This window comes from Nesterenkonia sphaerica, assembly GCF_005771565.1.
Lineage (GTDB): Bacteria > Actinomycetota > Actinomycetes > Actinomycetales > Micrococcaceae > Nesterenkonia > Nesterenkonia sphaerica.
Window position 1 is genome coordinate 1 of sequence record NZ_VAWA01000008.1, and the last position, 56,066, is coordinate 56,066.

Consider the following 56,066-nt stretch of genomic DNA (forward strand, 5'->3'; position numbering starts at 1 on the left):
GGTCCGGCTGTGCATCCATACCCCAATTTTATTTCCCACCACGGACACGCCCCCAGTCGGGTGGAGAAGTCATCAGCGATTGATGGCAACTCTGGCATGGGACTCGGCGGTCACTTCCACGCCAGCTGGCAGGACCCAGCGCAGGCCAGGAAGCTGAGCTTCAGACCGGAGGCGCAAGTGAATCGTTTCGCCGCCGGGAGACGTTCCAGCTTCGATGACGGCAAGGCCTACGTGCCGTTGGTGTGAGCCCGCCTGTTCGAAGTGCTGCTCAGCCGCAGCACGTATCTGTTGGTCAGAGATCTGGGGGACGCCCGGGGCTGGTTGTGCAGCAATCGCCGCCGCGGAAGCAGCCCCGTCGGCCTCTGACAGAAGCTTGCGGGCCTCCCCGTTGACGACTGTGGCGCCCAGGATCACAGCTGCGAACATCAGAAGAATCGTCATCATGCCGAGGATCAGCACGGTGGTCTGACCACTCTCGTCATTGAGACTGTGCTGGAACCGCAGGTTCTGTCTCATTCACCCTGCACCCCTGTCGATGAAGCCGAAACAGACACCAGCGCATGCTCCCACCCGCCGATTTCGGGGAGCAGCGGCACGGGTACACGAATCTCGATCTCGTATCTGACCAATGAACCCACCTCCTCACAGTCGGCACTGCAGTAACGCCTCACGGTGCCGTGCTCCGGGCTGATGCCGAAGTCAGCGAGCGCGGCATGTACCGACGCCTCGCTGCGCTGAGCCCGCACCGCAGGAGCGGCATCTGAGTATGTGTACATCTTGGTGGCCTGGTCGGCCGCACCCACCGCGGCGTAAGTCGCACTCTGGATGTGGGCAACTCCGACCAGAAACCACACGGTAGGGATCAGCACCATGACTGCGAGTGCAAGAAACTCGACGATGGCGGATCCCTCCTCGTCGTGCCGTTCAGTCGAATTCGTAGGCCGAGCCTGTGACCTCGAGCTCTCCCACTCCCGGCCCGATGACCAGGACCGGCACGCGAGCGTCCACCGTGATGCGCAGCGTCCTACCCTCGGGAACCTCGACGTACTCATAATTGACCTCCTGGGCGTAGCGGTCAGCGACGGATCCCCGGATGAGTTCTTGTGTGCGCGCCACCCCGTCCTGCGCCGATCGATCATCGAGGGCTCCGAAACGCGCCCCCGTAGACGCCGCGTCTATGAGTGAGTTGCGGATGTGGATCAGTCCCGCCACCTGAAGGACTCCAAGAAAGAGCAGCACAAGGAGGGCAGCCACCATCGTGAACTCTGCGGTGGCTGAGCCCCGTTCCTCGGACCGCACTGCGGCCACTGTCACGATCGCGTCACCTGACTGATGGCTTGTTCGAACAGCGCCCGAAAACCGTCTTGCGCAAGCACGAGCAATCCCGCAACTAGCACTGCGGACATCAGCGTAATCATCACCCAGCCGGGTACATCACCGCGCTCTCCCTCATGGACCGCGCAGCCGAGGCGACGCAGTTTTTCGAGGGCGCGATGCAGGGTTGATCCATTCATGGGTCTCAGAATCCAATCTGTAGTAGGGACAATCCTGGGAAAGCGGCAAAAACAACTGTCAGCGGCAGAACCCCGAAAACCACCGGCGCAAGCATGGCGACCTCTTTACGGCCAGCGGCCTCCATGAGCTCCCGTTTGGAGTGGTCCCTGACATCAGCAGCCTGGGCTCGCATCACCTCCGCGAGCGGGGTGCCACGTTCCACCGCGACGACCACGCCGTGGAGAAATCGGGCGATGGCCGGCACATCGATCTCATTACTCAGCGTCCGCAGCGCAGACACAAACGGAGTCCCCGCCCTAGTGCGGCGCATGAGCTCGGAGAGTTCTTCGGCGATTTCCCCACGGCAACTGGTACTGATCCGCTGGAAAGCTCCGGGTGCGGATTCGCCTGCGCTGACAGAAAGTGCCAGGAGCTCCGCAATCGTCGGAAACTCCGCAAGCATTCTCCGCCGCCGGGAGTTGATCCGTGCAGTCAGCTCGGCGTCCCGAGCCGCAGCACCCAGCCCGGCTGCGGTGAGCACAATGAGAGCTGCAGCTGCCGGCTGGAACCTGCCAGCGGTCATCGCCAACATCCCGATCAAGACCCCCACAAGTGCTCCTGCGGCGGCACATATGAGTTGCTGCACGCGGAACTCCGCAGGAGTGAGGGACAGATTGGCATAGCGCAGACGCTTTGCGACCAGTTCCGAACTGGAAGCGAGACCCAACTTCCGCATGTACTGAGCCAGGCTTTGGGCCACCGGCATCAGCATCCGCCCCATCACGGACATAGGCGTACCGTGACGGGTCATAGCCAGGGCCTCGGGCGCCACCGACCTCACGTAAGGGGCGACCCGTTCCGCGACGCGGGGCTGATTCATCAGGGGGAGACCTGCGATGAGCAGGAGGATGCCGAGGCCGAGCGCCAAACCCGCCGTCCCCGCCCACATGGTGGTTTCGGTCATATGAGGACCCGTTCCTCTGCCGGCAGCGCACCGATGCGGAGCATCACGTGGTAGCAGATCAGCGACACCACAAGACCGGAGCTCAGCACGAGCATGCCGGTCATGCTGTGATAAGCCTCCGCAGCCTCGGGCCGAAGGGAGAGCAGGAGCACCACAATCCAAGGGGCGGCCACCGCGAGCTTGGCCCCGTTGACGGTCCAGCTCTGCCGAGCTTCAAGCTCGCTGCGCGTCCGGGCGTTTTCCCGGAGTACATCCGCCATAGAATCAAGCAGCCGACCCAAATCAGTGCCACCCAGTTCACGGGTCGTGCGCAGCGCCAGCACAATGCGATCACCGACCGGATCAGCAAGTCTGATCTTCAGCCTCTCCAGCGCTGGGCCCATAGGCACCCCCGCCCGCCAGTCGGCTCCAAATTCCAGAAACGGCCCGCGAAGCGGCTCCGGGCCGGTGCTTCCCAACTCGGCCAGCCCCTCGGGAAGCGCCAGGCCGGAACGCACAGCCGAGCGGAGGTGGTCCACGACGTCGGGCCACACCTCCGCCAGCTGCCTCCTGCGGCGACGTACCTGCCAACGCAGGAATGCCCATGGCAACAGGGCCGCGAAGACTCCGAGACACACTCCCACCGGCAGCACTCCGGTGAGGGCCATAACAAGAATGAACGTTGTCCCAGCGCAGCCGAGGCTGCTCAGGAAGACCGCGGACACAGGGAGCCGGTAGTGCCCCGCCTCGTCAAGCAGTCGACGAATGCGCTCCGTTCGGCGCTTACTGCGACCGGTTGGACAGCTCCGAGGCGGACCCGCGGCGCTGAACACCAGCACCAGGCCCAGCCCGAGGGCGAGCCCCAAGACGAGTGCCTGCGGGAGGTGCGGCGCGCTCATCACAGAGCACCAGGCAGCTTCTGATGCTCGAACACCGCTTCGCGACGGCGCAATAACCGGTGCCCGTCGTGACGAAAGACCGTGGTGGTCTCGATTGTGCCGGCTTCGACCCGGCTGCCTATCGCGAGGATTTCTGAGACGTATCGGTTCCCCTGGGGCGTGCGAACGCAATGCACTACCAGGTCAAGACACGAGGCCACAGTGGGCACCACGAAGTCTGAGGTGATGTTTTCTCCAGCCAACAATGGCAGCGTGCACAGTTTTGTCAGCGCGTCGTGGGCAGAGTTGGCGTGGACGGTGCTCATACCCGGAAGCCCGCTGTTCATCGCAATAAGCATGTCGAGGCTCTCTGCCTCGCGCACCTCTCCGACGATGAGACGGTCGGGGCGCATGCGCAGCGCCTCCTTCACCAGACGGCGCAGGGGAATTTCGCCATAGCCCTCGAGATTCGCTTGGCGGCATTGCAGGCCCACGGTGTCGCGCAGGGGGATGTCCAGTTCAAACACCTCCTCTACGGTGACCACCCGCTCGCGGGGTCCGATAGCGGAGGCAAGGGCATTGAGCATGGTCGTCTTTCCCGCCCCTGTCGCCCCGCAGATCAGCACATTCAGTCCGGCGGAAACGCACGTGGAGAGAAACTCGGCGGCCTCGGCAGAGAGTGACCCCATGTGGACCATGTCGTCCAGCGAATTAGTTCTGGCAATGAATTTCCTGATGTTCACAGCCCAGGCGTCTCGGGTGACGTCGGGAATCACCACGTGCAGACGCGAACCATCAGCCAGAGAAGCGTCGACGAAGGGCGTGGAATAGTCCAACCGTCGCCCCGAGGCTTTCAGCATGCGCTCGACGAGGTCTTTGACGCGGTTCTCGGTCAGCGTGACCGAGGTCAATTCCGAGCGACCAGCTCGGCTCACGAAAACCTGCTCAGGCTCGTTCCACCAAATCTCTTCCACGTCAGGATCGTCGAGGAGCGGTTGGAGTTCACCGAGCCCGGCCACAGAGTGGAATATTCGGGTGGCCGCACTCTGCGGCTCGCCAAGCACGGGCAGCGCCGCCACCATGGAACGTTTGTCATAGTCAGCCACGGCAGCATCCACCATGCGCCTGATGCTGGTGGGGTCGTTGCTCGGATCGATTCCCTGTCTGCGAATGGATTCCCGAACTTCGTCTTCAACAATGGACACAGCGTCCACGGCGTCAGCCTCCACATGAACCGGTCAGTTTCTCACGGTGCAACGCTGCTGAACGGTGTAGCGATCACTACCCTAACCATCCGTTCAGGTTTCGAAAAGCCCCTGTTAACCCCCTGTGGATAAAGCACTGGTTCAGCATTACTTATCCCCAAGATAGATCTGAGGCGACCCATAAGACCTCAATGAAAGTTAATCTGGCTAAACGAATCCAAACATGCCTGAACGGAAGCTGACTCGATGGACTGGAACATCACTGTGGTACACGCCCCCGGTGCTCTGAGTGCGGATCACTGGGCAGCACTGCGGCGTCAATCGCCCGGTATATATGGTCACGAGCTGCGCTTTGTCGCGGAGACCCCGGCAGACTCCGTCTCGGGTGCGGCATTGGACCACGCCCTGCGTGAGATCCTTCGGACTCGTCACGTCAGACTGAGCACCGCTGGTTACCACCTGCACACTCTCGATGCTGGCTCCCCCTTGCTCCACCCGGGGATGGTGGTGCTGGTCTCTGCACCAGATGCCGGTCCTATGAGATGGTGCACTCCGCAGCTGAAGCTGTGCATTGATTCCGGGCCCGACGCTGGACAGCTGGTGCCTCTGCGGCGGGGGAATACGACCCTGGGCCGGGGCCGTGCCGCCGTCCGGATCGCTGACCCCTCCATTTCCCGCGAGGAAGCCATCCTTGATGTAGGAACTCGGGCCGTTACCCTCCACCGGGGACTGACATCAAACCACGACGACGCCGCCGCTCGCCTGATCACCGAAGTCGATTTCCAACTCGGTTCCACCACCTGCCACCTCGCTGCGGAGGCACCTGAGCCCCGCACACCGCAATCCTGGCCGCCAGCGCCGACGGTGGTGGACGCCCAGCCTCCGGAGGGGAAGCACAAGATGATGCTGGCCTTTGCATTGGTCCCTCTGATTGCCGGCGTGGTGTTGGTGGCCGTCACCGGCATGTGGTTTTTCCTGCTCTTCAGCGGTGCCAGCGCACTGATTGCCTCAGCAATCTTCTGGGACGGCAGGCGGAAGCTGCGGCACTATCGACGCCGGGTGGCCCATGCGGCTTCTTCCTGGGCCTCCCGCGCCAGCGGGTCCCTTTGCTCCCCGGGCCGGTTGACGAGGGATCTTCGGGCTGGGCGGGAGGGTAGTGTCCACGCGGGGGCGACCGACGGTGGTGCCCCCACCGTGCGCCTGGGAACCGGTCTCGTCACCGCTGAGGTGGAAGGTGGGACTTCCTCCCCGCTCGAGACTGCGGAAACGCTCGTCACAGCAGCTGTGGGAATCACCCTCCTGCCCGGTGAGCAAACTTCCATACACGGCTCCGAGCGCGATTCCCATAGACTCCTCCGCTGGCTTCTGATCCAGTTGACACTCAACCCGGCCCCCGCAGAGTGCGTGATCGTAGGAGGCCAGACCGTTCCAGAGGTACGGGATCTGACCCGGGTGTGGCACCTCGCCGCCGAAGAGTTAGCCCAGGTGCTGGAGCGTGAAGACCGACCCTCAGCGCCCCCTGGGCTGCTTATCCTCGCTGATCCGGAAGTCGGACGGTGGATATCGCCCGCAATAGGCGCGGGGTGGCATGTTCTCACCCCGGGGGCCGCACACTCAGGTGTTCGCGGATGGGCGGTGGATCTGCGCAGCCACAGAGTTGAGCGCCAGCTCGGAGACGGCTCCTCAGAGATCACTGCAGAAAACCTCAGCTGGGACGGTCTCTCCGAGCACACCCTGCAGGAGCAGCTGCGCCTTGCCCTGCCTCACCAGGCCCGCACCCGCTCAGCCCAGCAAATTCCCGACACCTCCACCTACCCGCTGCCCGACCAGATGTTCACCGGGACCGCCACCGAGACCCTGACAGCCGTACTCGGACGCGATGCGCACAGCAGAGTCACGCTGGATTTGGTCGGTGACGGTCCCCATCTCCTCATCGCCGGGACCACCGGGTCGGGCAAGTCCGAACTGCTCAAGACGTTGCTGGTCTCATTGTGTGCCGAGTATGGGCCGAATGAACTCGGCCTGGTGCTCATCGACTTCAAAGGTGGCGCCGCCTTCCATCGGATCGGTCAGCTCCCACATGCCCTGGGCTTAGTGACCGACCTGTCCCAGGCGGCCGCGGAACGCACGCTGGAAGGCATTCGAAGTGAATTGGTCCGCCGCGAGCGCCTGTTCCTGGACGCGGGCGCCGGCGACTACTGTGAGTACCGCCATCTCTGCCCTGACCGACCCCTACCTCGGATCCTCGTGGTGATCGACGAGTTCCGGATCTTCTCCCATGAGCTGCCTGATCAGCTGGATGAATTGATGCGTCTAGCCACACTCGGGCGGTCCCTGGGCCTCCACCTGGTCCTCTCCACCCAACGCCCCCAGGGCGTGGTGACGGCAGACATCCGTGCCAACATCGGGGCCAGCATCTGCCTGCGCGTGCGCAGCGAGGACGAATCCCGCGACGTCATCGGCAGCCCATTGGCCGCGGAGATTCCGCGCAACCGACCCGGCAGGGCGGCTCTGCGCACACCGGGTGAGCGCCCTACGGTCTTTCAAAGTGCCCAACTGACTGGTCACCGGCGGCTTCGTCTGCGCCCCGAGGCGCACCCGGGGCAGCCGACACCACCGGCGAACTTCAGCGAGGTCATCGCCGCGGTAGGCAAGGCCGCCTCTGAGCAGTCACAGCGCCGCTTGCACACGCCACTGCTGCCGCCCCTGCCGGAGACCCTCATCGCCACTGACCGCCTGGACGACGAGGCGACCTCACCGCTGCTGGGGCGAACAGACGACCCGGCATTGCAGCGACAGCAGGATCTGGTGCTGAGCCTCCAGGAGCCGCAGTCCATAGCCCTGGTGGGGGAAGTCGGCGCCGGCGCAGCGGCCGCCGCTGCGGCACTGACTGCACAGCTGCTGGACTCCGCGCTGGTGCCGGATGTGTACCTGCTCGACGGTGACCGCTCCCTCGCCGGCTTGGGGCACCATCGTCGCGTGGGTAGCTGGCTCACCGAGGAGGACCCGGCGGAAGTGGAGTATCTGCTCAATTTGCTGTGTGACGAGCTCACCCGCCGGCGGGTCAACACGCCCCCGGACCGCCCACGGCGGCCACTGCTGCTCGTTGTCACCGGCTACGCCCAATGGAACGCAGCCGCTCACTCCAGTGTGCCCAACATGGACCACCTGCTGGGCACCCTGGCCTCAGAAGGCCCCCAAGCTGGAATCGCAGTGGTCGTCTGCGGCGGGAGGGAACTGGCCATGGGGAAACTGCTCTCCCGCTTCCCCACCCGGGTCTACCTGCCGCTGGGGTCTTCGGAAGAAGCCCGCTACCTGTGGCCGAAGCTGCGCAGCGCGGACCCTCTCCCAGGCCGCGGCGTACTGCTCACGCCCCAGATCCCCCCGCCCGGGCTCGCGGTCCAGCTGGTCACCGAGAAACCCCACGTGCCGGAGAATCCGCAGCCAGGTCCGGCTCCACCCCTGACGGTCGCACCGCTGCCGGAACGCATCCTGTACACCGAGCTGCCGGGGGACCCGGCACTATCGGCCTGCGCCGACCCACCACCTCTGGTGGGGATCCAGCAGTTCACCGGTGCGCCAATGTCCCTGCCGCTGGGGCCGGTGAACCTCATCCTCGGAACGGCAGGGTCGGGAAAAACCACCTGCCTGAAGCTGCTGCATCAACAGCTGTCCGGCAGCTTCTTGCTGACCCCGCACGGCACTGGACCCGCACAGCCTCCCGAAGCGCTGCTGGTGGACGATGCTCAACGCTGCACCGCCCAACGGCACAGCGAAATCCAACAGGCTGTGACCGCCGGAGTGCCTGTGGTGGCAACGGCCGCGGCGTCGTCGGGCCTGTTCACTCAACTGCCCTGGGCACACGCTGCCCGCACTGAAGGCTCCAATGTCATCCTGTCCCCCACCCACCGGAGCCAAGCGGACATCTTCGCTTCCATCATCCCGGTGCTGTCCCGTCCCATTCCTGGTCGGGCGGTGCACCTTTGGCAAGAGGGCCCGGTGATGGTCCAGTGGGCACTTCCCGAAGCGTGAGCCGTCACACATTTCATCTGAGCTCCAGAAAGTTCCCGGGCAATCCCCAGTATCTAGGCTTCTAATGAGGTCTATGACTGATCAAGCACGCTCTCCCCTGCACCGTTCAAGCTTTGGCATTCTCTCGGCCACCGCGGCCGCTGCACTGGCATTCACTGCCTGCGCTCCGGAAGAGGAGCTCCCCACCGACGACGATCAGGCCCAGACCGAGAACCAGACTGAAGAGCAGACCGAAGAGCAGACCGAAGAGCAGACTGAAGCGTCGCCCTCCCCGGATGCCGAGGAGAACGACGACGCCGCGGATGACGAGACCCCGGATGACGACGCCGCCGACGGGGTGGAAGAGACCGACGATGACGATGCGGACGCCGGTACCGAAGGCGATGAGCATGTCGTGTACCAGGCTATTCAGGCGGCGCTCGAGGAATATCCTGACGGAGTCATCACGAAGTTCGAGGACGAAAGCGACGACGACGGTTACGTGGAGCTCTCCGTCTACGACGGCACCACTGAGTGGGAGCTTGAGGTCGACGCTGAATCGTTCGAGATCACCAAGACCGAGGACGACGGCATCGACGGCGATGATGAGCAGAAGGCCCAGGCCGTCGAAATTGACATTGCTGAAGCCCTGCAGACCGCCGAACAAGAATCGGGCGGGCAGCCCCATGAAGGGGAGCTCGACACGGAGGACGGCGTGGTCGTCTGGGAGCTCGAAATGGACAATGACGTGGAGGTCTACGTCGATGTGGCGACCGGTGACGTAGTCAAGGTGGACAACTAACCTGTTCTTGTCGACGTCGACCCCGGTTGGTCGACACGTCAGCCGCTCGGGGTAAGCTGTGCCACAGCGAGGGGGCTGAATTGCTGCAGGTGGCTTCCCTCTGACCAGAAGTGACTAGCTGGCAGGAGGCTGACGTGTCCGATCAGGCGCCCGGGGACCGGACTGACAAGACTCAGACAAGCACCAAGCAGGGCGGAGGTGCCGTCCTCGGGGCCGTCATGCGTCCCCTGAACACCCTGGTGGAGAGGTTCATCCCCTCGGCGCTGGTCTTCGCGATCATCCTGACCTTCGTGGTCGCCTTGTTGGCGCTGATCCTCACAGACGCCGGACCCGTGACGGTGGTCGAAGAGTGGGGAATGGGGCTGGCCGGCCTGCTGGAGTTCATCACGCAGATGGCCCTGATCCTGCTGCTCGGCTATATCCTGGCCAACACCCGGCCCGTGCACAAGCTGCTGGTCCGCCTGGCGCGAGTGCCGAAGACGGCCATCCAGGCGTACCTGTTCGTCTTCGTCGTTGCTGCCCTGGCCTCACTGATCACGTGGGGCCTAGGCCTGGTGGCCGGGGCGCTGCTGGCCCGTGAAGTCGCTTACGAGTTCCGGCGCCGGAACCAGTTGGTGCACTTCCCCATGCTGGTGGCCTCGGCCTTTTCCGGGTTCGTGGTCTGGCACATGGGGTACTCCGCCTCCGGCCCGCTGCTTGCCGCGACGCCTGATTCCTTCGTGGCTGATCAGCTGGGCGAGCCGCTGGCCATCACGGAGTCAATATTCTCCACCTGGAACCTGCTGGCTGCTGCGGCCACCATCGGCGCGGTCTGCTTAGCGCTCTACCTGATCGCTCCGCGAAACCAGCGGGCCATCGTCCCGCTGACCGTCGATGCCCGCGAGAAGGAAGTGGAGATTGAGCAGGACGTGGTGACCCCTGCCGACCGAGTGGATGCCTCGCGGATCCCGACCCTGGCCATTGGGCTGCTCCTGGTGGGGTACCTGGTGATTCATTTCGCAGGCGGGGGCACCCTGACCCTGGACATTGTCAACTGGAGCTTCCTGACCCTGATCATGCTCCTAGTGCGCAACCCCTTTGAGCTGATCGCCCTGACCAAGAAAGCCGCTTCCAATGTCGGCGAGATTCTGCTTCAGTTCCCGCTCTACGCCGGAATTCTGGGCATCATGGCAGGCACGGGGCTGATCACCGTCATCTCCGAAGGCTTCGTGGCAATCTCCAATCAGCACACCTTCGCTCTCTTCGCGTTCTTCTCCGCTGGCCTGGTGAACTTGTTCGTCCCCTCCGGAGGCGGCCAAATCGCAGTGCAGGCGCCCATTCTGCTTGAAGCCGCCGAAGCGCTGGGCACCGACCCGGCGGTCGCGATCATGGCCGTGGCCTACGGAGACCAGTGGACGAACATGATCCAGCCGTTCTGGGCGCTGCCGCTGCTGGCTATCGCTGGGCTGAAAATGCGTGACATCCTCGGCTACACCACGATCACACTCATCGCCTCCGGGCTGGTCTTCAGCGCCACACTGCTGCTGGTGTCACTGTAGGCGCCGGTGTCGGCCCCCACACCGCGCCCCAGCCGGCAGCAGTCCGCCCAGTGGGAGGAATTGCTGGGGCAGCTGAGCAGCGACCAGGCGATGGTGGATCAGACGCTGGCAGACCTGCGCAGCAATGTTCCTGGTTACGAGAACGTGCCCACTGCGTCGCTGGAGGCCTCGGTTCAGCGGAATATTGCGCTGACCATCAGGACCATCCGCGACGGGCGCGAACCTACCCCCGAGGAGGTGCCCGAAGCCGACGCACTTGCCGTGGAGCGATACGCCCAAGGGGTTCCTATCGGCAGCGTGCTGGCCGGTTTCCGTGTCTCACTCTCACTGATCTTCCGCAATATTCTCTCCCGCGCCCCAGCCTCAGGCATCCCTGCTGAGCAGATCCTCACCTCCTCCACGCTGCTCTGGGCCCTCGGCGACGCCTTCTCCACCAGAGCAGTGGCCGTCTACCAAGACAGGGAAGTCTCCCGCGCGGTCACCGACTCAGCGCTGCGCGCCGAATGGATCCGCAATGTGGTGACCACAGCGATGCCGCCGGCTGAACGACTCCGCGGCGCCACGCTCTACGGCGTCCCGACCAGCGAGTCAGTCCGGGCCATCGTGCTCAGTGCGCGTCCGGGCTCCGAGGTTCATCGCCTGCACCAGCTGGAGGCCTGGTCACACGAGGCCGGCGCCCGCGTCCTGGCTGCGGTTCAGGGCAGCTCAGTGGTGGGCATTATGCTGAGCCCGCCCCGCTCGCAGGCCGGGTCAGACGGTCTGACCATTGGGCTGGGGGACGCCGCTGCCCTGGAGGAGCTGCCGCGGTCGTTCCAGACGGCATCGATGGCGTTGGAAGCCGCAGAGACACTCGGGCGCACCGGCGTCGTCGACCTCACTCAGCTGTCCTGGCGGCTGGGGGTTCATGCCTGCCCGGAAACCACCGAGATGCTCTACGGGCTGCACATCGCCCCGCTGGAGGACTCCGGGGAATTTGGGCAGCACATTCTGGAAGCGGTAGATGCCTACCTCACCCACCGGATGAGCATTCCTTTGGCCGCCCGCAGCATCCCCATCCATGTCAACACGCTGCGCTACCGGCTGCAGCGCTTCAGTGAGCTCACCGGAGCCGACCTGGGCGACCTCAACACACTGATTGAACTGTCTTGGGTGTTGGCCGCCGGCAAGCACCGGAAGACCAACCACAAGCCATCTTCGTAGCCAGCTACAAGATTTTTGCTGAGATGTTGAACAAACAGATGTAGCCCATGTCACACTCCGGCGAGGATGCTGGACTCCTGTGCTCATCCGTCTGGCAAGCACCATCGAATCCTTCCAGGAGATACCCATGATCTTTGGCATCGCCGGCATCATCATCAGCCTCGTGCTGCTGATCACGCTCGCTTATCGCGGCGTACCGGTCATCCTCGCAGCCCCCGTCGCCTCCGCAGTGTGCCTGATCTTCTCCGGCGCACCGCTGTTGGCCTCATACACCGAAATCTTCATGCCAGCCATGGCCGGCTTCGTCGGGAGCTTCTTCCCCGTCTTCCTCGTCGGCGCGGTCTTCGGTGTGCTCATGACCGTCAGCGGCTACGCCGAAAGCATCGCGCGCACCGTCACCGGATGGGTCGGCAGCCGCAGCGCCATCGCCGCCACCGTCATCACCTCAGCACTGATGACCTATGGAGGCATCAGCCTCTTCGTGGTTGCCTTCGTGATGTACCCGCTGGCACGCGAGCTGTTCCGCGTGGCCGACATCCCGCGCCGGCTGATCCCGGGCACCATCGCCCTGGGCATCTTCACCTTCACCATGACCGCCCTGCCGGGGACTCCGCAGGTGCAGAACATCATCCCCGGCCAGTTCTTCGAAACCGGCGCCTACGCCGCACCCGGCATCGGACTGCTCGGCGGCGCACTGATCCTGGGCCTCGGCCTGCTGTGGCTGGAGTACCGCCGCTCTGCGCTGATCCGCAAGGGTGAGCACTTCGAGAGCATCGAGAGCGCCCCGGTCATCGGAGGCTCCGCCGATGACGGCTCCTCCCACCAGCTTGCCACCCTCGTGCCCGCCAACAAGGTCGTCCCCTTCCTGCCGCTGCTGACCGTCTTCGCCGTCAACTTCAGCTGCACCCTGCTGATCTTCCCCCGGCTGGACTGGAGCTACCTCGCTGAGGAGCAGTTCGGCGAGATCACCATGGAAGCCCGCAGCGGTCTCTGGGCCGTGCTGCTGGCGATCCTGGCAGGCATCGCCGTGCTTGTCCTGCTCAACATGAAGGACATCCGCTCACTGCGAGTCGGCTTCACCGACGGTGTGAAGCGCTCCATGCTTCCGATCTTCTCCACCGCCTCCGAGGTCGGCTACGGGGCAGTCGTGGCCTCCGTGGCGGCCTTCGCAGTGGTGCGTGACTCGGTGTTCAACATGGGCGCAGGCGCACTCTGGACCTCCATTATGACCACCTCCATCACCGCCGGTCTGACCGGCTCCTCCTCCGGTGGTATGACCATCGCCCTGAACGCCCTCGGTGAGGATCTGCGCCAGATGGCCACTGCCGACGGCACCAGCCTGGAGGCGATGCACCGACTCACCGCCATGGCCGCCGGCGGTCTGGACACGCTGCCGCACTCCGGCGCGGTGGTGACCCTGCTGATCGTCTGCGGGCTGACACATCGCCAGGCCTATAAGGACCTCGGTATGGTGACACTGGCAATACCGGTGGTCGTCGTGCTCGGCCTGGCCGGCCTCGTCTCCGCAGTGGGCGCCTTCTGAGCCGCCGCCGCGCAGCACCGCACCTGACAGCAACCTCCCAGGAGAACTCCATGGATGAACAATCACCCCGCAGCGCAGCGGCGGCCCCCACCCTGAACGGGCGCCGCGCGCTGATCACCGGCGGGGCCTCCGGCATCGGCGCCGCTTGCGCCCGGGCCTTTGCCTCCGCCGGGGCCGAAGTGACAGTCTGCGACCTCAACGCCGATGCCGCCCACCAGGTGGCTCAGGAGATCGGCGGCAAAGCGTGGGTGGCCGACCTCGCCGACACCGCTGCGCTGGAAGAGCTGTCACTGGACACCGACATCCTGGTCAACAATGCCGGGATCCAGCACGTCTCCCCCATCCACGAGTTCGACCCGAAGAAATGGCGGTTCATCCACCAGCTGATGGTGGAGTCGCCGTTCCTGCTGATCCGCGCTTGCCTGCCCGGGATGTACGCCCGCGGGTTCGGCCGCGTCATCAACCTCTCCTCCGTGCACGGACTGCGTGCCAGCGCCTACAAGTCAGCCTACGTCTCCGCCAAGCACGCATTGGAGGGGTTGTCGAAGGTCACCGCGCTGGAAGGTGCCAAGCACGGGGTGACCTCGAACTGCATCAACCCCGCCTATGTGCGCACCCCGCTGGTGGAGAAACAGATCGCAGACCAGGCGCGCATCCACAGCATCAGCGAGGACGACGTCGTCGAAAAGATTATGCTGACAGAGTCAGCAGTGAAGCGTCTGGTGGAGCCGGAGGAGGTCGCCAGCCTCGCCCTGTGGATGGCATCGGACTCCTCCGGGATGGTCACCGGCACCTCGTACACCATTGATGGTGGGTGGAGCGCGGCATGAGCGTAGGCAGCGAATCTGTGAAAATGGCCCGACAGCTGGGAGGAATGTGATGAGTGTTGACAAGTCAGTGGCGAGCGCGGCGGAGGCCGTGGCGGACATCCCCGACGGCGCCTCGCTGGCCGTAGGCGGGTTCGGGCTCTCCGGCAATCCCATCCAGCTCATCGAAGCACTTCTGGACCAGGGCGCCGGCGACCTCACCATCGCCTCCAACAACGCTGGGGTCGACGGCTGGGGCCTGGGCAGGTTGTTGGAGCGCGGGCGCATCCGGAAGATGATCTCCTCCTATGTCGGCGAGAACAAGGAGTTCGCCCGGCAGTATCTGGAGGGTGAGCTGGAGCTGGAGCTGGTTCCGCAGGGCACTCTGGCGGAGAAGCTGCGCGCCGGTGGCGCAGGAATCCCCGCCTTCTACACCCGTGCCGGGGTCGGCACACCTGTGGCCGACGGCGGCATCCCCACCAAATACGACTCCCAGGGCAATGTGCTGGAGGAGTCCGGTCCCAAAGAGGTCCGGCCCTTCCGCAGCCCGGATGGTCAGGTGGTCGGTTATGTCCTGGAGGAATCGATTGTTGCCGACTTCTCCCTGGTCCACGCCGCCCGCGGAGACCGGCACGGCAACCTGGTATTCAACAAGGCCGCCCGGCAGTTCTCTCCCCCAGCGGCGATGGCTGGCCGGGTCTGCATCGCCCAGGTGGAGGAGTTGGTCGAACCCGGGGAGATTGACCCCGACGCGGTGCACCTGCCCGGGATCTACGTGCACCGGATTCTTGAAGTAGGTACCGATATCGACAAGCCGATTGAGAAGCGCACTGTGCGCACCCCCGCTGAGGAGGCACGCTGAGATGACCGGACAGACACAGCCCACCGGGTGGACCCGCGATCAGATGGCCGCGCGCGCGGCGCAGGAGCTCAGCGACGGTGACTACGTCAATCTCGGCATCGGGATGCCCACGCTGATCCCGAACCATATTGAGCCCGGCCGCGATGTCATCCTGCACTCCGAGAACGGGATTCTGGGGGTCGGTCCCTATCCCGAGGAGAAGGACCTGGACCCGGACTTGATCAATGCCGGGAAGGAGACGGTCACGGTCAATCCCGGGGCGGCGTTCTTCGACTCCTCCACCAGCTTCGGCATGATCCGTGGCGCCAAGCTCGACGTCGCCGTCCTGGGCGGTATGCAGGTGGCCGCCAATGGAGACCTGGCCAACTGGATGGTGCCGGGCAAGATGGTCAAGGGCATGGGTGGTGCCATGGACTTGGTCCACGGTGCCCGGCAGGTGATTGTGCTGATGGACCACCGGACCAAGGACGGCAGCTCCAAGCTGCTGCCGCAGTGCACCCTCCCCCTGACCGGCCGAGGCGTGGTGAACACCATCATCACCGACCTGGGTGTTATCAAGGTGGGGTCCGACCCGGCGAAGCCGCAGTTCGTCCTGGTCGAAACGGCCCCGGGAGTCACTGAAGAGCAGATCCGGGAAGCCACAGCAGCCCCGCTGCACTGAGGCCAGGCCGCCGGAGGGATGAGCATCGGTAGGATATGGGGGTGACCCCTGAGCCGACCTCATCCCCCGAGCGGGACCTCACCGGCGTTTCGCCGAAGGCGAGGGCCTGGCGTGCCTTCTTCGAAACGTCTGCGCTGATCACCGACCGGATGGAGAAGCGGCTGCACGCGGTGACGGGGCTGAAGCTCGCGGAGTACAACATCCTGCTGCTGCTGGCTGAGGCGGAGAATCACCAGCTGCGAATGGGGCAGCTTGCCTCACGAATGGTCTTCTCCCCCTCACGCCTGTCCTACCAAGTGAAGTCGCTGGCCAGCCGCGGGCTGATTGACCGGTGCGCTGATGCCAGCGACAAGCGCGGAATGACTGCCCGGCTCACCCCGGAGGGGGAAAAGGTCTTTTCCGCAGCTTCCCGGGTCCACGCCCGGCACATCAAACAGCTCTTCCACCCTGCGGTCGACGATGAGCAGGCCCAGCAGCTGCAAGCCATCTGTGGGCAGATTTACCGCACTGCGGAGCAGGCCGAGGAGCCCTGCTAAGGCGTGGGTCCCGCGGCACCCTGGGACGGGTGAGGCGCTCGACTGAGGCGCACCGAGTCTGCCCGTTCACGCAGCAGGTCAATGTCTTCGACCGCAGCCTGCACCGCGGCCAGAGCCAGCCGCACACCAACCTGGTCAATTCCGGGCTCGACGACGATCTCGAGGATCAGTTCAGGGCCGATTCCTCCGCCCAAGACCCTGGTTCCGTCCGCGGCGGAGGTGAGAATGCCCGGGCCGGGGCGCAGCTGCAGCGCCGTCACCCCTGGGCAGGCGGCGGGCACATCAGCCAGTGCCTGGGCCAGCTCCTGGTCCTGATAACTAGGGAGCCATGACTCTCCCCGGGCCAGCGCCTCCACCGCCGGGCGGCGCACCACGAACGTCACCCCCGGCTGGTCTGGGCTGCCGCCCTGTTGTGAGCTTCCGGGGTCCAGCACCACCAGCTGCGCTCCCTCCGCTAAGGCGGCGAGCATAATCCGCTCAGCCTCGGCGGCCACGGGCCGGGCTTGCGGATGCCACGTGGTGAGTGCCTCAACGCTGGTGAACGCTGGCATCGCGGAACGTCCGTCTGCGGCGGTGAGGGTGACTAAGGAGATATCGGCTTCTTTGTCCCCATGCTCAGCATCGCCGTGACCGGTGGCGATCACCGGGGCGAACAGCCGCTGGCCCGCCAGCGCGTTGACGAACCCGGGCTCATCGGTCTCCCCGGTGAGCAGGCGACGTCGTGCTGCTGCGAGTGCGGCGGTGATCAGCCCGTCATCACCGTCGAAGGTGTGCAGCGGGTTTGTCTCCCCGGTGAGGTCCCGGCCGGACCAGGCCACCCCGGCGGAGTCCGCTGGTTGACCGTCGGCGCTGCGCTGCTGTCGCTGGAGCAGTGCCGCGATATGTGCCGGTAGGTGCTTCTGGTCCTGGGCCACGGGGAGGCAGCGTCAGCGTGAGTCGGCGGCGACCCGCAGCGCCTCGGGGAGAGTGAACTTCCCGGCGTAGAGCGCCTTGCCCATGATCGCTCCTTCCACGCCGGAGGAGACCATTCCGGCCAACGCGGCGATGTCCTCGAGGTTGGAGATGCCGCCGGAGGCGACCACCGGGCGGTTGGTCTTTGCTGCGACCTGCGCCAGCAGCTCAGTGTTGGGGCCGCGCAGGGTGCCGTCCTTGGTGACGTCGGTGACCACATAGCGGGGGCAGCCGGCGTCCTCAAGACGGGCCAGCACCTCCCAGAGGTTTCCGCCGTCCTTGGTCCACCCGCGGGCTGCGAGGGTCTCGCCGCGAACATCAAGACCCACCGCGATCGCATCTCCGTGGCGTTGGATGGCCCGGGCGGTCCACTCGGGGTCCTCCAGTGCTGCGGTGCCGAGGTTGACCCGGGTCGCACCCATTTCCAAGGCTCGGTCCAGGGACTCATCGTCCCGGATGCCGCCGGAGAGTTCGACCTTGATGGACATCTGCTGCACCACCTGTTGGAGGATGTCCCGGTTGTGTCCGCGGCCGAATGCCGCGTCCAGGTCCACCAGGTGGATCCACTCCGCGCCCTGGTCCTGCCAAGCCTGGGCGGCCTCAAGCGGGTCGCCGTATCCGGTCTCGGAGCCGGCCTCTCCTTGGACCAGGCGGACGGCTTGGCCGTCGGCGACGTCGACTGCCGGCAGCAGCTCCAGGGCGGGGGTGGGCACAGGGGTCTCTGTCATGGGGTTCTCCTGAGGGTCAGAGTGAGGTGATCCAGTTGCGCAGCAGTTGCATGCCGGCGTCGCCGGACTTCTCCGGGTGAAACTGTGTGGCGCTCAGCGGTCCGTTCTCGACTGCGGCGATGAAGTCAGCACCGTGGTGCGACCAGGTGACTTGGGGCGGGGCCATGGCGCTGATGCTCTGATCGAAGTCCCAGGTCTGCACCGCGTAGGAGTGAACGAAGTAGAACCGCTGATCCTCGAGTCCGCGGAAGAGGGTGCTGCCTTCAGCCGGACGGACGGTGTTCCACCCCATGTGCGGAACCACCACCTCGCGGGGCAGCGCGGTGACCTCGCCGGGCCACTGGCCCATCCCTTCTGCGGCGATGCCGTGTTCGACACCGCGTTCGAAGAGCACCTGGTGTCCGACGCAAATGCCCAGCACGGGGCGGGAGCCGGCGATGCGCCGGCCGATCCACCGTGGGGCTTCAATGGCGTTGAGCGAGTCCATGACCGCTGCGAAGGCGCCTACCCCGGGGACCACCAGTCCATCAGCGTTGAGCACTGCGTCGACATCTTGGGTCAGCTCGACCTGACCTCCGGCGCGCTCGAGGGCACGCACCGCGGAGTGGACGTTGCCTGAACCGTAGTCCAGGACCACCACGGAGGGCTTCGGGCTCACAGTGCGCCCTTCGTGGAGGGGATCTCATCGGTGCGCGGATCGGACTCCACGGCTGCACGCAGCGCGCGGGCGAAAGCCTTGAACTGGGCTTCCACGATGTGGTGGGGGTCCCGGCCGGAGAGCACCCGCATATGCAGGCAGATCCCGGCGTGATAGGTGATGGCCTCGAACACGTGGCGAGTCATTGACCCGGTGAAGTGCCCGCCGATGAGGTGGTACTGCTGGCCCTCCGGTTCCCCGGAGTGAACCAGGTAGGGGCGTCCGGAGACATCGACAGTGGCCTCCGCCAGAGCCTCGTCCAGGGGGACCGAGGCGTGGCCGAACCGGCGGATGCCGCGCTTGTCTCCCAGCGCGGTGCGCAGCACCTCTCCGAGCACGATCGCGGTGTCTTCCACCGTGTGATGGACATCAATGTGGGTATCGCCCTGTGCCTCGACGGTGAGGTCGATCATGGAGTGTTTGGCCAGAGCGGTGAGCATGTGGTCAAAAAAGGGCACCGTGGTGGAGATGGACGAGGTGCCGGTGCCGTCGAGGTCCAGCTTCACCGACACCTGGGACTCACTGGTGGTGCGCTGCATCTGTGCGGCTCGGGATGGGGTGCCGCGGCCTGCGATCAGTTCTGCTGCCATAAGGAGTCAATCCTAACCGTTGAGGTGGGTTCGCAGAGAGTTCAGGAAGTCGGTGGTCTCCGCCTCGGTTCCTGCGGTGACCCGCAGGTGTCCCTCAATCGCGACCTCCCGGATGAGAATGCCGTCGTCGAGCAGGTGCTGCCAGGCGCGGTGAGCGTCTGGGAGTCCGCCGAAGAGGACGAAGTTCGCATCTGAAGGGTAGGGGCGCAGACCCATCGCGGTGAGCTCGGTGACCAGCCGGTCTCGCTGCTGTTTGATCCGCTCCACATTGGCCATCAGGCTCTCGGCGTGATCCAGTGCGGCAGTCGCGGCGGCCTGGGTCACCGCAGAGAGGTGATAGGGCAGCCGGACCAGACGCAGCGCATCGGTCACCGCCGGTGCGGCCGCCAGGTACCCGATTCTCCCGCCAGCCAAGGCGAACGCCTTGGACATGGTTCGGGTGACCACAAGCCGCGGCCGGCCTTCCAGCATGGTCAGCGCCGAAAGTGTCCCCGGCTGCCTGAACTCACCATAGGCCTCATCAACCACCACCATAGTCTGGGAGTCTTGGGCGGCGTCGTAGGCAGCGGCGACGACGTCGAGGCTCAGCGCGGTGCCGGTGGGGTTGTTCGGTGAGCACAGGATGACCACATGGGGACGGTGCGCTCGGATCTGTGCCGCCACATCATCAGGGTCCTGTGCGAAGTCCTCGCTGCGGGTGCCGGCGATATATTCGCTGTAGACCCCCCGCGCGTAGAGGGGGTACATGGAGTAGGTGGGCGGAAAGGACATCACCGTGCGTCCCGGTCCGGCGAATGCCTGCAGGATGTGCTGCATCACCTCATTGGAGCCATTGCCTGCCCAGATCTGCTCCGCGGCGATCTCCGCCCCCGACTCGCTGGTGAGGTATGCCGCCAGTTTGCGGCGCAGTGCGGTGAATTCGCGGTCGGGATACCGGTTGAGGCTCTGCGCTGCCGTGCGGACCTCGCGGGCGATCGCGTCCACGACCTCCGCGGGCACGTCATAGGTGGTTTCATTGACATTGAGCATGGCCCGCACGCTCAGCTGGGGTGCGCCATAGGGCTGTTGGCCATGGAGCTCGTCCCGCAGCGGAAGGTCGGAAAGTTGCGTTTCAGTCACCCGACCATGGTAGTCGCCGGCGGGCCAGCGGCTCAGTCGACCGGGATGTAGAGCTCCTGGCCCGGGGTCAGCTGCGAGGAGTCCAAGTCATTGAGTTCGGCGATTTGCGTGATCAGTACCTGAACCTCGGTGCCGGTGTCGGCGGCGGACGCGAGGGACCACAGGGTGTCGCCCGCACTGACGGTGACGATCTCAGCCTCCACTCCGGCTGAGGAAGTGGTACTGGCCTGAACCTGGTTCATCAGTGCCGCGCCGGCGAAGACAGCCGCGATCAGCATCGCCAGAGTCAGCAGCAGGGCCGGCACACCGAGTAACAGCACGCGGCCGCGCCGAGTCAGGGTGGGGAATGGCGCACGAAGTGCTGCAGAGTGTAGGGCCGCAGAGTTCGCAGTGGCAGTCATCGAAAGTTCCTCCTTTTTCGAACCTGTGTTCTATGTATAGCACATATATTCGAACTTCAGCCTCGAGACCTCGCGTCAATCATGGAAACTATGTGCGATGTGGGCTATTCTGAGCCTGAAGTTCGAAGTGACATTCGACAACGTCGGTGTCGTGGTCCATCACACCAGGAGGGTCGGACATGCATTCGGCCCGGCGAGGAGAGCCCGATGAGCACAGGCGAGGAGCAGGACGCACCTAAGCGTCTGACGGAGCGGCAGCGGCATATCGTGGACATGATCCAGACTGCGCTGGCCGAGCGCAGCTATCCGCCCTCGATGCGCGAGATCGGGGACGCAGTGGGACTGGCGTCCCTGTCTTCCGTGACGCATCAACTGGCCCGTCTGCAGGATCTGGGCTATCTGCGCCGTGACCCCGGCAAGCCACGCGCGATGGAAGTCATCCGCGACTCCTCGGGACGTCTGCTCAGCGAGGTGCTCAGCTCCGAAGACCAGACAGAGCCCTCCGCTGACGAGACGGTGGTGAATCTTGATGCGTACCGGGCCGCAAGCGACTCACGGACCGCAGATGTTCCCGTGGTGGGCCGGATCGCCGCTGGCGGACCCATCCTGGCCGAACAGCAGGTGGAGGACGTCATGCCGCTGCCGCGGCAGCTCACCGGTGAGGGTGAGCTGTTCATGCTTCAGGTGCGCGGGGACTCCATGATCGATGCCGGGATCTTCGAAGACGACTGGGTGGTGGTGCGCCGGCAGCCTGATGCGGACAATGGGGACATCGTCGCGGCTCTGCTGGAGGAGGAGGCCACGGTGAAGGTCCTCCGGCGCCGGGACGGCCACCAGTGGCTGCTGCCGCAGAACCGGATGTACGAGCCCATCCTCGGTGACGAGGCCACCATTATGGGCAAAGTGGTGACCGTGCTCAGGAGTCTCTGAGCCGGCTCAGCGCACTGCGGGCGACCTCGCCGTTGGTGGTCGCCCAGAACTCGGGCATCGACTTCTTCAGGAACCCGCCATAGCGGGCTGTGGCTAATCGGGAGTCCAGAATGGCCAGCACCCCCCTGTCCTCGGAGGTGCGGATCAGCCGACCCGCCCCCTGGCTGAGCCGGACGGCAGCGTGGGTTGCTGCGACCTGCATGAACCCGTTGCCTCCGGCTTTCGCGACTTCCTGGCTGCGGGCGTTGCTCAGCGGATCATCCGGGCGCGGGAACGGGATGCGGTCAATGGCCACCAGTCGGCAGGCCCGGCCGGGCACATCCACCCCCTGCCAGAGGCTCATGGTACCGAACAGACAGGTCTGCTCATCTGCGGCGAACTCACGCACCAGGGCGGACATGGTCGAGTCCCCCTGACACAGGATCGGCACATCCAGCAGCTCGCGCAGCTCCTCAGCGGCCTGCTCGGCGGCCCGCCGGGAGGAGAACAGGGCCAGTGTGGCCCCGCCGGAGGCTTCGATGAGTCCGGCGAGCTCCTGGCGCTGGGCCTGCTGGGACTTCATCGAGGGGGCAGGCAGGTGCTGGGCGACGTAGAGGACTCCTTGGCGCGGATAGTCGAAGGGGCTGCCGACATCGGCGCTGTCCCAGGTCGGCGCCTCCGCGCCCAGCAGTCCCAATGAGCCGGCCACCGGATCGAAGCTGTCCCCGATCTTCAGCGTCGCCGAGGTCAGCACCACCGTCCGGGTGCCGAACAGGCCCTCACGGAGCCGGCCTGCCACTGAGGTGGGCGCCACATACAGCAGCGGTGGCTCAGAGATGTCTGCCGGCTGATATCCGCGACCCGGTGTGAACATTCCGGGCCGGGAGACCCACACCACGTCGGCACTCTGCCCACTGGCCAACATCCGCTCGGTGACATCGAATACGGCCTGCAACCGGGCCCGGGCGGTGGTTCGCCCCGGGTCGGCCTCCGCGTCACCGGAGGGTTTGGAGTCCGACAGGGCGGTGCGCGCGGCATTGCGGGCAGACTCCACCGCGCTGATCTGCTGGGCGTTCAGCCCGCGGGCCAGCAGCCCATCCTCGACCCCACCGAAGGCTGCCTCCACTGCTGCGGCTGCTGCCTGGAGGCCCTCCACGTTGATGGCCGTGTGCCGGCGGGCTGAGCTGGCCGCGGCCTGAATCATCTGGGCCGAGAGCTGCACTGTGACCGCTGAGGTCACGCGGTCGGTGAGTTCGTGGGCCTCGTCAATGATGACGGCCTCATGCTCGGGAAGCACGTCCAGCCCTTCGAAGGCGTCGATGGCTAGCATGGCGTGGTTGGTGATCACCAGATCCGCCTCCTGGGCCTCCTTGCGCGCCAACTCGGAGAAGCACTCCTCGAACATCGAGCACTTCCGGCCCAGGCAGTCCACGGCGTTGACCGAGACCTGCCGCCACGCTCTGTCGGTGACCCCGGTGGCCAGGTCGTCGCGGTCACCGGTGGAAGTAGTTTCTGCCCAGTCACGCAGCATCACCACCTCTTTGCCCAGTTTGGAGGTGGGCTCATAGGTGGTGACCCCGCCGGTGGGCTCCACGGCGGCCGCGAAGAGCGCTTCCTCGTCGTCGTCTTCGGGAAAGCCACCGGCCAGCTTCTGTTTGCACAGGTAGTTTGACCGGCCTTTGACCAGCGCGACCTCGGCGGGCCGGGGCAGCTCATCCTGAATGCTCTCCAGCAGCCGGGGCAGGTCGCGACCGATGATCTGTGCCTGCAGGGCCAGGGTGGCGGTGGAGACCAGGACCGGTTTCCCCGTGGAGACCGCATGGTGCAGGGCGGGGATCAGATAGGCCAGCGACTTGCCTGTGCCGGTGCCCGCCTGGACCAGGAGGTGCTTCCGGCTGCGCAGCGCGTCGGCGACCCGGCGGGTCATCTCCTCCTGGCCGGTCCTCCTGGTGCCGCTGAAGGACGCCACTGCGGTCTCCAGCAGGCGCTCGGCCGCAGACTGTGGCGAGGCCGACGTCGTCCCCTGCGTCACTGCTCAGGACTCCACTTGGAAAGCTTCGAGCTCAGCGGCCAACACGGGCCCGACTCTCACGGAGAGCCGGGTGCCGGCTTCCTCGTAGGCCGAGGAGAGGATCTCTGCGTCCTGTGCGTGCAGGCGGGAGACGATCTCCCCGTGCTCGTAGGGCACCAGCAGCTCCATCTCCACATCTGGCCGCGGGATGGCAGCACTGATGCGCTCTTTGAGCTCGGCGATGCCTTGACCGGTGCGCGCCGAGACCACCGCCACATGGGGCTCGCGGCGCATGATCCGGTCGATGACGTGGTCCTCCGCGGCGTCGGCCTTGTTCAGCACGATGATCTCGTTCACCTTGTTCGCCTCGACCTCGGCCAGCACATGGCGCACTGCGGCGATCTGTCCCTCCGGCTCCGGGTGGGAGGCATCGACCACATGCAGGATCAGGTCCGCATCGGCCACTTCCTCCAGGGTGGAGCGGAAGGCTTCCACCAACTGAGTGGGCAGCTGCCGGACGAATCCCACCGTGTCGGAGAGCGTGTAGCCGATCCCGTCGGGGGTCACGGCTTTGCGGGTGGTGGGGTCGAGGGTGGCGAACAGGGCGTTCTCCACCAGCACTCCGGCGTCGGTGAGCCGGTTCAGCAGGCTGGACTTGCCGGCGTTGGTGTACCCAGCGATGGCCACACTGGGCACCGCATTGCGCTTGCGGTTGGCCCGCTTGGCCTCCCGGGCGGGTTTCATCGCCGCGATCTGTTTGCGCAGCTTCGCCATCCGGGTGTTGATGCGGCGCCGGTCGAGCTCAATTTTGGTCTCACCGGGGCCGCGGGACCCCATTCCGGCCCCGGCTCCGCCGACCTGTCCACCGGCCTGCCGGGACATGGATTCGCCCCAGCCGCGAAGACGTGGGAGCAGGTATTCCAGCTGAGCCAGCTCCACCTGCGCCTTGCCCTCCCGGGACTTGGCGTGCTGGGCGAAGATGTCCAGGATCAGGCCGGTCCGGTCGATGACCTTGACCTTGACAATGTCCTCCAGGCCGCGGCGCTGGGAGGGTGCCAGTTCTGAGTCGACCACCACGGTGTCCGCGCCGAGCTCGGCAACAGCTTCGCGAATCTCCTGGGCCTTTCCGGAGCCGAAGAACGTTCCCGGATCCGGGGTGGACCGACGCTGGAGGAACCCGTCCAGCACCGTGGATCCGGCGGTCTCTGCCAATGCTGCCAGCTCTCGCAGAGAGTATTCCGCCTCGGCGGCTGAACCGCCTGACCACAGCCCGGCCAGCACCACCCGCTCCAGGCGCAGCTGGCGGTATTCGACCTCGGTGACGTCTTCGAGCTCGGTGGAGAGCCCCTCGACTCGGCGCAGATTGCGCCGCTCGAACAGGTCATACTGCTCCCCGTCATGCTCCGTGTGCGTCTCCGTCTCGGAGAGCTCCCGGGCACGGTCGCCCAGGATGCTGCCGCGCCGCTGTGCCTCCTCTTCGGCGGTGAACTCCTGCTCCGCGGTGGTGGGAGTCTCGGCCGCGGAGGTGGAGGCTGGGGCAGCGTCATCGGCTGCCAGGATGCGGGCGATCGTATCGTCAATGGTCGACGACGGCTCAGGGGTGTCTTTGTGTTCAGTCATAGATTCCTTGCCTGCACACCCACCGAGACACAGGCGTTCGGGCGCCGATGCAAGTGGTGGTGCGTGCGGGGCTTGTGTAGGTGTTGGATTCCGACAGGCTCAACCGATTCCGGGAGCTGGAGTGTACTGCTCAGACCGCTTGACGAGGCCGTGCGTACAGAGTTGGGCGAATCCACATGGGTACTAGTCTAGCAAATGCGGAATATCGGCAAACGCCCAGGTCAGCGACTTATCCACTCTCAGACCCCAACTCAATCCCAACATGAGGACTCAAAACCTGCCGCATGAGACCCGTTGCAGCGGCCCTAGTTGTGTCCTCCGCGTCGGGCCATAAATGGCTGTATGTGTTCAGCGTGATTGACGGTGACTTGTGCCCCAACTGTCTCTGAACTTTCACGACATCCTCCCCCGCCGCAATGAGTCCAGACGCGTAGAAGTGCCTGAGGTCATGCAATCCGAACGGCTCGACATCGGCAGCCTTGAGCGTCTTCTGCCAGACATAGTTCACCGCGTCGGGCTTCGGTGGGTTCCCCCGGCTGCCCATGAAGAGCCAATCGCCGTTTATCCCGCTGGCGATGTGGACCGCCAACAACTCCATGAGGTCTTCTGGCGCGTAGATTGTCCGGTTGGAATTGTACTTCGGCGCCTTGATCCTCACACCACCACCGTTGGCCCGCTGCACCTGCCGATCAACCCTCAGCCGGCGCTCTAGGCTCCGCACATCCTGGACCTGCAGAGCAGCCGCCTCACCGCGCCTGAGACCCGCGAAGGCGCACACCGCCCACAGAGCCCGCCAGTGATCCGCGGAGGCGCTGAGGATCGCTGCGACGGTCTCCGCTGAGGGTATGTGCATCTCCTCATTGGCCTGCCGTGGCAGCTGGGTTCCCTCAAGCGGATTGCTGGCGATATGCCGGTCACGGACGGCTCCGCGCATCACAGTGTTGACGTGGTGGAACGTGGTCTGAATTGTGGACGGGGCCAGCCGCTCTGACAGTCCCTTGATCCACTCCTCAACGTGAGTAGACCTGATCTTGCCCAGCGGCACCGAGGAGAATGTGCAAGTACGCAGGGACCGATCAGCGCCGCTCACTGTGGAGTCATCCCACAGCTGCCGAGCCCGGAAGCCCTGGTAGTACTCCCCCAACGTGATCTTGCCGTCGGCTGCATCAATATACGTCCCGGCTTTGACCTCATGGTGAGACCGGCGCTTGAAGTCCCGGGCCGCGTTGAAGTTGCGGAAAGTCTCCTGCCGGCGTTGGCCGTCCGCGTTGCGATAGGCGACCTCATACGACTTGCCACCGTCGGCACGCTCGACGGCGTAGATGCCGGGTTCGCGGGTCTTAGTTCTCTTGGTCATCGCCAGGAAACTCCGGCTTGGTTTCGTGCATGCGCTGCGCGTTTCTGGCGAATTCCCCGATGTCTAGTTTCGTCATTCGACGTACTTGTGCAACGGCAGCCTCAAACGGCACCTGATTCTCGGTGGTCAATAGGAACTTGATCTTCTCCAAGTCCATGATTGTTAGTAGGTACCGCAGTCGAGCCACGGCGTCGGACCAACCACGCACAGCTAGATCCACGCGTTTTTTGAAGTTGAGCGCCTCTTGGCGAAGCGCCCAAAATTCACTTAGGTGTTGTGACGATTCTGTCTCGGAGATCATGTAGCCCACATCTGTGTTCAGCACTCTCGCCAGCGCTCGAGCTTCACCTAGCCGAACGGGGCGCGTTCCTTTTTCTATTCGCGAGATCGTTGCTTGATTGAAGTGCTCCCAGCCTTCAGAGACCATGCGCCGGGCCAGCTCACCTTGAGATAGGCCCTGATCCGTGCGCAGCCGGTTTACGGCCTCCCTGAATCGCATTTCCTCCAATTGGTCGCGAGAAAGGACGTGGCGAAGGGTCCCTGGCGCCTCTAGATCATCGGTCATAGGCCAATTATGCACATGGTGTTGCGCGATTCTCAATCGTCAGCGTATATTGGTCTTGTCAGTCACATACGATTGACTTAGGCCAATCACAGGAGGATGAAATGGACACCGCCCCCGCCGAGCACAGCCCAACTCTGAAGCAAGATCAGTTGCGCACCATCGAGGAGGTTGCAGAGCAGATGAGGACGACGCCGAGCACGATTCGATACAAGCTGCAGACCGACCCGACGTTTCCGCGTGGATTCAAACTTTCTGTGAGAAGGCTATGGCGCCAGAGTTCAATTGACGCGTGGATTGAGTCCCAGATTGAAGCGCAGGAGGCCGCGTGAAGACCTACAACTGCCAGACCTGCGGGCACCTGGTTCTACTGGAGCCGCGCGAAGTGGAAGAGATCGGCGCGTACTGCCTAGAACATCTCTTCTCAGAGGAGTTCCCCGCCCTCAATCAACTGGCCGAAAACGTGGCCGAGACAGAAGAACGGCCTGAGAATCCCCGCCAAGAGACTCCTCAGACCGCTCACACCGAAACCCATAAGAAAGGCTCCGTCATGAACAAGTCTACCCCCGAGCCCGCCGAGTTCGGACCCGATTACGTGGAAAACTGCCCTCAGCTCGACGATATGGAGCACGACTGCGACTCCACCCGTCTTGCTTCACAGATCAGCGTGTCAACGCAGGCGTGCGAGCGGATCTCCATCTTCCGCCTGCATGAGGTGTTCCAGCACGGTCACCAGGTCCACGCGCTGCGGCTGGAGATCGTGGACGAGATTCATCACACCGCAGAAGTCACGCTCTATCCCCAGCAGCTGGTCACGATTGCGGAATGGCTCTCGGAGAAAGCGTCTGTGCTGACTCCCGCAGGTGGTGACGCGTGATGACGTATCTAATCCACTATTACCGACGTAGTGATCTTCCAGCCGCCATCGTCAACGGTACCGCCGTGCCTTTCCTCTGCGGTGACCAAGGATTCCCCAGGGATATTCCGATGGCTGCGGGCGAGCCCTCTATTCCTGCCGATTCGCAGGACTGCCAGCCTTGTCACGACCTTTACGAGGCTGGGCGCAAGTTGGCTAGAAACGGCACGGGACGTCGCTTGCAGACCGCCGAGGGCTGAGGAGGGAGGGCACCAATGGACTCGAGGTTCCCCACACATTATCTGCATGACAGGCGAGTGATGAGGCTGACCCCTCCCACGTTCCGCACCTTCGTCATGGCGACGGCCTGGAGTGTGTCCAATATGACGGATGGAGCTATCCCGACTGCTGATCTGCCATTGGTGCCCTTCTCCTCGCCTGAGCATGCAACCGAGTTAGTCAACGCTGGGTTATGGGCGGAGTCAGAGGACGGCTACCAGATTGTGGAGTACGCCAAACACCAAACCTCAGCCGCTCAGGTTGAGCACGCACTTGAAGCCCGCCGAGAAGCTGACCGCAAGAGGCAGGCGAAGAAGAGGGAACGGGACTCTTCAGATAGTGAGTCACGGGGACAGTCACGTGATGGTCACGTGACATCTGAAGGCAAGGAAAGGCAAGGAAAGGCAAGGAAAGGCAAGGCTTTAGAAGAAGAGGATTACAAGACTTCTGAAGATTCAATTGATCTTGAAACGGGAGAGATCTCTGAACCTGATTGGGACTCACATATCAACGCTGCGTGGCACGATCCCCAACGCATCATCGGCCTGTACTCCAAGCTTCCCGACGATCATCCTCGACGCCCTGAGACGCGGGCACGCTATTACGAATTGATGGGTCGCCCTGACCCCCTCAAGGCCCAACCCCCGAACGACATCATGCAGAAGCTCAGAGAAATGAGGGCTGCCTGATGTGCCCCACCTGTGACCTCGCCCCCTGTGCCTGTCAGTACGCCGCCACCCTCACCCACCGCCCCCAAGGCCCCTGCCTGCACTGTGTGGCCTTGGAGGCCCTCTCCCTGCCCCAACCCCACCGTGGCCCCGATGACACCTCATGCCCCTGCCCCGCCTGCTACTCCCTACGGGCCGGTACCTGGGGCGACTCATGGACGGAGAGCACCTGATGTTTAAGCGACCGAAGATCACCGCCGCTGACCTCACCGAGGAAGACCCGCTCTACTCAAGCCTGCCGACTGACGACGAACTGCAAGACCTCAACCGTCGAATCGACGCGCTCGACGAACGATTGGATCGACTCAAGGAGCTGATGCAGCGGTGAAGATCTGCATTCAATGTGGAGAACTTTGTCAACGAAGTTATTGTGACGAACATTTTCCAGAAGTTCGCAAAGCTCAACGAGGTGAACGCAAGCCTGGAGACCGCACAGCGCAGGGATACGACGCTAGGTGGGCTCGCCTCTCCCGTAAGGCTCGGAGGATTCAGCCGTTCTGTTCCGACTGCGGTTCCGAGGAGGATCTACAGCTCGACCACACCCCGCTGACGTGGGAGCGGTGGCGCCAACGTAAGCCGATCCGACTTGAGCACACCGGCGGCGTCGTCTGCGGTGACTGCAACCGCGCACGCGGCGATGCACGGGCACCAGGGGGACGGGGGTACAGCGGACCCGCAGATCAGGCCGGGCCGGTAGGCCAAGAGCCGATTACTTACTGCAATACATTCTCAATAGGGGGTGATTCTGGTGGTGGCAGCGGGTCCGAAGGGGCGTAGAGACGAATCTCCACTGCCGTGGAAACCTCGATCTCAGGGCGCTGACCAGTTCGCCCTGTTCTGCAAGAAATATGTCAAGACGCCGAAGGGTGCCGGGGCGCGTAAACCGTTCGAGGTCCGCGATTGGCAACGTCAATTAGTGGCCTCACTGCTGGAGGATCGCCCGAAGATCGCGCTATGGGTAATCGCACGCGGGAACGGCAAGTCCACACTGGTGGCGGCCTTGGCGCTGCATCACGTCATCATGTCCGGCATCGAGGGCGCACGGGCTGTGATCGTTGCGCAGGATGAGCGCAGTGCTGGCCGGTTGCTGGCGACGGCGGCGCGCATGGTGGAACTGGACGATGAACTGTCGTCCCGGTGCCGAGTGTTTCGTGACCGGATCGAGTACGCCCCGACTAATTCTGTGATTGTGGCCCTGCCTGGTGAGGCTCACCGTATCGAGGGTGAGGACGCCAGTTTGGCCATTGCCGACGAGCTGGGAGTCATGCGCCGGGAAGCATATGAGGCTCTGCTGCACTCCACTGGTAAGCGGGCTGAGTCTCAACTGCTGGCAATCGGTACACCCTCGCCACCGTCCTGGCGGGAAGCCTCACCGATGCTGGATCTCGTTTTAGAGGGCAGGGCGAACGATGCCGAAGACTTCAAGCTGGTGGAGTTCGGCGGCGACATTGCCCACCCGGTGGACTGCCGTCACTGCTGGGCTGCTGCGAACCCTGGGCTCGGTGATCTGGTCTCTGAGGACCATATGCGGGCCGCGTTGCCCCCGCGTTCGAGGGAATCGGAGTTCCGCCGCGCACGCCTAGCGCAATGGGTAGAACACGACGATTCAAGTTTCCTGCCACAGGGTCTTTGGGAGTCCGCGAATACTGGCGAGCTGATAGAGGACGGCACCGAGGTCATCGTGAGCCTGGACGGTTCCTATTCAGGCGACGCCACGGCGCTGCTGGTGGCGACCGTCTCCAAGACTCCTCACGTGGACAAGGTGGATCTGTGGGAGCCCCCGGACGGGCAAGAGGAATACCGAATCCCGATTCACGAAGTTGAGGACGCGATCAGGGCAGCGTGCCGTCGCTGGAAGGTGATCGAGGTTGTGTGTGATCCGTTCAGGTTCGCCCGGTCCATGCAGATCCTCGAATCTGAGGGAATCCCCATTGTGGAGTTCAACCAATCACCGTCACGGCTGACCCCGGCCACCCGCGACACCTTAGAGAGCATCCTGGCCGGGGAACTGACCCATTCAGGCGATCCAGATCTAGCCCGCCACGTCACTAACGCCACCGTTATCGAGGAGGCCCGTGGAATCCGACTAGCGAAAGAAAAACGAGGATCTAAGCGGCGCATTGACCTAGCCGCGTGCCTCATCATGGCGCACTCCCGCGCCACCTGGCGAGCAAGCCGGAAGAAAAAACGACGCCGAGCAAGGAGCTTTAGAGCATGAGCAAGACAGATACCCTTCAATCACTGATCCAGACCATCGACGGACGGCAGGTTCACCTAGACCAGTTGGATCGCTTCTATGCAGGCAATCCACCGCTGTCATTCCTCAGCCCCGAGGCCCGCGAAGCCCTGGGCAACAGGTTTGGGCGCATGGCATCGAACTTCTGCCGTCTCACCGTGACCAGCATCTCGGAACGGCTGCGGATAACCGGGTTCACCCGCGACGGTCAGCCCGACCCGGCACTGTGGCAGGACTGGACTAGGAACGATCTTGACCAGCTTGCCGGCACTCTGCACCGTGAGGCGCTGACCCTGGGAACCGCTTACTGCATCGTATGGGCAGACGCCTTCGGGCAGCCGAGCATCAGCGTTGAGAGCGCACACCAGATGACTGCACTGCGTGACCCTGGCACACGCTCCATCGTCGCTGCTGCTAAACGCTGGAACACTGCTACGGGCTCCGAAGCGGTTCTATATGGTCCGGACACCATCACCCGGTTCAAGTCGGACTCCCAGAACGCCACAGCAGGCAGTCAGTACCGCATCACCGAGACGATCGACAACCCGCTGGGAGTGGTGCCGGTGGTGGAGTTCCGCAATTCAGACCGGCTCTTGGATGAAGGCGTGAGTGAGCTTCGGGACGTGATCCCGTTGCAAGACGCTCTCAATAAGCTGCTGAGCGATATGCTGGTCGGCTCGGAGTACTTCGCCCGGCCCCGACGCTGGGCAACCGGCATCGAGCTTGAGGAAGACGAAGACGGCGACGCGGAAAACCCATTCCCAGAATCCACTCGGATGTTGATAGCGGAAGGCGACACCGCGAAGTTCGGACAACTGCCGGCGTCCGACCTAGGCAGCTATGACACCGCGATTCGCAGCATCACTTCGCAAATCATGGCGGTCTCCAGTTTGCCCGCGCACTATACCGGCGTGGTCGCAAACCAACCGCCCAATGCCGACGGTCTCAGGGCTGCTGAAGCCTCTCTCACCGCCCGTGTGGAGCAACGTCAACACACCTTCGGGAGGAGCTGGGAAAAGGTGGCAGGACTGGCGCACGCAATCCGCACCAATACTGACCCGCTGGCCGCAGAGATCACAGTCACCTGGGCTGACCCGGCTACCCGTTCGGTTGCGCAGGAGGCCGATGCAGTGGTGAAACTCTTCCAAGCCGGTCTGCTTCCGGCCACGGCAGCGCTGGAACGTCTCGGCTATTCGGAAGACCAGATCCAGCGTATCCGTGACGCACGCCGCGCTGAAGCCCTCGACGGTGCCGGCACTGATCTTGAGGCGTTGCTGTCGTGAGTATCCACGACACTCTCACGCGGCTCTCTGACTCCGCACGGAGCCGGCTGGAGGCCCTGGCACGGCGGCTGGAGGCCGGGGAACTTGATTGGGAGGAGTTCCACGCCCTCGCCACTACGGAGGCCGCACGCAGGTCTTCGGCGGCATCGTCGCTGGCGGTCCTCGCCGTCGCTGCGGAGCTGTCCCGGCTGACTGGCACACCTAGGTCAACATCAACGGCGCGCGCGGGGTTCGACCTGGAGGAGGCAGCCTATGACGCGATCACCGAGCAGACCAGCACTCAATCCTTCGACCTGGACCCCGTGGCAGCAATGGGGATCGCAGGGGCCGCAATTGTCATGGCGGCCTATCAGAGCACCACTCACCGCGCCATGACTGACCAGGGAGTGAGTTTCTACCGGCGCGAAGTGGAACCCGACGCCTGCGAAATCTGCCGGGATATGGCCGACATCGTTCTACCAACCACACACCAACAGTGGCATCACAAAGGTTGTCGCTGCGTAGCCGTACCCGTCTCAGAGAATGGAGCAGACCAGTGACCGAAGAACAGACCACCGAGACCACCGAAGAGCAGGACCTGGGACATTCGGTCCCACCTGAACCGGAGCAGGAGCAGGAGCAGGCCGAAGAGGACACCTTCCCCCGCGAATATGTCCAGAAGCTCAGGGATGAGAACGCCAAGTTCAGGCAGCGGGCGCAACGCTCCGATGAGCTGGCCCACCGGCTGCACACCGCCCTTGTCGCTGCTGATGGGCGATTAGCGGACCCGACAGACCTGGAGTTCACCGAAGAGCACCTGGAGGACGCAGAATCGCTCTCAGAGGCCATTGGAGAGCTTCTGCGGTCCAAGCCTCACTTGGCCGCGCGTCGTCCCCGTGGCGACGTTGGGCAGGGTGCCAGCGGTGGCAGTGGCGGTAACGTTGACCTCGCCGGTCTACTTCGGGCAGGAGCGAGCTAATGAGCTTCGATATCAAAGACCTGCACCCCGCCGCCCGTGATGACGTCCTGGACGCCCTGAACGCTATTTACGCCGCGATGGATCGCCACGGGATCGAGCGCGTTCCAGTGATCCCCGGCGAAATTCTCTCTGACCACCTCGACAGGATTGTGGAGGAGTTCCGCCGCAAATTGGCAGCAACGGAACTGGACTGATAACAGTTCTCAATAAGCTGGTATAATGGGAGGGTCGGGCCTGGTGTCCGGCCCTCTCTATTGCTCCTGGCGGGCTGAGGCAGAACAGCAGGCGTCCAGAACTGGACACCTCAACCTCTACCGCTAAGGACAATTCCAATGGCTTTAAACACCACTGATGCCCCGGAGCTGCTGCACGAGCAGGTCAGCTCCCTACTTATCCAGCCGCTTGAGACCGCTTCAATCGTGCTGGCAGCTGGCCCCCGAATTTTCGACACCGCGTCACCGCTGCGTATCCCTAAACTGGTCGGCTCCGGCACCCCCGCATGGGTAGGCGAATCCGAGCTGATCCCAGACAATTACACAGCTGAGTTCGATGAAGTCCGGTTGATGCCTGAGTCACGCAAGAGCGTGAAAATTATCACCCGCTACAGCAACGAGATGGCGCGGCAGTCCGTGGTTGGACTCGATGCTGTACTTCGCGCACGACTGGTCAACGACGTCAGCTCCATGCTGGACGATTCCTTCCTCAACGGTGACGGCGCAGGCGACTCGGTGACCGGTATTTTCAACCAGCCCGGTACACAGAGCGCACCGCTGGACCTCACCAGCGCTGATACCTTCCTCGACGCTCTGGCAGTCACCACCGCCGCCGAAGTCACCCCTAATCGGTGGTTCCTCAACGCCGGCGACTTCATCACGGTGAGGAAGCTCAAAGATGATAATCAGCGGTATCTCCTCGAGTCAGATCTGACCCGCGATGCTACATATCGTCTCTTCGGAGTCCCGGTGACCGTGAGCAACAAGGTTCCTGCCGGGAAGGCTCTGCTGGCCGACATCTCACAGGTGGCCGTCGCACGGGACACAAACCCCCAAATCAAAATCCTGGACCAGCGCTATGCCGAATACGATCAGCAGGCGATCAGGGTTACCGCACGGTTCGATCTGGGTCTTCTGCATCCTGAAGGCGTCGTGGTCCTGGAGACCCCGGCAGGCTGATAATGGACTACGTATCCCCGCCCGATGGTGAGGACATCGCGCAGTTCCTCGGTCAAGGAGACGATCCCGCCGTCGTCGCCCTGGCCGAGGAGCACGCGCCTATCGTCCGAGCTATGGCGCAGGCATACACCCGTGGCAAAGGCTTTCAAGGCGGGCAAGTGGCAGAAGACATTCACGCCGTCCTCGTAGCCGCCACTGCGCGCCTTGTAGCCAACCCTGAGCAGATGAGTTGGGCAGCGGGTTCCGCGCGCGTCTCAGGCGCATTTAGAGGGTGGACGCTGGCCGAGACGTTCGTGCTCAATCGCTACCGGAAAAGAGCGAAGTGATGCTGCTGCATGACCGTGTGACCGTCCATATCCCCGGTGGAGAAACAGGCGAATACGACGATCTTGGAATGCCGATAACTACCCCGCCCACCACTAAGGTGCTCCCGGCTCAAGTGGACCCGGCGCGCACTGCTGACGGGGACGACGCAAACTCAGGGCAGCTCATCTCCCGGTACCGTGTGATGCTCAAAGCACCGCATGGCTTCGACCCGACCGGCGTAGATGAAGTGACCTGGAGAGGGAAGACAATCCGCGTTGACGGCCGCATTCAGCCGCAGATGATACGCGGCAGAATAAGTCATTATGAATTCACATCAGAACGGGTTAGCGGCTGATACAATTGAAGTGGTCCCGGAGGGCCGATTGGTGGAAGAACTGAATATGCGGACTGTACCCCTGACTGAGACGGCACCCGACTTGCAAGCGGCTCCCGTAAGGCCAGGGGTACAGTTTTGCCCAACACACCCCAACAAAAACCCAACACGAAATGCGTGTGAGCCCGTAATCTGCCGGTCATCGTCGGAGAGAAAAACCCCGGAATCATGCGGAAGTAGGCAGTCTCCATACACGCTCATAGGCGGGTGCATAGTAGTCTAGCAAGTGATGAATTCTGCGCACTATTTTGACTCCCCCACCGGCCCGTTCGAGCGTCGCCGGGTGGAGGTGACCTTGGCGGGGCAGCGGTTCACCGCGCTCACTGCCGGGGGCATCTTCTCCCCCGACGGCATCGACAAGGGCACCGAGACCCTCCTCCGGGAGGTTCCTGCCCCGGCGCAGACCGGGAACCTGCTGGACATCGGCTGCGGTTGGGGGCCCATTGCGCTGACCCAGGCGAAGCTGGCACCACAGGCCCACGTGTGGGCGGTGGACGTCAATGAACGGGCTCGCACGCTGGCTGCCGAGAATGCCACAGCGCTGGGTCTAGACAACGTCACCGTCTGCGCCCCGGAGGAGGTGCCCACTGGGATGCGGTTCGACACCATCTGGTCCAACCCTCCTATCCGGATTGGTAAGCCCGCACTGCACCAGCTGCTTCAGCTGTGGCTGCCTCGGCTGGAGGCCGGCGGCGAGGCCCACCTGGTGGTGCAGAAGAACCTGGGCGCAGATTCCCTGCTCACCTGGCTGAAGTCGATGCTCGCAGCGGTCAGTGAAGACTTCTCGGTGGACCGTGTGGCCAGCGTGAAAGGCTTCCGGATCCTGCGCATCCGCCGCCGGCCAGATCAGTGACGGAGAACAGCCCAGTGACAGAGAACAGGCCAGTGACAACGCACGACGCCGCCCGCCTCGGCTCGGTGCCCCGGGCGGACGAGCAGCCCCCGCAGACCCGCCAGTCCTTGCCGGAGCTGGAGGAACAGGTGGTGTTTTCCGAGTGGCGCGCCCTGCGCCGGAAGGCGAATCGGTCGCTGCCGCGAATGCGGGCGCTGATGCGGGTACTGGACTACACCCCGGAGAAGGCCACTCCGCGGATCATCGGTGTGGTCGGCTCCAAAGGGAAGGGCACTGCAGCCGCCTACGCTTCGGCGGCGGCGGCCAGTCGCGGAATGAGGGTGGTCACTGTGATGAGCCCGGGGGTGCTCTCCAACGCTGACCGGATCCGGATCAATGGGGTCCCCGCCGGGAAGGACCTCAGGGGCGAGTCACTTCAGGCGCTGGACCACGCGCGCCAGCAACTGCCTGCGCCCACGGATGTATCCGGTTACCTGGCGCCTACCGGCCTGTTTCTGCTCATGGGATTTCTCATCGCGGAGAGGGTCGGCGCTGATCTTGTGGTGGCTGAAGCGGGCATCGGTGGGGCCTCCGACGATCTCTCCCACTGGCCGCTGGAGACGGTGGTGGTGACCAGCATCTTCGGTGAGCATCTGGATCTGCTGGGACCGACCGTGGAGGATGTCGCCCGGGACAAGTCTGCGGTGATCACCGCCTCGACCCGCCGGGTGGTCTGCTGTCCGCAGTCCGCGGAAGTCCAGGCCATCATTGAGCAGCGGTGCCGGCGGCATGGTGCCGAACTGCTGAGCGCCTCAGGGACTGCCGGAACCTGGCTGCCGCAGGTGGTGAGCCACCTGCCGGAGGGCTTCGCCCGGGGCAATGCTGCCGCCGGGGTGCTGGCTGGACTCTACGCAGCCGGGGAGGATGTGCGTCTGCCGGCGCAGGACCTCCCTCAGCTGGGGGCCGCGGCCCAGTCGGTGCACTATCCCGGCCGCCTCTCCGTCCACCAGGTGCCGCCGGCGGCCTCCATGGACCAGGCTGCTCCCCGGCGCTGTGTGGTGGACTCGGCAGTCTCTCAATCCGGGCTGCGTGCTGCGCTGGACTTTGCGGAGTCTGCTCTGGCCGAGCCGGCCCAAGTGCTGGTCTCGCTGCCGCCGGGGAAGGATCTCCCCGGGTTTCTTCAGGAGTTGAAGGACCGGCCCGGACGCAAAGTGTTCGTGGAGCTGCCCGGGGCTTACACCGGCACTCCGGACCGATCGGCCTGGCCGGCAGGTCCGGAGTGGGACTGGATCACCCTCGGGGACGTCGGCGGTGAGGCGGTGCACCTGGCGGCGGCCTCGGAGCAGCTGCTGAGCCTGCTGCGTGAGCGTGACTCGCTGGCAGTGGGCACAGTGCTGTTCACCTCGCTGGTCCTGCGCAGTCTCGGCGCGCAGGCCCAGCAGCTGTTCAATTGCCAAAATTAGAGGTCGTGCCCTGCATGCCTCCCGAACGCAAGTCATATGGAGTGCGAGTAATGGAGTGTTCGCTGCGACTGGCGTCACCGGCGAAACGCCCGGAATCCATAACTCCCCACCTGTTATTTTATGAGATACTCACTTAAGCCATAAAAATGAGGGGTGTTCTTATGAGTTCGCGCGTCGAGTGGCCCTCGCTGGAATATGAAACCCACCGCTGGATCCCCGCCTCTCACGCTTCCTGGGGTCCACGCGCTGAGTTCGATGCAGCCGGGACCAGCTACAAGTCCGCTGTGGTGCCCAAGATTGCCGGAATCTCACCGTCGGTGAGTCCTGAGGCCCGGCAGGCCGCAGAGACCGCAGAGACAGAACTCACCCGTTTTGACGCTGAGCTGGGATCCCGAGTCGCAGCGTTCGCACCAGTGCTACTGCGATCTGAGGCGTCGTCGTCCTCCCAGATCGAGAACCTCACCGCCTCGGCCAGAGCGATCCTTAGCGCGGAACTCGGGCTACACCGAAGCCACAACGCTGATCAAATCGCTGCAAACACCTACGCCATGCGGGCTGCCCTGGACTTGGCCACCGAACTCTCGGTGGAATCAGTGAAGCGACTTCACGCCGTACTCATGGAGTCTCAACCCCGCCACACCCCCGGACGATGGCGCGAAGAGCCTGTGTGGATCGGTGTCCGCTCGGACTCACCGGTGGGCGCGACCTACGTCGCCCCGCACCAGAAGCACATCGCCGAGCTGATGGCTGATCTCGCTGAGTTCGTCAACGACCTCACCGTGCCGCCTCTCATCTCCGTGGCAGTCGGGCACGCGCAGTTCGAGACTATCCACCCTTTCAGCGACGGCAACGGGCGTGTCGGCCGTGCTTTGAGCCAAGCGATGCTGCGCCACCGCGGAGTGACCCGCAATGTGGCAGTGCCAGTCTCAGCGGGACTGCTGAGCGATATCGAGGGCTATCACACGGCACTGGACGCTTACCGCAACGGGGAGGTCGCCCCCATCATCCACGCCTTCGCTGATGCCTCGCTGCGCGCAGTTCACAATGCTCGTCAGCTCGTTGAGGAGATCGATCAGATTCGCCAGAGCTGGGATCAACGCCTGAGCGCACGACGACACTCCAACGCGTGGAAGCTCCTCGATGTCCTCGCCCGTTGTCCCGTGCTCAACAGCGCTGCCGCTGCTGAAGAGCTTGGGGTCAAGCAGCCCAACGTTTATCCGCCGATGAAAGCGCTTGTCGACGCAGGCATCGTGAAATCCAAGGCGGAGCACAAGCTCGGACCATTCTGGCGAAGTGATGAAGTCCTGGCCGCAGTCGACGCGTTCGCTGAGCGAGCCGGCCGACGTTCAGGCGTGTGATGCGAGCTGGGCAGGGCATCGTGGAAGGCTGATGTCCCCGGAGTAGACCAGCTCTGCCGGACCGGCGAGCTCCACGTCCTCAGCCCCGTCGGTACGTGCGATGAAGCGGACGGTCACCTCCCCTCCGGGGACGGCCACCGTCCAGGTGTTCACCGCGTCAGCCCCGGCCCAGACCCTGACCGCCGCAGCAGCCGCGCAGGTGCCGGTGCCGCAGGAAAGAGTCTCTCCCACGCCTCGTTCGTGCACGCGCATGCGCACCCGGCCGTGGTTCTCGGTCACCAGCGGGTCGGCCGGCACCACGAATTCCACATTGGTCCCCTGCGGCGGGGTGGGGTCCACAGTGGGCGCGTGGTGCAGATCCAGCTTCTGCAGGGCCGCTTCGTCAGGCAGGGCAACCACGGTGTGCGGGTTCCCCATGGAGATGCTCAGCGCTGGCCGCGGATCGGTCAGGCCTCGGGCCCGCACCAAGGAGTCCGAGGCTGATTCGGCGGCCATCTGGGGGTCAATGAAAGACCATACGCCCATCCCCACGGCGTACCCCGAGGTTACTCGGCGCACCGTGCGCAGACCCGCGCGGGTCAGCACCGGGATGCTCTCGCTGTCATTGAGTTCAAGCAGTTCTTCATCGAGCAGGAAGTGGGCGAAGGCGCGCACCCCGTTGCCGCACATTTCGGCATCGGAACCGTCGCCGTTGCGGTAGTCCATGAACCACAGCGGTGATTGGTCGGTGCTGGTGAGGCCTGCGGCGGTGAGAGCTGCGACGCCGTCGGGAAGTTTGTGTGCTGGGACCGCGCGGATCAGTCCGTCAGCGCCGATGCCGAAGTGGCGGTCGCAGAGCCAGGCGACGGTGCTGGCGCTGAGGTCGAGGGTTGCCTCCGGGTCGGAGACCATCACGAAGTCATTGCCGGTGGCCTGGGCTTTGGTGAAGCGCATACCGGTATTCAACCAGCCTGGGCGCGGATTGCTTCCATCGCGTGCTCGGCAAGCTGCGCATCCGGTGCCGGCAGCCAGGTGATGCGGGGGTCGGCCCGGAACCAAGTCTCCTGTCGGCGGGCGAATCGGCGGGTGGCGACAATGGTGTCTTCAACCGCTTCCGGTTCCTCCTTCAACCCGTCCAGCACGTCCAGGAATTGGCGGTAGCCGATGGCGGCTGCGGCGGTCTTGCTGCTGCGCAGCCCTGCGGCATCCAGGGCGCGGACTTCTTCCAGGAGTCCGGAGGTGCGCATATGCTCCACGCGGGAGGCGATGCGCTCGTGCAGCACTGCGCGGTCCACGCGCAGGCCCAGCTGCACCACCGGGGTGAGGCTGGGTTCGTAGACCCGTTGCGGCATAAATGAGGTGAAGGTGCGTCCGGTGAGTCGGATGACCTCGAGGGCCCGGACCAGACGCCGGTCATCTTTGATGGTGGCGGCTGTCTCGGGGTCTTGGCGGCGCAGCTCCTTGCGGAGCCGGGCGGGCCCCTCCTGCTCCAGCTGATCGTGGATCTGGGCGCGCAGCTGGGGATCGGTGGGCGGGAATTCGATGACGTCCAGCGCTGCTCGGACGTAGAGACCTGAGCCGCCGACCAGGATGGGGGTGCTGCCGCGCCGGCGGATATCGGCGATGACTGCGCGCGCCTGGGCCTGGTAGTCGGCCACAGAGGCCTCCTCCGACACATCGAGCAGATTGATCATGTGGTGCGGGATGCCGCTAGCTTCTTCGGGGGTGACCTTGGCGGTGCCGATGTTCATTCCGCGGTAGAGCTGCATGGAGTCGGCGTTGATGATCTCCCCGCGCAGCCGGCGAGCAAGTTCCAGGCTCAGGCCCGTCTTCCCCGAGGCGGTAGGACCCACCACGGCGATCAGCGGAGTTTGCGGCACCGGGTCAGCGGCCGACACGCAGTGCCGGCATCCCTAGGGAGACCGTGCCGGCCGTTTCAGGGTCGACTTGGGTGGTCCCGACTCCGCAGGAGTCGGCCTGCCACCGGTCCCAGGCATCCCCGGCGGCGGAGCGACGGAGGGTGTAGTCGGCTGGGGCGGGGTCGGAAAGCAGGTGGAAGCTGGCTGCCTTGGTGATGGGCACAGTCACAAAGTCTCCGGGGCGTGGAGCGGGTGCGCCCTCGGGGACGCTGAAGTGCACCAACCGGTTGTCCGGCGCTCGTCCGGAGAGCCGACCGGTCTCGTGGCCCTTGGAGCCGGTGTCGGCAGTGACCAGCAGTTCCTGGACCGTGCCCTCCAGTGCGGCGTTCTCCTCCGCGGTGATGCGGTCCTGCAGCTCCAGGAGCCGGACGAACCGCTGTTGGACGACCTCTTTGGGGATCTGGTCCGCCATCTCAGCGGCGGGAGTGCCGGGGCGGGGCGAGTACTGGAAGGTATAGGCGCTGGCAAAGCGCGAGGCCTCGACCACCCGCATGGTGTCGTCAAAATCCTCCTCGGTCTCACCGGGGAAGCCGACGATGATGTCGGTGGTCACCGCAGCCTGCGGCATCCGCTCCCGGACCTTGTCGAGGATCCCGAGGAACTTCTTGCCCCGGTAGGACCGCCGCATCGCTTTGAGGATCCGGTCCGAGCCGGACTGCAGCGGCATGTGCAGCTGCGGCATCACATTCGGGGTCTCGGCCATCGCGTCGATCACATCATCGGTGAAGCTGGCCGGGTGCGGAGAGGTGAAGCGCACCCGCTCCAGGCCGCGGATCTCCCCGCAGGCCCGCAGCAGCTTGGCGAATGCGGCCCGGTCTCCGAACTCCACCCCATAGGTGTTGACGTTCTGGCCCAGCAGTGTGACCTCGACCGCGCCATCGTGGACCAGGGCCTGAACCTCGGCGAGGACATCGCCGGGGCGGCGGTCGCGTTCTTTCCCGCGCAGGGAGGGAACGATGCAGAAAGTGCAGGTGTTGTTGCACCCTACGGAGATGGACACCCAGCCGGAATGGACGGACTCGCGCTTGGTGGGCAGCGTGGAGGGAAAGGTCTCCAGCGACTCCAGGATCTCGATGCTGGCTTCCTGGTTGTGCCGGGAGCGTTCCAGCAGGGTCGGCAGCGACCCGATGTTGTGGGTGCCGAAGACCACGTCGACGTAGGGTGCGCGCTTCAGTACCGCATCCTGGTCCTTCTGCGCCAGGCAGCCGCCCACCGCGATCTGCATCCCGTGCTTTTCTTTCAGCGGTTTGAGCTGGCCGAGGTTCCCGTAGAGCCGGTTGTCCGCGTTCTCCCGCACTGCACACGTGTTGAAGACCACCAGGTCCGGCGTGGCTCCCTCCTCCGCCGCGGCATAGCCGGCCTCCTCCAAGAGCCCGGAGATGCGCTCGGAGTCATGGACGTTCATCTGGCAGCCGAATGTGCGCACCTGGTAGGTGCGCGGCGCGACGGCGGGTGCGGAACGGTCCAGAAGTGCTTCAGTCATCTCAGCTCAAGGGTCTCGGTTGCGTTGGGCATCAGCGCCCAATTCTACCGGTCAGCGCCGGCAGTCGGGTCTGCGGTCTGCCCGCGTCAGCCACTGCGCGCTTCCAGCGCCTCACGGACCAGCTGGAACGCCGCTCCGGGGCTGTGCCCGCGGCGAGCGAGCATATTCACCATGCGGCGGGTGATCTTTTCCCGCTCTTTCCGATCCTCCGGTCCGTTGCCGACTGGCAGGGTGACCCCCCGCAGCTTATTGGCCACCAGCTCACGTGCTGCGGCGTCCTCATCCTCGGCGGAGAGCTGCCCCAGAGCTGCCTCGATGGTCTCTGGGGCGATGCCTTTCTCGTGCAGCTCTCTGCGCAGCGCCGCGGATCCGAGTCCCTTCATCTGGTGCCGCGTGGTGACCCAGCTGCGGGCGAATGCAGCATCATCGATGAGCAGGACTTCCTCCATCCGGTCCAGTACGGAGGAGATCACCTCGGGGCTGAACTCTTTGTCCCGGAGCGCTTGCGCCAGTTGGTGGCGGGATTTGGGTGAGCCGGTGAGTTTGCGCAGCACCACCGCGCGGGCCTTCGAGTACTCATCTCCAGCTGCGCTCGGCGCTGTGGAATTTGGTGTTGCGGGGCCCGGCGCTGTGGGACTCGGTACTGCAGGGTCCTGTGCTGCAGGGTCCTGTGCTGCGGCGCCCTCCCCGAACAGGTCGGAACGCAGCTGGCCGGATTCGTACCGCTCCAGCGTCTCCCGCAGTGCCTGAACTTTGGGGTCAGCCATGAGGAATCAGAGCGCCTTAAGCTCCGGGCCGTCCTCCTCCGCAGGGGTGGCCATACCGAGTTTCTGCTTAATGCGCAGCTCAATCTCATCCGCCAGGTCCGGGTTGTCCTTGAGGAAGGCCCGAGCCTTCTCCTTGCCCTGGCCCAGCTGGTCACCGTCATAGGTGAACCAGGACCCGGACTTCTTCACCAGTCCGTTCTCCACCCCGACATCGATCAGCCCGCCTTCGCGGGAGATTCCCTCTCCGTAGAGAATGTCGAACTCTGCCTGCTTGAACGGCGGTGCCATCTTGTTCTTCACGATCTTGGCGCGAGTGCGGTTGCCCACGGCATTGACGCCCTCCTTGAGCGTCTCAATGCGGCGGACATCCACCCGGACCGAGGCGTAGAACTTCAGCGCCTTGCCGCCGGAGGTGGTCTCCGGTGAGCCGAAGAAGACACCGACCTTCTCACGCAGCTGGTTGATGAAGATGGCGGTGGTCTTGGTCTGAGCGAGCCGTCCGGTGATCTTCCGCAGTGCTTGGGACATCAGCCGCGCCTGCAGACCCACATGGGAGTCCCCCATCTCACCTTCGATCTCAGCCCGGGGCACCAGAGCGGCCACGGAGTCGATGACCACAATGTCCAAGGAACCGGAGGAGATCAGCATGTCCATGATCTCCAGGGCCTGTTCCCCGGTGTCCGGCTGGGAGACCAGCAGCTCGTCAGTGTTCACGCCCAACCGCTCAGCGTAGGTGGGATCCAGTGCGTGCTCGGCGTCGATGAACGCGGCAATGCCGCCGGCCTTCTGCGCGTTGGCCACAGCGTGCAGCGCCACGGTGGTTTTGCCGGAGGACTCCGGACCGTAGATCTCCACCACGCGGCCGCGCGGGAACCCTCCGATGCCCAGCGCAGCGTCCATGGCGATGGAGGAGGTGGGGATGGTCTCAATGGGTGTGCGGGTCTCATCGCCCAGACGCATCACCGACCCCTTGCCGTACTGCTTGTCGATCTGAGCCAGTGCCGTTTCCAGGGCCTTCTGACGATCCGGGCTGGAAGCCATGATTCACCTCGCGGAGAGTTGTTGTTCATTGTCACAGTCGAGACTAGGGCCAGCCTCCGACATGCGCTCGGTCGGTCGGGTGATCTGTGCGGAGCCCGGCGCGGCGGTGCTGCCCAGAACACTTCTGAGGAGAACTCTACGCAATGATCGAACACATATTCGATCAACACGCCGGGGAGTGCGCCGCTTGCGCTGCTGCACCTGCACGGTCCTAGGGCTTCGGCGGGATGTCCCGCCCCAGCCGACGCTCCTGGGGCACGTCCTGCTGATGACATAGGGCTTCCCAGACTTCCCGGGTGGAGATCCCCGCCCCCAGTGCCTCGCGTGCGGTGAGCTGGAAGGGCGTGATGACCAGCTGATCAGCCAGCACATGCGCGTAGTGCTTGCCGAACTCCTCCTCCATCAGGGTCCAGAACTTGGAGTGCCGCATTGGGGATCAGGCCACTTTGGGCTGGACGGTCGGGCTCTGGGCTGATGGGCTCTGGGCTGATGGGCTCTGTGCGGGCCGGCTCTGCGCGCCCGGGCTCTGGGCTGACGAGCTGTCAGCAGCGCCTGTGCCAGCGGCAGCGGCACAGAAGCCGGCGTCGTCGTACTCTGCGTAGGTCTGGTTCATCTTGGCCAGCAGGCCGGAGAGCATCATGATGTCCTCCTCCGACCATGGCTGGAGCATATGCAGATAGCGTTCGGAGCGTTCCTGCTGGGCGGTGTCGAGCCGACAGCGGCCCTGTTCGGTCAGTGAGATCACCATGGCGCGACCATCGGCCGGATCGGCCTTCTTGGTGATGAAGCCGCGTTCTGCAAGGGTGGTGAGCTGCCTCGACAGAGTCGGTTTGCCGATCCCCAGGTGTTTGGAGATGTCGGTCATGCGCTGTGCGCCCTCGCGCTGGAGGGTGAAGAGGATGGAGTAGGCGGCCGGTTCGATCTCGGGGTCGATGGACTGGGCCAGCTGGATCGCATTGTGCCGCCGGCGCAGAAAGAGCCGGTGGAGCTCCTGCTGCAGTTCCCTGACGTGCACGCGGCGATCCTCAGAAACCATGGAGTCCAGTCTAACGGGTGCGGCTGTGGGAACCGGCTGGGTGCCGGCGGGCACAGCCGCGGGTGAGCGTGCGGCTCAGTGCAGCAGCTCCAGCTCTCCGGTGTCGAATTCGCGCTGCAGCTCGGTGGGCACTGTGTCCGGCACCTGGGAGCCTTCAGCGGCGGCGATGCGTTCGGCGACTTGGAACAGCATGGCTGCCAGCGGCACATTGAGCGCGGTGCAGATGCTGGCCAGCAGCTCGGAGGAGGCCTCCTTCTGTCCGCGTTCAACTTCAGAGAGGTAGCCCAGGCTGACCCGGGCGTCATGGGACACATCACGCAACGTGCGGCCCTCGGACTGGCGGATGCTGCGCAGCACGTCACCGATTTCCTGACGCAGGACAACACCTTTGGCCTCGCGGGCCGCATCAGATGCGCCCGCGGCGTCGGTGTCCTTCCACCGGGTGACACCGTTGACGGTGACTGGCTGCCTCATCATGAGAATCTCCCTCGCGTGTACTTCTCTCGTCTAGATCCAACTCTAATCACCGTAGGTTTGTTCCCCCACCGTAACCCTGGATCCTGAGAGGGAGCTTATGCCTCGGGCAGGCCGGCGGGCTCGGTGTGCAACAGATCATTGACCAGTTGCAGGGCGCCCTCCACGCTGGCCCAGCGGATTGCCTCCCGATCCCCGTCCAGGTCCAGCAGCCGGTACCCGGCTAGTGCACCCTGCTCGGTCACGGACTCGGCCGCAGAGCTCTGTGCAGGGCAGGACAGGCCCAGACGCTCGACGACGCCGGGGGCCACATAGAACCCCAGGTAGACGGTGCCCACGGATTTTCCCTGGTGGGGTTCGGGTCCGGCGACGCCGGTGGTGGAGACCCCGATCTCTGCGGCACAGGCCTGCGCGCCGCCCCGGGCCATCTGGGCGGCGACCTCGCCGTCGACGGCTCCGTGAGTCTCCAACAGGTCTGCGTCCACGCTCAGGACGTTCTCCTTCACCCCGTTGGAGTAGGCCACCACTCCCCCGAGCATGGCGACGGAGGCGCCCGGAACGTCAGCGATCCGGGAGGCCAGGGCCCCGGCGGTGAGTGACTCGGCTGTGGCAATGGTCAGCCCCCGGTGGCCCAGCCGCTGGACGAGCTCCTCGGGGTCGGTGGAGCGTTCGGCGCTGCGGGCGACCTGCTCGGCGTCTCCTTCCACCATCAGGAGTTGCCTTTCGCGGCACGGCGGATGCGCAGCGCCTGGATGACGTAGTCGATGCCGGTGACCACAGTGACCACCAGCGCGGCCATCATGATCCAGAAGGAGACCTCGGCCAGCCAGCCGGCGATCACCGCCAGCGGCAGCAGCATCAGCTGCAGGCCGGCAGTCTGCAGCAGGGTCTTCAGCTTCCCGCCGCGGGAGGCCGGCATCACCTGGGTGCGCAGCATCACCAGCCGCAGCACGGTGATGCCCAGCTCGCGGACCAGGATAAGCACGGTCACCCACCAGGGCAGCTCACCGAGGAGGGAGAGCATCACCAGGGCGGCGCCGATGAGCAGCTTGTCGGCAATGGGGTCGGCGATCTTGCCGAAGTCGGTGATGAGGTTGCGTTTCCGGGCCAGGTCGCCGTCCACGGCGTCGGTGGCCATGGCCAGGGCGAACACGCCGGCAGCCATCCAGCGGAAGATCCCCTCGCCGGATTCCAGCGGCTGCAGGGCCCCGGCGCCCGAAGGCTCGGCGTCGATCACCAGCAGCACGATGAGCACCGGCACCAGCAGGATGCGCACCATCGTGAGCACGTTGGCGATGTTCAGCAGCGGAGCCGCAGCGTTGGCGTTCATCCCAGTCAGAGTACTACTGACGGCCGGCTTCTACGACCGGCCCAGCTCAGGTCGCCGGTCAGTGCCACCGATCTTCGTCCGGTCACCGTCCGGTCAGCGCCCAGGCGTCCTCGGAGCCGGTGGGCTGGTCGGCGTCGTCGTAGTAGTCCGTCGCCTCGCTGAGATCCCGGGTGCGCTCTGCCATGTCCCGGGCGATCAGGTCCGATCCCCAGTCCTCCTCCGCGTTCTCCTCAGCTGCTGGTTCCGGTTCTGGCTGGGGCGTGCGGGCCGGCACGGCTTCGGTGGCAGTGGTGGTGGGCACCGAGGCTGCCGGTTCCACCTCGGCGGCTCCGTCGAAGGGCTGGGGGGCGTCGTCGTCGGCGGATTCACCGTTGATGGCGGCCAGGACCTCTCCGAGCTCCTCGGGGGTGACCAGCACATCGCGGGCCTTGGAGCCCTCCGAGGGGCCGACGACGCCGCGGGACTCCATGAGGTCCATGATGCGGCCCGCCTTGGCGAAGCCCATCTTCAGCTTACGCTGCAACATGGAGGTGGAGCCGAACTGGGTGGTGACCACCAGCTCGGTGGCCGCCAGCAGCAGCTCGAGGTCCTCGCCGATATCCTCGTCGATCTGGCGCTTCTTCGGCTCCATGGCCTTGACGGCGTCTTCACGGTACTGGGCCTTCAGCTGTGACTTCACATGCGCCACCACGGCCTCGACCTCGGACTCGTTGACCCAGGCGCCCTGCACACGCATGGGCTTGGACTGGCCCATGGGGAGGAAGAGGGCGTCACCCTGGCCCAGCAGCTTCTCCGCGCCGACGGAGTCCAGCACCACCCGGGAGTCGGTGGCGGAGCTGGTGGCAAACGCCATCCGGGAGGGCACATTGGCTTTGATCAGGCCGGTGACCACGTTGACCGAAGGCCGCTGGGTGGCCAGCACCAGGTGAATGCCGGCGGCGCGGGCCAGCTGCGTGATCCGGACGATGGAATCTTCCACGTCCCGCGGGGCGACCATCATCAGGTCGGCCAGCTCGTCGACGATCACCAGCAGGTAAGGGTAGGGCCGCAGCACCCGCTTGGAGTCCGGCGGCAGCACAATCTTTCCGGCGCGGACCGCGGCGTTGAACTCGTCGATCTTCTTGTAGCCGAAGTGGGCGAGATCGTCGTAGCGGTTGTCCATCTCCTTGCACACCCACTCCAGGGCCTCGGCGGCCTTCTTGGGGTCGGTGATGATGGGGGTGACCAGGTGGGGGATGCCCTCGAACGCGGTGAGCTCCACCCGTTTGGGGTCCACCATGACCATGCGCACCTCATCCGGGGTGGAGCGCATCAGCACGGAGGTGATCATGGAGTTGATGAAGGCAGACTTACCCGCTCCGGTGGCGCCGGCGACCAGCAGGTGGGGCATCTTGGCGAGGTTGGCGACCACGAAGCCGCCCTCGACGTCCTTGCCGACACCCATGACCATGGGGTGTTCGAGTTTGCGGGCGGCGTTGGAGCGCAGCACATCGCCCAGCGCCACGGCCTCTTTGTCCCGGTTGGGGATCTCGATGCCGATGGCCGACTTGCCCGGGATGGGTGAGAGGATGCGCACCTCGTTGGAGGCCACCGCGTAGGCGATGTTCTTCTCCAGGGTGGTGACCTTCTCCACCTTGGTGCCCGGGGAGAGCTCAATCTCGTAGCGGGTGACGGTGGGGCCGCGGGAGAAGCCGGTGACCTCGGCGTCGACCTTGAACTGCTGGAAGGTGGCGTCCAGGGCGGCGACGATCTCCGCGTTGGCGTCCGTATTGTGCTTCGGCGGCGGCCCGGCCGGCAGCAGCGACTGCTCCGGGAGGGTGTAGGTGACGTCCCCGGAGAGCTCCAGCTGTTCGCTGCGCACCGGCAGGTCAGTGGCCGGCGCCGGCGCCTCCGGCACAGAGGTGGCCTTGGGGGTCGACGCCGTGGGCTTGGCAGGGGCCTCGGAGCCGGGGAAACCGGCGGCGCGTTTTGTCGCTTCGATCTGCTGCTGCTGTTTGGTGGGACGCTTCTGCCCGGGTTTGAGCTGGGCTGCCTCATCGGTGGGCTCCACGTGGACCGAGGAGTCGTAGGCGCCGTGGGCGGCGTCGACCGCCTCGGTGGCTGCGGTGTCTGCCGGGTCGGCGGCGTCGTCGTCCGCGGAGGCGGCATCCTGACCGGTGAGCTTGGCGAAGAAGCCGGGCCGTCCTGAGGTCTTGCTGTTCTTCTTGCCGCGGCCGGGCTTTGCGCTCTTCGGGCGGGGAGGCTTGGCCTCAGACTCGTGGAAGTACTCGGCGTGCTGCTGCTGGGCGGCTCCGCCGGACGGAGCTTCCGGACCTGCGGCCCGGGGTGCGGGCTCGCCGATGATGTAGTCGCGGGCGACGGCGATCCGGGCCGGGATCCGCCGGACCGGGGTGTCGGTGAGCACCAGCAGGCCGACCACCAGCAGTACGGAGAGCAGCGCCCAGACCGGGTACTGGGTGACCAGGGAGGCCATGGGCACGACCACGAGGTAGCCCAGGACCCCGCCGGAGTCGATCATCTGCTCGAACCCGCCGTCCGGAGACTGGGAGAAGATCTGGTTGATGGTGGGGATGCCGGCGGTGAGGTGGGCCAGTCCGGAGGAGGCGGCCAGGATGATGGCCAGTCCGATGGCGACGCGTCCGTTGGCCTCGTGCTGCTGGGGTGAGCGGAAGTAGCGGATGGCGGTGATGAACAGCGCCAGCGGCAGGATCACCGAGGCCCAGCCGAAAGTTCCGGCGGTGACCCGGTGGACCACATCGGACAGCCAGTGGTCCCAGTTGTGCGCACCCCACCAGTCCACCACTGCGGTCAGCGCGGCCAGCAGGAAGAACACCATGCCGGCGCCGTCGCGGCGGTCGTCGGGGTGGACCTTCACCTGGGTGCCGATGCTGCGCGTTGCGGCGCCGACCGGGGTGGCCAGGGCCATCCACAGGCCGCGGGCCGCGATCGCCAGCAGACTGCCGCGCTCCTGCTGGGGAGGGGTTTGCTTCGACGTCTGCGCGCGAGATCCGGAGGAAGCGGGTTTCTTCTTGCCGGACGACCGCGAGGGGGAAGTACGTGTCGCCATTGGTCCAACATAGCCCGCGGCGCGGCGGAAGGGCCGCATTTACGCGCGGCTGAACGGGTAACGGGCCATTGTGGGCCAACGCCGCGCGATTTCGCGTTCACCGCGGAATACGCCACGCGCTAGCGCCCAAACGCCGCGGCGTTTCCCTGCAAAGGACAGACGAGGACGGGCAGGACAGGGCGGGTGGTCAGTGATGGGCGGTCAGCTGCGGTATCGCAAGCAGCGGGTGGGCGTCACCGCCGGCGGCTCACTCCGGCATTGGCGAGGAAGCGGCCGAGCCGCTCGGGTTGTTTGAAGTCCTCCCAGGTCCACCGCACTACCGTCCAGCTCGCACGCCGCAGCGCATCTTCGCGCTGTTTTTCCTCGAAGACCACCTCCGCGGGGTCCTTTCCATTGCGGAACTCCCTGGACATGTACTTGGTCCTGCCATCGAACTCGCCGATCACCCGCTCCTCCTCCCAGCAGAAGTCCACTCGGTACACTCCGCGGTCGGTGGAGACCCGCATTTGCAGGGACGGCGCACCGAATCCCAGCTGGTGGATGAGGACGCGCGAATACGATTCGCCGGGTGATTCGCTGGCCGGATCCGCAAAGGCCCAGGCCTGTTGCCACCGGGTGCGCATCCTGACCGTGCTCAGATAGTGCAGCCATGGCTGGAGATCGAGATGCGGCTGTGCCTGCGCCCAGTCGAGGGCCACGACCGCCTCATCGAACGGCATTCGGCTGGCGGTGTCTATCAGGGCGAGCTCCAGCGGCTCGACTCGGTAGTGGCGTGGCCCCCGAATACCAGCATGGGGCCGCAGCGTCGTCGTCTCATGTAGCGGGGAGGAACCGCTGCGCAGACTCTCCAATAGTGCCCCCCGACGCATCCCCGTGGGCAGCGGCGGGTACACCAGGCGTGTCGGGATATTGCGCAGCAGGGTCGCCGGTATGTCCGTCCGACCTGGATGACGCTGGCGGTACGCCCTCCGGAACCCCTCAGTGCTGAGCGGGCCGGACAGTGCCGGCGCAGCGACCCGGCCGGTGCCGCCCTGCCTGATGGTGCGGGCCCAGACGGACTCCGGAGTGCGCAGCAGGGGAACGCCGTGCAGCAGCAAGGCAGTCTCCCTGCAGAAGACCGGGTCCCGGGACATGGCTGTGGCAGCCACCGCAGCCTCGTACCGCCGCCAGGGCGGGGAGTCCATCCAATCCGCGGCTGCGACATAGACGCCGCTGCGTACTCTGAACAGACGCCCGGCTCTGACTCCGCGAGCCAGGAGCGTACTGGTGTGCTCTCCGTCCCGGTAGGCGCCGGCGACGAGTTCAATCGGGGTCCTGCCTGCACTGCTGGCCATGACTCCAGTCTTGCGGGTGGGCCCCGGCCCCGGTACCGGGGACTGCGAATCTGTGGAAAACGCCGGCCGGCCGGCTCGCCCTGCCCCCAACGCCGCAGAATTTCGCCTTCGCCGCATCAAATGTGCCGCGGTATCAGCGAATTCGCGCGGTGTGCAGCCCGAACACGCCAGAACCAGCGGCGCGGAGGCCGGCCTGCGGGGCGCGTGAGGGCTACGGTGCGGTGGGGGCGGCCAGGCGGATAGAGCCGGCGGAGCGGCAGGAGCCGGAGGCAGTGCCGCCGCGCCAGCTGCTAGGTCTCGACCACCACGGGGACGATCATCGGCTTCCGGCGCAGCTTCCGGTTCACCCAGGAGCCGATGGTGCGCCGGACAATCTGCTGCAGCTGATGGGTGGTGTGCTCCTTGTTGCCCTCGATCGCCTCGGTGAGCGCTTCGGCGATCTTCGGCTTGATCTTCTTGAACACATCATCCTCTTCGGCCACCCCGCGGGCGTGGATGTCCGGCCCGGAGATGATCTTGCCGGTCTGCCGGTTCACCACCGTGATCACGGAGATGAAGCCCTCCTCCCCCAGGGTTCGGCGGTCTTTGAGCTCGGAGTCAGTGATCTCCCCCACGCTGGAGCCGTCCACGTAGACGTACCCGGCCTCAATCTGGCCCACGGTGCGGGCGGTGCCCCCGCGCAGGTCCACCACGGAGCCGTCCTCGCACAGCAGCACGTTCTCCTTGGGCACCCCGGAGAGTTCGGCGAGCTTGCCGTTGGCGATCAGGTGCCGGTGCTCGCCGTGGACGGGCATGGCGTTGCCGGGCTTGAGGATGTTGTAGGTGTAGAGCAGCTCACCGGCGCTGGCGTGGCCGGAGACGTGGACCTTGGCATTGTCCTTGTGCACCACATCTGCACCCAGGCTCATCAGTCCGTTGATCACGCGGTAGACCCCGGTTTCGTTGCCGGGAATCAACGACGACGCCAGGATCACCGTGTCGCCCTCGCCCACCTGGACTTGGTGGTCGCCGTTGGCCATGCGGGAGAGTGCGGCCATCGGCTCGCCCTGCGACCCGGTGGACATCAGCACCACCTTGTGGTCCGGGTACTGGTCGACCTTCTTCAGGTCGATCAGGATGTTCTCCGGGATCTCCAGGTAGCCCAGCTGCTTGGCGATGGACATATTGCGCACCATGGACCGGCCCACGAATGCGACCTTCCGGTCATGGGCGGCGGCGGCGTCGAGCACCTGCTGCACCCGGTGGATGTGGCTGGAGAAGCTGGCCACGATCACTCGGCGCTGAGCCTGGGAGATGACCTGGTCGATCACCGGCCCGATCTCCTTCTCCGGGGTGGTGAACCCGGGGATGTGGGCGTTGGTGGAGTCGGCCAGGTAGAGGTCCACCCCTTCCTCGCCGACCCGGGCGAAGTGCCGGAGGTCGGTGATGCGCCCATCCAGCGGCAGCTGGTCCATCTTGAAGTCGCCGGTGTGCAGGACCGTCCCAGCCTCGGAGCGGATGAAGACTGCCAGGGCGTCCGGAATGGAGTGGTTCACGGCGATGAACTCGCATTCGAATGGGCCGAGCCGCTCCACCCCACCTTCCCGCACAGTGAGCGTGTACGGGGTGATCCGGTGTTCCTGCAGCTTGGCCTCAATCAGCGCCAGGGTCAGTTTGGACCCGATCAGCGGGATGTCGGCCTTGCGCCGCAGCAGGTACGGCACTGCGCCGATGTGGTCTTCGTGGCCGTGGGTGAGCACCAGCCCCACCACGTCGTCGAGCCGGTCCTCGATATAGCTGAAGTCCGGCAGGATCAGGTCCACCCCGGGCTGCTCCTCCTCGGGGAAGAGCACGCCGCAGTCGACGATCAGCAGTTTGCCGTTGAGCTCGAACACGGTCATGTTCCGCCCGATTTCGCCGAGCCCGCCCAGCGGGACAATCCGCATGGTGCCTGGCTTGAGCTTCGGGGGGATGCGGATTTTTTCAGGTGTCACAGTGGAGTGGGGCTCCTTTTCTCAGAGGGTCCAACCAGCTTCTCGCAGGTCGGCAAGGACGAGCTCCTGCTCGACCTTATTAGCCTGCACCAGGGGCAGGCGAACGTCTGTGTTGATGGGGAAGCCCAGCCAGTTCAGCACCAGCTTGGAGGACACTGCGCCCTGCACACGGGTCATCAGGGCGCGGATCACCGGGCCCAGCTCCGAGTGGGCGATGCGGGCTTCCTTCAGGTCATAGTTCAGCACCGCGTCCACCATCCGGCGGAAGCTGGGCGCTGCCACATGGGAGGTCACCGATACGACGCCGGCAGCACCCATCGCCATCCAGGCCAGCACGTTCTGGTCATCGCCGGAATACACCTCAAGGCCGGTCTTGGTGAGCACCTCTGTGGTGGCGGTGATGTCATTCTTGGCGTCTTTGAGGCTCATGATCCGCGGGTGCTCGGCCAAGCGGAGGAGCGTTTCGGTGGCGATCGGGATGCCGGTGCGCCCGGGGATGTCATAGATCATCAGCGGCAGGTCGGCAGCATCGGCAACGGCGCGGTAGTGCGCCAGCACGCCGTCCTGGGAGGGCTTGTTGTAGTACGGGGTGACCACCAGCTGGCCGTCAGCACCGGCTCGTTCGGCCTTGGCCGCCATCTCCAGGTCGTGCGAGGTGTGGTTGGTGGAGGTCCCGGCGATGATCTTGGCGCGGTCCCCCACTGCGGACTTCGCCGCGCGCACAAGATCAGCCTTCTCATAATCCTCCAGGGTGGAGGTCTCCCCTGTGGTCCCGGAGACGACGAGGGAGTCGTTGCCCTCGTCGACCAGCTTGACCGCGAGCGCCTCGAAGGCCTTGAAGTCCACCCGGTCATCTTTGGTGAACGGGGTGACCATGGCGGTGATGAGGTGGCCGAAGTGCGGATCGGTCTGGTCGGGGTGCTGGACCTCACCCTTGGCCAGATAGGGATCGAACTCGTGACCGGTCGCGGTGGTGGGCTCCTGCGGCCCTCGCTCAGCGGGGAACTCGGAAGTCATAGGCATTAGCCTACCTGTGTGAGCTCATCTGCACCTGGATCCCGCCCCAGCTCAGCGCGCGGGTCGCGCCTCTGGGGGGTCGATGCCGCCCGCGGCCTGGCCCTGCTGGGCATGATGACCGTCCACGTGGTGCCCACCACCGATCCCGCGACCGCGGAGGCCACCTGGTCCGGGATGCTGTTCTCCGGCAGGTCGGCAGCACTTTTCGCGGTGCTGGCCGGAGTGGGGCTAGCGCTGCTGACCGGGGGCGCGGGCAAGGCCGGTGCAGCACCTGAGCATTCGAATGTGCAGGTCACCTGGTTCCGGAAGGTCATTGCGGTCCGCGCGGCGGTGATCATTGGCGTGGGGCTCTTCGTCGCCATGCTGGACGCCGGCGTAGCGGTGATCCTGGTGCATTACGGTGTGCTGTTCATACTCGCACTGCCCTTCCTGCGGCTGGGCCCACGAGCCCTGGCGCTGCTGGCGGCCGGCTGGGTGGCGACGGCGCCGGTGCTGTACTGGTGGCTGCAGAACCTGCTGCGCCCGGACCCCTCGGAGCCTGCCGCACGGCTGTGGCACTCCCCCATGATCTTTGATCTTGCCCAACCGGGGCTGCTGGCACTGGACCTCTTCGTCACCGGGTACTACCCGCTGCTCTTGTGGCCGGCGTACCTGTTCACCGGGATGGCGCTGGGCCGGCTGCGGCTGGGCCGGGGCGCAGTACAGGTGCGGCTGTTCTTGGGTGGCATCACCGGGGCTGTGGTGACCTACGGGGTGGGCTGGATGGTGGAGGCGCGCTCCGGAGTGCTGGAGCGGATGCGGCCCTACGCCGGGAGCGACGACGCCCTGCAGGGCTCATTGGAGACCGGGGATCACTTCTTGCCGCTGGTCACGGATCCCTTATGGTTCCTGATCCCGATGCCGCACCAGGGCAGCCACCTGGATCTACTGCACACCATCAGCTGCGCAGTGGGTGTGCTGGGGTTGATGCTGCTGCTGGTGCGGATCCTGAAGTGGCCGCTGGCGCCGCTGGTCGGTGCCGGCGCGATGCCGCTGACCCTCTATGTGGGGCACCTGATGGTGCTGGGCCCGTTCTGGCGGATGGACGGCGCACCACTTGCCGGAGTGGAGGAGACCACGCTGCTGCTGTGGCTGGTGGTGGCAGCCCTGGCGGCCGGGATGCTGAAGGTGCTGCTGCGGCGTCGTGGTCCGCTGGAGGCGATGACCCATGGTGCGGGCATCGCCGTGGCGGGACCGCACAGACGGTAGTTACTCCTGTGCTTGTTCCATGGCACCGGCAGCAAGCGTGACGCCCCCGTGGCCGGGGTCCCCGTCAAAGTGCTCGTGGGAAACATCGACCACCGGGTACTCGGAGAGG

58 protein-coding genes (1 of these 58 running past the window's edge) are annotated in these 56,066 nt (G+C 64.9%); 26 read left to right on the top strand and 32 right to left on the bottom strand.

All coding sequences use genetic code 11. The features are described 5' to 3' along the window. Positions 1–72: 72 nt before the first annotated feature. From FEF27_RS07445 to FEF27_RS07475, 7 genes are all read right to left on the bottom strand, one after another. A complete protein-coding gene (locus FEF27_RS07445; protein WP_138170229.1) occupies positions 73–516 on the bottom strand; it encodes a hypothetical protein in 444 nt (147 codons plus the stop codon). Continuing rightward, entirely contained in the window at positions 513–872 is a 360-nt protein-coding gene (locus tag FEF27_RS07450) for a hypothetical protein (protein WP_138170230.1), read from the bottom strand. Before FEF27_RS07450 ends, FEF27_RS07445 begins: the two co-directional genes overlap by 4 nt. A gap of 52 nt (positions 873–924) precedes the next feature. Next, positions 925–1,314, bottom strand: a complete 390-nt coding sequence (locus tag FEF27_RS07455) for a TadE/TadG family type IV pilus assembly protein (RefSeq protein ID WP_243729143.1) — start codon at positions 1,312–1,314, stop codon at positions 925–927. Beyond that, positions 1,311–1,514 (bottom strand): hypothetical protein, encoded by a 204-nt coding sequence (locus FEF27_RS07460; protein ID WP_138170231.1) that lies wholly within the window; start codon positions 1,512–1,514, stop codon positions 1,311–1,313. Before FEF27_RS07460 ends, FEF27_RS07455 begins: the two co-directional genes overlap by 4 nt. 5 nt (positions 1,515–1,519) lie before the next feature. Beyond that, entirely contained in the window at positions 1,520–2,458 is a 939-nt protein-coding gene (locus FEF27_RS07465; protein ID WP_138170232.1) for a type II secretion system F family protein, read from the bottom strand. Further along, positions 2,455–3,105, bottom strand: coding sequence for a type II secretion system F family protein (locus FEF27_RS07470; protein WP_341805712.1), 651 nt, complete (start codon positions 3,103–3,105; stop codon positions 2,455–2,457). The genes FEF27_RS07465 and FEF27_RS07470 overlap by 4 nt, the downstream gene beginning before the upstream one ends. 230 nt (positions 3,106–3,335) lie before the next feature. After that, positions 3,336–4,529 (bottom strand): TadA family conjugal transfer-associated ATPase, encoded by a 1,194-nt coding sequence (locus FEF27_RS07475; protein WP_138170234.1) that lies wholly within the window; start codon positions 4,527–4,529, stop codon positions 3,336–3,338. A gap of 237 nt (positions 4,530–4,766) precedes the next feature. Between FEF27_RS07475 and FEF27_RS07480 the strand changes: the two genes are divergently transcribed. The 9 genes from FEF27_RS07480 to FEF27_RS07520 all read left to right on the top strand — a co-directional run bounded on the left by FEF27_RS07480 (position 4,767) and on the right by FEF27_RS07520 (position 16,479). Beyond that, positions 4,767–8,552 carry an FtsK/SpoIIIE domain-containing protein gene (locus FEF27_RS07480; protein ID WP_138170235.1) on the top strand — a complete coding sequence of 1,262 codons (3,786 nt, stop codon included), beginning with the start codon at positions 4,767–4,769 and terminating at the stop codon, positions 8,550–8,552. Between the two features lie 73 nt (positions 8,553–8,625). After that, on the top strand, positions 8,626–9,333 hold the full coding sequence (locus FEF27_RS07485) for a PepSY domain-containing protein (protein ID WP_166429951.1): 708 nt from the start codon (positions 8,626–8,628) through the stop codon (positions 9,331–9,333). A 218-nt stretch (positions 9,334–9,551) separates the two neighbouring features. Further along, positions 9,552–10,871 carry a short-chain fatty acid transporter gene (locus FEF27_RS07490; RefSeq protein ID WP_138170353.1) on the top strand — a complete coding sequence of 440 codons (1,320 nt, stop codon included), beginning with the start codon at positions 9,552–9,554 and terminating at the stop codon, positions 10,869–10,871. A gap of 6 nt (positions 10,872–10,877) precedes the next feature. Next, positions 10,878–12,071, top strand: coding sequence for a PucR family transcriptional regulator (locus FEF27_RS07495; RefSeq protein ID WP_138170237.1), 1,194 nt, complete (start codon positions 10,878–10,880; stop codon positions 12,069–12,071). A 79-nt stretch (positions 12,072–12,150) separates the two neighbouring features. After that, positions 12,151–13,614 (top strand): GntP family permease, encoded by a 1,464-nt coding sequence (locus tag FEF27_RS07500; RefSeq protein WP_243729144.1) that lies wholly within the window; start codon positions 12,151–12,153, stop codon positions 13,612–13,614. 50 nt (positions 13,615–13,664) lie between these two features. Continuing rightward, complete coding sequence (locus FEF27_RS07505; RefSeq protein ID WP_138170238.1) at positions 13,665–14,444, top strand: 3-hydroxybutyrate dehydrogenase; 780 nt, start codon at positions 13,665–13,667, stop codon at positions 14,442–14,444. A 49-nt stretch (positions 14,445–14,493) separates the two neighbouring features. Further along, positions 14,494–15,282 (top strand): CoA transferase subunit A, encoded by a 789-nt coding sequence (locus FEF27_RS07510; protein ID WP_138170239.1) that lies wholly within the window; start codon positions 14,494–14,496, stop codon positions 15,280–15,282. A 1-nt stretch (position 15,283) separates the two neighbouring features. Beyond that, a complete protein-coding gene (locus FEF27_RS07515; protein WP_138170240.1) occupies positions 15,284–15,943 on the top strand; it encodes a CoA transferase subunit B in 660 nt (219 codons plus the stop codon). 41 nt (positions 15,944–15,984) lie between these two features. Next, positions 15,985–16,479, top strand: a complete 495-nt coding sequence (locus FEF27_RS07520; RefSeq protein ID WP_166429952.1) for a MarR family winged helix-turn-helix transcriptional regulator — start codon at positions 15,985–15,987, stop codon at positions 16,477–16,479. Here FEF27_RS07520 and FEF27_RS07525 read toward each other — a convergent pair. From FEF27_RS07525 to FEF27_RS07550, 6 genes are read right to left on the bottom strand one after another with little or no spacing between them, the layout of a single operon-like run. Then, on the bottom strand, positions 16,476–17,393 hold the full coding sequence (locus FEF27_RS07525) for an SseB family protein (RefSeq protein ID WP_138170242.1): 918 nt from the start codon (positions 17,391–17,393) through the stop codon (positions 16,476–16,478). The two genes, FEF27_RS07520 and FEF27_RS07525, sit on opposite strands and share 4 nt — an antisense overlap. A 12-nt stretch (positions 17,394–17,405) precedes the next feature. Further along, positions 17,406–18,158: a bifunctional 1-(5-phosphoribosyl)-5-((5-phosphoribosylamino)methylideneamino)imidazole-4-carboxamide isomerase/phosphoribosylanthranilate isomerase PriA gene (priA, locus tag FEF27_RS07530; RefSeq protein ID WP_138170243.1), complete on the bottom strand. Its 753-nt coding sequence runs from the start codon at positions 18,156–18,158 to the stop codon at positions 17,406–17,408. A 16-nt stretch (positions 18,159–18,174) separates the two neighbouring features. Next, positions 18,175–18,816: an imidazole glycerol phosphate synthase subunit HisH gene (gene hisH, locus FEF27_RS07535; protein ID WP_138170244.1), complete on the bottom strand. Its 642-nt coding sequence runs from the start codon at positions 18,814–18,816 to the stop codon at positions 18,175–18,177. After that, positions 18,813–19,445 carry an imidazoleglycerol-phosphate dehydratase HisB gene (hisB, locus tag FEF27_RS07540; protein WP_138170245.1) on the bottom strand — a complete coding sequence of 211 codons (633 nt, stop codon included), beginning with the start codon at positions 19,443–19,445 and terminating at the stop codon, positions 18,813–18,815. The genes hisH and hisB overlap by 4 nt, the downstream gene beginning before the upstream one ends. Before the next feature lie 12 nt (positions 19,446–19,457). After that, a complete protein-coding gene (locus tag FEF27_RS07545; RefSeq protein WP_138170246.1) occupies positions 19,458–20,564 on the bottom strand; it encodes a histidinol-phosphate transaminase in 1,107 nt (368 codons plus the stop codon). A gap of 32 nt (positions 20,565–20,596) precedes the next feature. Then, positions 20,597–20,965: a LysM peptidoglycan-binding domain-containing protein gene (locus tag FEF27_RS07550; RefSeq protein WP_138170247.1), complete on the bottom strand. Its 369-nt coding sequence runs from the start codon at positions 20,963–20,965 to the stop codon at positions 20,597–20,599. Positions 20,966–21,172: 207 nt separating this feature from the next. Here FEF27_RS07550 and lexA point away from each other — a divergent pair, with 207 nt between their 5' ends. Beyond that, a complete protein-coding gene (gene lexA / locus FEF27_RS07555) occupies positions 21,173–21,895 on the top strand; it encodes a transcriptional repressor LexA (RefSeq protein ID WP_138170248.1) in 723 nt (240 codons plus the stop codon). On the opposite strand, the gene FEF27_RS07560 is transcribed toward lexA, so the two are convergent. The 4 genes from FEF27_RS07560 to FEF27_RS07575 all read right to left on the bottom strand — a co-directional run bounded on the left by FEF27_RS07560 (position 21,882) and on the right by FEF27_RS07575 (position 27,427). Next, a complete protein-coding gene (locus FEF27_RS07560) occupies positions 21,882–23,906 on the bottom strand; it encodes an ATP-dependent DNA helicase (protein ID WP_243729145.1) in 2,025 nt (674 codons plus the stop codon). The two genes, lexA and FEF27_RS07560, sit on opposite strands and share 14 nt — an antisense overlap. A gap of 3 nt (positions 23,907–23,909) precedes the next feature. Beyond that, positions 23,910–25,505 carry a GTPase HflX gene (gene hflX / locus FEF27_RS07565; protein WP_138170249.1) on the bottom strand — a complete coding sequence of 532 codons (1,596 nt, stop codon included), beginning with the start codon at positions 25,503–25,505 and terminating at the stop codon, positions 23,910–23,912. A 229-nt stretch (positions 25,506–25,734) separates the two neighbouring features. Next, on the bottom strand, positions 25,735–26,862 hold the full coding sequence (locus tag FEF27_RS13630) for a tyrosine-type recombinase/integrase (protein WP_243729146.1): 1,128 nt from the start codon (positions 26,860–26,862) through the stop codon (positions 25,735–25,737). Further along, positions 26,846–27,427 carry a helix-turn-helix domain-containing protein gene (locus FEF27_RS07575; protein ID WP_138170250.1) on the bottom strand — a complete coding sequence of 194 codons (582 nt, stop codon included), beginning with the start codon at positions 27,425–27,427 and terminating at the stop codon, positions 26,846–26,848. The genes FEF27_RS13630 and FEF27_RS07575 overlap by 17 nt, the downstream gene beginning before the upstream one ends. Positions 27,428–27,528: 101 nt before the next feature. Between FEF27_RS07575 and FEF27_RS07580 the strand changes: the two genes are divergently transcribed. From FEF27_RS07580 to FEF27_RS07645, 15 genes are all read left to right on the top strand, one after another. After that, entirely contained in the window at positions 27,529–27,756 is a 228-nt protein-coding gene (locus FEF27_RS07580) for a helix-turn-helix transcriptional regulator (protein WP_138170251.1), read from the top strand. Then, complete coding sequence (locus FEF27_RS07585; protein WP_138170252.1) at positions 27,753–28,301, top strand: hypothetical protein; 549 nt, start codon at positions 27,753–27,755, stop codon at positions 28,299–28,301. Before FEF27_RS07580 ends, FEF27_RS07585 begins: the two co-directional genes overlap by 4 nt. A gap of 299 nt (positions 28,302–28,600) precedes the next feature. Then, the gene (locus FEF27_RS07590; RefSeq protein WP_138170253.1) at positions 28,601–29,248 is read left to right on the top strand and encodes a hypothetical protein; all 648 of its coding nucleotides are present in this window, start codon (positions 28,601–28,603) and stop codon (positions 29,246–29,248) included. 211 nt (positions 29,249–29,459) lie between these two features. Further along, positions 29,460–29,615, top strand: coding sequence for a hypothetical protein (locus FEF27_RS13335; RefSeq protein WP_166429953.1), 156 nt, complete (start codon positions 29,460–29,462; stop codon positions 29,613–29,615). Between the two features lie 588 nt (positions 29,616–30,203). Continuing rightward, positions 30,204–31,505, top strand: a complete 1,302-nt coding sequence (locus FEF27_RS07595) for a terminase TerL endonuclease subunit (protein WP_208009730.1) — start codon at positions 30,204–30,206, stop codon at positions 31,503–31,505. Next, on the top strand, positions 31,502–32,806 hold the full coding sequence (locus FEF27_RS07600) for a phage portal protein (protein WP_138170255.1): 1,305 nt from the start codon (positions 31,502–31,504) through the stop codon (positions 32,804–32,806). Before FEF27_RS07595 ends, FEF27_RS07600 begins: the two co-directional genes overlap by 4 nt. Next, on the top strand, positions 32,803–33,345 hold the full coding sequence (locus FEF27_RS07605; RefSeq protein WP_138170256.1) for a hypothetical protein: 543 nt from the start codon (positions 32,803–32,805) through the stop codon (positions 33,343–33,345). The genes FEF27_RS07600 and FEF27_RS07605 overlap by 4 nt, the downstream gene beginning before the upstream one ends. Then, a complete protein-coding gene (locus FEF27_RS07610) occupies positions 33,342–33,764 on the top strand; it encodes a hypothetical protein (protein WP_138170257.1) in 423 nt (140 codons plus the stop codon). Before FEF27_RS07605 ends, FEF27_RS07610 begins: the two co-directional genes overlap by 4 nt. Continuing rightward, entirely contained in the window at positions 33,764–33,958 is a 195-nt protein-coding gene (locus tag FEF27_RS07615; RefSeq protein WP_138170258.1) for a hypothetical protein, read from the top strand. Before FEF27_RS07610 ends, FEF27_RS07615 begins: the two co-directional genes overlap by 1 nt. 138 nt (positions 33,959–34,096) lie before the next feature. Further along, positions 34,097–34,936, top strand: coding sequence for a phage major capsid protein (locus tag FEF27_RS07620; protein WP_138170259.1), 840 nt, complete (start codon positions 34,097–34,099; stop codon positions 34,934–34,936). Between the two features lie 2 nt (positions 34,937–34,938). Continuing rightward, a complete protein-coding gene (locus FEF27_RS07625; RefSeq protein ID WP_138170260.1) occupies positions 34,939–35,262 on the top strand; it encodes a hypothetical protein in 324 nt (107 codons plus the stop codon). Continuing rightward, a complete protein-coding gene (locus tag FEF27_RS07630; protein ID WP_138170261.1) occupies positions 35,262–35,597 on the top strand; it encodes a hypothetical protein in 336 nt (111 codons plus the stop codon). The genes FEF27_RS07625 and FEF27_RS07630 overlap by 1 nt, the downstream gene beginning before the upstream one ends. Positions 35,598–35,865: 268 nt before the next feature. Further along, the gene (locus tag FEF27_RS07635; RefSeq protein WP_138170262.1) at positions 35,866–36,489 is read left to right on the top strand and encodes a class I SAM-dependent methyltransferase; all 624 of its coding nucleotides are present in this window, start codon (positions 35,866–35,868) and stop codon (positions 36,487–36,489) included. A gap of 32 nt (positions 36,490–36,521) precedes the next feature. Continuing rightward, positions 36,522–37,931: a folylpolyglutamate synthase/dihydrofolate synthase family protein gene (locus tag FEF27_RS07640; protein ID WP_138170263.1), complete on the top strand. Its 1,410-nt coding sequence runs from the start codon at positions 36,522–36,524 to the stop codon at positions 37,929–37,931. A gap of 161 nt (positions 37,932–38,092) precedes the next feature. Then, a complete protein-coding gene (locus FEF27_RS07645; RefSeq protein ID WP_138170264.1) occupies positions 38,093–39,289 on the top strand; it encodes a Fic family protein in 1,197 nt (398 codons plus the stop codon). Here the strand turns inward: FEF27_RS07645 and dapF are convergent. The 14 genes from dapF to dapA form a co-directional block, all read right to left on the bottom strand. After that, complete coding sequence (gene dapF / locus FEF27_RS07650; protein ID WP_138170265.1) at positions 39,278–40,222, bottom strand: diaminopimelate epimerase; 945 nt, start codon at positions 40,220–40,222, stop codon at positions 39,278–39,280. The two genes, FEF27_RS07645 and dapF, sit on opposite strands and share 12 nt — an antisense overlap. An 8-nt stretch (positions 40,223–40,230) precedes the next feature. Beyond that, complete coding sequence (miaA, locus tag FEF27_RS07655) at positions 40,231–41,166, bottom strand: tRNA (adenosine(37)-N6)-dimethylallyltransferase MiaA (protein WP_243729147.1); 936 nt, start codon at positions 41,164–41,166, stop codon at positions 40,231–40,233. Beyond that, positions 41,153–42,670, bottom strand: a complete 1,518-nt coding sequence (gene miaB / locus FEF27_RS07660; protein ID WP_138170266.1) for a tRNA (N6-isopentenyl adenosine(37)-C2)-methylthiotransferase MiaB — start codon at positions 42,668–42,670, stop codon at positions 41,153–41,155. Before miaB ends, miaA begins: the two co-directional genes overlap by 14 nt. Before the next feature lie 86 nt (positions 42,671–42,756). Next, positions 42,757–43,437 (bottom strand): regulatory protein RecX, encoded by a 681-nt coding sequence (locus FEF27_RS07665; RefSeq protein WP_138170267.1) that lies wholly within the window; start codon positions 43,435–43,437, stop codon positions 42,757–42,759. A gap of 6 nt (positions 43,438–43,443) precedes the next feature. Continuing rightward, positions 43,444–44,478, bottom strand: a complete 1,035-nt coding sequence (recA, locus tag FEF27_RS07670) for a recombinase RecA (protein ID WP_138170268.1) — start codon at positions 44,476–44,478, stop codon at positions 43,444–43,446. Between the two features lie 211 nt (positions 44,479–44,689). Next, positions 44,690–44,908, bottom strand: coding sequence for a DUF3046 domain-containing protein (locus FEF27_RS07675; RefSeq protein WP_138170269.1), 219 nt, complete (start codon positions 44,906–44,908; stop codon positions 44,690–44,692). A 6-nt stretch (positions 44,909–44,914) separates the two neighbouring features. Next, on the bottom strand, positions 44,915–45,514 hold the full coding sequence (locus FEF27_RS07680; protein ID WP_138170270.1) for a MarR family winged helix-turn-helix transcriptional regulator: 600 nt from the start codon (positions 45,512–45,514) through the stop codon (positions 44,915–44,917). 75 nt (positions 45,515–45,589) lie between these two features. Next, a complete protein-coding gene (locus FEF27_RS07685) occupies positions 45,590–45,991 on the bottom strand; it encodes a helix-turn-helix domain-containing protein (RefSeq protein ID WP_138170271.1) in 402 nt (133 codons plus the stop codon). A 95-nt stretch (positions 45,992–46,086) separates the two neighbouring features. After that, positions 46,087–46,698 carry a CinA family protein gene (locus FEF27_RS07690; protein WP_138170272.1) on the bottom strand — a complete coding sequence of 204 codons (612 nt, stop codon included), beginning with the start codon at positions 46,696–46,698 and terminating at the stop codon, positions 46,087–46,089. Beyond that, a complete protein-coding gene (pgsA, locus tag FEF27_RS07695; RefSeq protein WP_138170273.1) occupies positions 46,698–47,318 on the bottom strand; it encodes a CDP-diacylglycerol--glycerol-3-phosphate 3-phosphatidyltransferase in 621 nt (206 codons plus the stop codon). Before pgsA ends, FEF27_RS07690 begins: the two co-directional genes overlap by 1 nt. 82 nt (positions 47,319–47,400) lie before the next feature. Next, on the bottom strand, positions 47,401–50,385 hold the full coding sequence (locus FEF27_RS07700; protein WP_138170274.1) for an FtsK/SpoIIIE family DNA translocase: 2,985 nt from the start codon (positions 50,383–50,385) through the stop codon (positions 47,401–47,403). 233 nt (positions 50,386–50,618) lie between these two features. Continuing rightward, positions 50,619–51,719: a hypothetical protein gene (locus tag FEF27_RS07705; RefSeq protein ID WP_138170275.1), complete on the bottom strand. Its 1,101-nt coding sequence runs from the start codon at positions 51,717–51,719 to the stop codon at positions 50,619–50,621. A gap of 290 nt (positions 51,720–52,009) precedes the next feature. Beyond that, positions 52,010–53,644: a ribonuclease J gene (locus tag FEF27_RS07710; RefSeq protein WP_138170358.1), complete on the bottom strand. Its 1,635-nt coding sequence runs from the start codon at positions 53,642–53,644 to the stop codon at positions 52,010–52,012. 69 nt (positions 53,645–53,713) lie between these two features. Beyond that, complete coding sequence (dapA, locus tag FEF27_RS07715; protein WP_138170276.1) at positions 53,714–54,709, bottom strand: 4-hydroxy-tetrahydrodipicolinate synthase; 996 nt, start codon at positions 54,707–54,709, stop codon at positions 53,714–53,716. 18 nt (positions 54,710–54,727) lie between these two features. Here dapA and FEF27_RS07720 point away from each other — a divergent pair, with 18 nt between their 5' ends. Beyond that, complete coding sequence (locus FEF27_RS07720; RefSeq protein WP_138170277.1) at positions 54,728–55,957, top strand: heparan-alpha-glucosaminide N-acetyltransferase domain-containing protein; 1,230 nt, start codon at positions 54,728–54,730, stop codon at positions 55,955–55,957. Here the strand turns inward: FEF27_RS07720 and FEF27_RS07725 are convergent, their stop codons facing one another. Then, positions 55,958–56,066, bottom strand: the 3' portion of a protein-coding gene (locus tag FEF27_RS07725) for an anti-sigma factor (protein WP_138170278.1). 752 nt of this gene lie beyond the right edge of the window; only the last 109 of its 861 coding nucleotides appear in the window; its start codon lies off the right edge, out of view; its stop codon occupies positions 55,958–55,960. It abuts the gene before it with no gap.

What these genes read in the sequence shown, in the direction of transcription:
- FEF27_RS07445 (WP_138170229.1), bottom strand. Translation starts at nt 516, where the DNA reads ATGAGACAGAACCTGCGGTTCCAGCACAGTCTCAATGACGAGAGTGGT.
- FEF27_RS07450 (WP_138170230.1), bottom strand. Translation starts at nt 872, where the DNA reads ATGGTGCTGATCCCTACCGTGTGGTTTCTGGTCGGAGTTGCCCACATC.
- FEF27_RS07460 (WP_138170231.1), bottom strand. Translation starts at nt 1,514, where the DNA reads ATGAATGGATCAACCCTGCATCGCGCCCTCGAAAAACTGCGTCGCCTC.
- FEF27_RS07465 (WP_138170232.1), bottom strand. Translation starts at nt 2,458, where the DNA reads ATGACCGAAACCACCATGTGGGCGGGGACGGCGGGTTTGGCGCTCGGC.
- FEF27_RS07470 (WP_341805712.1), bottom strand. Translation starts at nt 3,105, where the DNA reads ATGGCCCTCACCGGAGTGCTGCCGGTGGGAGTGTGTCTCGGAGTCTTC.
- FEF27_RS07480 (WP_138170235.1), top strand. Translation starts at nt 4,767, where the DNA reads ATGGACTGGAACATCACTGTGGTACACGCCCCCGGTGCTCTGAGTGCG.
- FEF27_RS07485 (WP_166429951.1), top strand. Translation starts at nt 8,626, where the DNA reads ATGACTGATCAAGCACGCTCTCCCCTGCACCGTTCAAGCTTTGGCATT.
- FEF27_RS07490 (WP_138170353.1), top strand. Translation starts at nt 9,552, where the DNA reads ATGCGTCCCCTGAACACCCTGGTGGAGAGGTTCATCCCCTCGGCGCTG.
- FEF27_RS07505 (WP_138170238.1), top strand. Translation starts at nt 13,665, where the DNA reads ATGGATGAACAATCACCCCGCAGCGCAGCGGCGGCCCCCACCCTGAAC.
- FEF27_RS07510 (WP_138170239.1), top strand. Translation starts at nt 14,494, where the DNA reads ATGAGTGTTGACAAGTCAGTGGCGAGCGCGGCGGAGGCCGTGGCGGAC.
- FEF27_RS07515 (WP_138170240.1), top strand. Translation starts at nt 15,284, where the DNA reads ATGACCGGACAGACACAGCCCACCGGGTGGACCCGCGATCAGATGGCC.
- priA (WP_138170243.1), bottom strand. Translation starts at nt 18,158, where the DNA reads ATGACAGAGACCCCTGTGCCCACCCCCGCCCTGGAGCTGCTGCCGGCA.
- hisB (WP_138170245.1), bottom strand. Translation starts at nt 19,445, where the DNA reads ATGGCAGCAGAACTGATCGCAGGCCGCGGCACCCCATCCCGAGCCGCA.
- FEF27_RS07550 (WP_138170247.1), bottom strand. Translation starts at nt 20,965, where the DNA reads ATGACTGCCACTGCGAACTCTGCGGCCCTACACTCTGCAGCACTTCGT.
- lexA (WP_138170248.1), top strand. Translation starts at nt 21,173, where the DNA reads ATGAGCACAGGCGAGGAGCAGGACGCACCTAAGCGTCTGACGGAGCGG.
- hflX (WP_138170249.1), bottom strand. Translation starts at nt 25,505, where the DNA reads ATGACTGAACACAAAGACACCCCTGAGCCGTCGTCGACCATTGACGAT.
- FEF27_RS13630 (WP_243729146.1), bottom strand. Translation starts at nt 26,862, where the DNA reads ATGACCAAGAGAACTAAGACCCGCGAACCCGGCATCTACGCCGTCGAG.
- FEF27_RS07575 (WP_138170250.1), bottom strand. Translation starts at nt 27,427, where the DNA reads ATGACCGATGATCTAGAGGCGCCAGGGACCCTTCGCCACGTCCTTTCT.
- FEF27_RS07580 (WP_138170251.1), top strand. Translation starts at nt 27,529, where the DNA reads ATGGACACCGCCCCCGCCGAGCACAGCCCAACTCTGAAGCAAGATCAG.
- FEF27_RS07590 (WP_138170253.1), top strand. Translation starts at nt 28,601, where the DNA reads ATGAGGCTGACCCCTCCCACGTTCCGCACCTTCGTCATGGCGACGGCC.
- FEF27_RS13335 (WP_166429953.1), top strand. Translation starts at nt 29,460, where the DNA reads ATGTTTAAGCGACCGAAGATCACCGCCGCTGACCTCACCGAGGAAGAC.
- FEF27_RS07600 (WP_138170255.1), top strand. Translation starts at nt 31,502, where the DNA reads ATGAGCAAGACAGATACCCTTCAATCACTGATCCAGACCATCGACGGA.
- FEF27_RS07615 (WP_138170258.1), top strand. Translation starts at nt 33,764, where the DNA reads ATGAGCTTCGATATCAAAGACCTGCACCCCGCCGCCCGTGATGACGTC.
- FEF27_RS07620 (WP_138170259.1), top strand. Translation starts at nt 34,097, where the DNA reads ATGGCTTTAAACACCACTGATGCCCCGGAGCTGCTGCACGAGCAGGTC.
- FEF27_RS07625 (WP_138170260.1), top strand. Translation starts at nt 34,939, where the DNA reads ATGGACTACGTATCCCCGCCCGATGGTGAGGACATCGCGCAGTTCCTC.
- FEF27_RS07630 (WP_138170261.1), top strand. Translation starts at nt 35,262, where the DNA reads ATGCTGCTGCATGACCGTGTGACCGTCCATATCCCCGGTGGAGAAACA.
- FEF27_RS07635 (WP_138170262.1), top strand. Translation starts at nt 35,866, where the DNA reads ATGAATTCTGCGCACTATTTTGACTCCCCCACCGGCCCGTTCGAGCGT.
- FEF27_RS07645 (WP_138170264.1), top strand. Translation starts at nt 38,093, where the DNA reads ATGAGTTCGCGCGTCGAGTGGCCCTCGCTGGAATATGAAACCCACCGC.
- dapF (WP_138170265.1), bottom strand. Translation starts at nt 40,222, where the DNA reads ATGCGCTTCACCAAAGCCCAGGCCACCGGCAATGACTTCGTGATGGTC.
- miaB (WP_138170266.1), bottom strand. Translation starts at nt 42,670, where the DNA reads ATGACTGAAGCACTTCTGGACCGTTCCGCACCCGCCGTCGCGCCGCGC.
- FEF27_RS07665 (WP_138170267.1), bottom strand. Translation starts at nt 43,437, where the DNA reads ATGGCTGACCCCAAAGTTCAGGCACTGCGGGAGACGCTGGAGCGGTAC.
- recA (WP_138170268.1), bottom strand. Translation starts at nt 44,478, where the DNA reads ATGGCTTCCAGCCCGGATCGTCAGAAGGCCCTGGAAACGGCACTGGCT.
- FEF27_RS07675 (WP_138170269.1), bottom strand. Translation starts at nt 44,908, where the DNA reads ATGCGGCACTCCAAGTTCTGGACCCTGATGGAGGAGGAGTTCGGCAAG.
- FEF27_RS07680 (WP_138170270.1), bottom strand. Translation starts at nt 45,514, where the DNA reads ATGGTTTCTGAGGATCGCCGCGTGCACGTCAGGGAACTGCAGCAGGAG.
- FEF27_RS07685 (WP_138170271.1), bottom strand. Translation starts at nt 45,991, where the DNA reads ATGATGAGGCAGCCAGTCACCGTCAACGGTGTCACCCGGTGGAAGGAC.
- FEF27_RS07690 (WP_138170272.1), bottom strand. Translation starts at nt 46,698, where the DNA reads ATGGTGGAAGGAGACGCCGAGCAGGTCGCCCGCAGCGCCGAACGCTCC.
- pgsA (WP_138170273.1), bottom strand. Translation starts at nt 47,318, where the DNA reads ATGAACGCCAACGCTGCGGCTCCGCTGCTGAACATCGCCAACGTGCTC.
- FEF27_RS07700 (WP_138170274.1), bottom strand. Translation starts at nt 50,385, where the DNA reads ATGGCGACACGTACTTCCCCCTCGCGGTCGTCCGGCAAGAAGAAACCC.
- FEF27_RS07705 (WP_138170275.1), bottom strand. Translation starts at nt 51,719, where the DNA reads ATGGCCAGCAGTGCAGGCAGGACCCCGATTGAACTCGTCGCCGGCGCC.
- FEF27_RS07710 (WP_138170358.1), bottom strand. Translation starts at nt 53,644, where the DNA reads ATGCGGATTGTCCCGCTGGGCGGGCTCGGCGAAATCGGGCGGAACATG.
- dapA (WP_138170276.1), bottom strand. Translation starts at nt 54,709, where the DNA reads ATGACTTCCGAGTTCCCCGCTGAGCGAGGGCCGCAGGAGCCCACCACC.